51 protein-coding genes and 2 tRNA genes (1 of these 53 cut by a window edge) are annotated in these 56,482 nt (G+C 69.6%); 21 read left to right on the plus strand and 32 right to left on the minus strand.

Features of this window, described 5'->3' with window-relative positions; genetic code table 11:
* The first annotated feature begins 449 nt into the window (after positions 1-449).
* Positions 450-1,376, plus strand: a complete 927-nt coding sequence (locus FHW73_RS12680) for a hypothetical protein (protein WP_221187554.1) — start codon at positions 450-452, stop codon at positions 1,374-1,376.
* 81 nt (positions 1,377-1,457) lie between these two features.
* Here FHW73_RS12680 and FHW73_RS12685 read toward each other — a convergent pair whose 3' ends face one another.
* From FHW73_RS12685 to aceF, 7 genes are all read right to left on the minus strand, one after another.
* A complete protein-coding gene (locus tag FHW73_RS12685; protein WP_183427120.1) occupies positions 1,458-2,987 on the minus strand; it encodes a tryptophan halogenase family protein in 1,530 nt (509 codons plus the stop codon).
* Between the two features lie 20 nt (positions 2,988-3,007).
* On the minus strand, positions 3,008-4,021 hold the full coding sequence (locus FHW73_RS12690; RefSeq protein WP_183427121.1) for a cupin-like domain-containing protein: 1,014 nt from the start codon (positions 4,019-4,021) through the stop codon (positions 3,008-3,010).
* A gap of 4 nt (positions 4,022-4,025) precedes the next feature.
* Positions 4,026-4,781 carry a SapC family protein gene (locus FHW73_RS12695; protein ID WP_183427122.1) on the minus strand — a complete coding sequence of 252 codons (756 nt, stop codon included), beginning with the start codon at positions 4,779-4,781 and terminating at the stop codon, positions 4,026-4,028.
* Between the two features lie 49 nt (positions 4,782-4,830).
* Complete coding sequence (locus tag FHW73_RS12700; RefSeq protein ID WP_255492972.1) at positions 4,831-7,974, minus strand: TonB-dependent receptor; 3,144 nt, start codon at positions 7,972-7,974, stop codon at positions 4,831-4,833.
* A 741-nt stretch (positions 7,975-8,715) separates the two neighbouring features.
* Positions 8,716-10,548 (minus strand): dihydrolipoyl dehydrogenase, encoded by a 1,833-nt coding sequence (lpdA, locus tag FHW73_RS12705; RefSeq protein ID WP_183427123.1) that lies wholly within the window; start codon positions 10,546-10,548, stop codon positions 8,716-8,718.
* Entirely contained in the window at positions 10,548-12,164 is a 1,617-nt protein-coding gene (locus tag FHW73_RS12710; protein ID WP_183427124.1) for a bifunctional GNAT family N-acetyltransferase/carbon-nitrogen hydrolase family protein, read from the minus strand. The genes lpdA and FHW73_RS12710 overlap by 1 nt, the downstream gene beginning before the upstream one ends.
* A 16-nt stretch (positions 12,165-12,180) precedes the next feature.
* Positions 12,181-13,944 (minus strand): dihydrolipoyllysine-residue acetyltransferase, encoded by a 1,764-nt coding sequence (gene aceF / locus FHW73_RS12715; protein ID WP_183427125.1) that lies wholly within the window; start codon positions 13,942-13,944, stop codon positions 12,181-12,183.
* 390 nt (positions 13,945-14,334) lie between these two features.
* Between aceF and FHW73_RS12720 the strand changes: the two genes are divergently transcribed.
* On the plus strand, positions 14,335-14,979 hold the full coding sequence (locus FHW73_RS12720) for an OmpW family outer membrane protein (RefSeq protein ID WP_183427126.1): 645 nt from the start codon (positions 14,335-14,337) through the stop codon (positions 14,977-14,979).
* A 539-nt stretch (positions 14,980-15,518) separates the two neighbouring features.
* On the opposite strand, the gene FHW73_RS12725 is transcribed toward FHW73_RS12720, so the two are convergent.
* The 3 genes from FHW73_RS12725 to FHW73_RS12735 form a co-directional block, all read right to left on the minus strand.
* Positions 15,519-16,055 (minus strand): DUF1453 domain-containing protein, encoded by a 537-nt coding sequence (locus FHW73_RS12725; protein WP_183427127.1) that lies wholly within the window; start codon positions 16,053-16,055, stop codon positions 15,519-15,521.
* A 58-nt stretch (positions 16,056-16,113) separates the two neighbouring features.
* Positions 16,114-17,028, minus strand: a complete 915-nt coding sequence (locus tag FHW73_RS12730; RefSeq protein WP_183427128.1) for a DMT family transporter — start codon at positions 17,026-17,028, stop codon at positions 16,114-16,116.
* A 73-nt stretch (positions 17,029-17,101) separates the two neighbouring features.
* Complete coding sequence (locus FHW73_RS12735) at positions 17,102-18,151, minus strand: NAD(P)-dependent alcohol dehydrogenase (RefSeq protein WP_183427129.1); 1,050 nt, start codon at positions 18,149-18,151, stop codon at positions 17,102-17,104.
* 135 nt (positions 18,152-18,286) lie between these two features.
* Between FHW73_RS12735 and FHW73_RS12740 the strand changes: the two genes are divergently transcribed.
* Positions 18,287-18,769, plus strand: coding sequence for a YajQ family cyclic di-GMP-binding protein (locus tag FHW73_RS12740; protein ID WP_183427130.1), 483 nt, complete (start codon positions 18,287-18,289; stop codon positions 18,767-18,769).
* Positions 18,770-18,779: 10 nt separating this feature from the next.
* On the opposite strand, the gene FHW73_RS12745 is transcribed toward FHW73_RS12740, so the two are convergent.
* Complete coding sequence (locus tag FHW73_RS12745; protein ID WP_183427131.1) at positions 18,780-19,934, minus strand: heparan-alpha-glucosaminide N-acetyltransferase domain-containing protein; 1,155 nt, start codon at positions 19,932-19,934, stop codon at positions 18,780-18,782.
* Positions 19,935-20,031: 97 nt separating this feature from the next.
* On the opposite strand from FHW73_RS12745, the gene FHW73_RS12750 reads away from it, so the two are divergent.
* Positions 20,032-20,595 (plus strand): DUF1415 domain-containing protein, encoded by a 564-nt coding sequence (locus tag FHW73_RS12750; protein WP_183427132.1) that lies wholly within the window; start codon positions 20,032-20,034, stop codon positions 20,593-20,595.
* Between the two features lie 3 nt (positions 20,596-20,598).
* On the opposite strand, the gene FHW73_RS12755 is transcribed toward FHW73_RS12750, so the two are convergent.
* Positions 20,599-21,744: a prephenate dehydrogenase gene (locus FHW73_RS12755; RefSeq protein ID WP_183427133.1), complete on the minus strand. Its 1,146-nt coding sequence runs from the start codon at positions 21,742-21,744 to the stop codon at positions 20,599-20,601.
* Between the two features lie 100 nt (positions 21,745-21,844).
* Between FHW73_RS12755 and FHW73_RS12760 the strand changes: the two genes are divergently transcribed.
* Genes FHW73_RS12760 through FHW73_RS12770 form a run of 3 tightly spaced genes read left to right on the plus strand, consistent with a single transcriptional unit; the run spans position 21,845 to position 23,863 of the window.
* The gene (locus FHW73_RS12760) at positions 21,845-22,909 is read left to right on the plus strand and encodes a cation diffusion facilitator family transporter (protein ID WP_183427134.1); all 1,065 of its coding nucleotides are present in this window, start codon (positions 21,845-21,847) and stop codon (positions 22,907-22,909) included.
* Entirely contained in the window at positions 22,906-23,247 is a 342-nt protein-coding gene (locus tag FHW73_RS12765) for a metalloregulator ArsR/SmtB family transcription factor (RefSeq protein ID WP_183427135.1), read from the plus strand. Before FHW73_RS12760 ends, FHW73_RS12765 begins: the two co-directional genes overlap by 4 nt.
* A complete protein-coding gene (locus FHW73_RS12770) occupies positions 23,234-23,863 on the plus strand; it encodes a DJ-1/PfpI family protein (protein WP_183427136.1) in 630 nt (209 codons plus the stop codon). The genes FHW73_RS12765 and FHW73_RS12770 overlap by 14 nt, the downstream gene beginning before the upstream one ends.
* A gap of 31 nt (positions 23,864-23,894) precedes the next feature.
* Here the strand turns inward: FHW73_RS12770 and FHW73_RS12775 are convergent, their stop codons facing one another.
* On the minus strand, positions 23,895-24,590 hold the full coding sequence (locus tag FHW73_RS12775; RefSeq protein WP_183427343.1) for an HAD family phosphatase: 696 nt from the start codon (positions 24,588-24,590) through the stop codon (positions 23,895-23,897).
* 134 nt (positions 24,591-24,724) lie between these two features.
* Here FHW73_RS12775 and fabA point away from each other — a divergent pair, with 134 nt between their 5' ends.
* The gene (gene fabA, locus FHW73_RS12780) at positions 24,725-25,234 is read left to right on the plus strand and encodes a 3-hydroxyacyl-[acyl-carrier-protein] dehydratase FabA (RefSeq protein WP_183427137.1); all 510 of its coding nucleotides are present in this window, start codon (positions 24,725-24,727) and stop codon (positions 25,232-25,234) included.
* Positions 25,231-26,463, plus strand: coding sequence for a beta-ketoacyl-ACP synthase I (gene fabB, locus FHW73_RS12785; protein ID WP_183427138.1), 1,233 nt, complete (start codon positions 25,231-25,233; stop codon positions 26,461-26,463). Before fabA ends, fabB begins: the two co-directional genes overlap by 4 nt.
* 126 nt (positions 26,464-26,589) lie before the next feature.
* Here the strand turns inward: fabB and FHW73_RS12790 are convergent, their stop codons facing one another.
* Positions 26,590-27,288 (minus strand): pseudouridine synthase, encoded by a 699-nt coding sequence (locus FHW73_RS12790; protein WP_183427139.1) that lies wholly within the window; start codon positions 27,286-27,288, stop codon positions 26,590-26,592.
* Positions 27,285-28,331, minus strand: a complete 1,047-nt coding sequence (locus FHW73_RS12795) for a methyltransferase (protein WP_183427140.1) — start codon at positions 28,329-28,331, stop codon at positions 27,285-27,287. The genes FHW73_RS12790 and FHW73_RS12795 overlap by 4 nt, the downstream gene beginning before the upstream one ends.
* Positions 28,332-28,523: 192 nt before the next feature.
* Between FHW73_RS12795 and FHW73_RS12800 the strand changes: the two genes are divergently transcribed.
* Positions 28,524-28,781, plus strand: a complete 258-nt coding sequence (locus FHW73_RS12800) for a hypothetical protein (protein WP_183427344.1) — start codon at positions 28,524-28,526, stop codon at positions 28,779-28,781.
* A gap of 39 nt (positions 28,782-28,820) precedes the next feature.
* On the opposite strand, the gene FHW73_RS12805 is transcribed toward FHW73_RS12800, so the two are convergent.
* Both FHW73_RS12805 and FHW73_RS12810 read right to left on the minus strand, forming a co-directional pair.
* A complete protein-coding gene (locus FHW73_RS12805; RefSeq protein ID WP_183427141.1) occupies positions 28,821-31,349 on the minus strand; it encodes an FtsX-like permease family protein in 2,529 nt (842 codons plus the stop codon).
* Positions 31,346-32,074, minus strand: a complete 729-nt coding sequence (locus tag FHW73_RS12810; RefSeq protein ID WP_183427142.1) for an ABC transporter ATP-binding protein — start codon at positions 32,072-32,074, stop codon at positions 31,346-31,348. The genes FHW73_RS12805 and FHW73_RS12810 overlap by 4 nt, the downstream gene beginning before the upstream one ends.
* 76 nt (positions 32,075-32,150) lie before the next feature.
* Between FHW73_RS12810 and FHW73_RS12815 the strand changes: the two genes are divergently transcribed.
* Positions 32,151-32,837, plus strand: a complete 687-nt coding sequence (locus tag FHW73_RS12815; RefSeq protein ID WP_255492973.1) for an arylesterase — start codon at positions 32,151-32,153, stop codon at positions 32,835-32,837.
* On the opposite strand, the gene FHW73_RS12820 is transcribed toward FHW73_RS12815, so the two are convergent.
* The 3 genes from FHW73_RS12820 to FHW73_RS12830 form a co-directional block, all read right to left on the minus strand.
* Positions 32,838-33,539: a M23 family metallopeptidase gene (locus FHW73_RS12820; protein WP_183427143.1), complete on the minus strand. Its 702-nt coding sequence runs from the start codon at positions 33,537-33,539 to the stop codon at positions 32,838-32,840. It lies immediately after the preceding gene.
* Positions 33,540-33,542: 3 nt separating this feature from the next.
* Entirely contained in the window at positions 33,543-34,535 is a 993-nt protein-coding gene (locus tag FHW73_RS12825; RefSeq protein ID WP_255492974.1) for a L,D-transpeptidase, read from the minus strand.
* A gap of 77 nt (positions 34,536-34,612) precedes the next feature.
* Complete coding sequence (locus FHW73_RS12830; RefSeq protein WP_183427144.1) at positions 34,613-35,269, minus strand: murein L,D-transpeptidase catalytic domain family protein; 657 nt, start codon at positions 35,267-35,269, stop codon at positions 34,613-34,615.
* A 690-nt stretch (positions 35,270-35,959) separates the two neighbouring features.
* Here FHW73_RS12830 and FHW73_RS12835 point away from each other — a divergent pair.
* The 6 genes from FHW73_RS12835 to FHW73_RS12860 all read left to right on the plus strand — a co-directional run bounded on the left by FHW73_RS12835 (position 35,960) and on the right by FHW73_RS12860 (position 39,876).
* Positions 35,960-36,027: transfer RNA gene (locus tag FHW73_RS12835), tRNA-OTHER, on the plus strand.
* Between the two features lie 2 nt (positions 36,028-36,029).
* Positions 36,030-36,101, plus strand: a tRNA-Arg gene (locus tag FHW73_RS12840).
* Between the two features lie 401 nt (positions 36,102-36,502).
* Complete coding sequence (locus FHW73_RS12845) at positions 36,503-37,624, plus strand: slipin family protein (RefSeq protein ID WP_183427347.1); 1,122 nt, start codon at positions 36,503-36,505, stop codon at positions 37,622-37,624.
* A gap of 57 nt (positions 37,625-37,681) precedes the next feature.
* Positions 37,682-38,905, plus strand: a complete 1,224-nt coding sequence (locus FHW73_RS12850; protein ID WP_183427145.1) for an RtcB family protein — start codon at positions 37,682-37,684, stop codon at positions 38,903-38,905.
* Between the two features lie 173 nt (positions 38,906-39,078).
* Positions 39,079-39,216: a hypothetical protein gene (locus tag FHW73_RS12855; protein ID WP_183427146.1), complete on the plus strand. Its 138-nt coding sequence runs from the start codon at positions 39,079-39,081 to the stop codon at positions 39,214-39,216.
* A gap of 96 nt (positions 39,217-39,312) precedes the next feature.
* Complete coding sequence (locus tag FHW73_RS12860; RefSeq protein WP_183427147.1) at positions 39,313-39,876, plus strand: DUF3016 domain-containing protein; 564 nt, start codon at positions 39,313-39,315, stop codon at positions 39,874-39,876.
* 90 nt (positions 39,877-39,966) lie between these two features.
* On the opposite strand, the gene betT is transcribed toward FHW73_RS12860, so the two are convergent.
* Together betT and FHW73_RS12870 are read right to left on the minus strand one after the other, a co-directional pair.
* Entirely contained in the window at positions 39,967-41,976 is a 2,010-nt protein-coding gene (gene betT / locus FHW73_RS12865; RefSeq protein WP_183427148.1) for a choline BCCT transporter BetT, read from the minus strand.
* A gap of 121 nt (positions 41,977-42,097) precedes the next feature.
* Positions 42,098-43,165 (minus strand): hypothetical protein, encoded by a 1,068-nt coding sequence (locus FHW73_RS12870; RefSeq protein ID WP_255492975.1) that lies wholly within the window; start codon positions 43,163-43,165, stop codon positions 42,098-42,100.
* A 317-nt stretch (positions 43,166-43,482) separates the two neighbouring features.
* Here FHW73_RS12870 and FHW73_RS12875 point away from each other — a divergent pair, with 317 nt between their 5' ends.
* Both FHW73_RS12875 and FHW73_RS12880 read left to right on the plus strand, forming a co-directional pair.
* Entirely contained in the window at positions 43,483-43,767 is a 285-nt protein-coding gene (locus FHW73_RS12875) for a DUF4031 domain-containing protein (RefSeq protein ID WP_183427149.1), read from the plus strand.
* A 74-nt stretch (positions 43,768-43,841) separates the two neighbouring features.
* Positions 43,842-44,084, plus strand: a complete 243-nt coding sequence (locus FHW73_RS12880; RefSeq protein ID WP_183427150.1) for a DUF3297 family protein — start codon at positions 43,842-43,844, stop codon at positions 44,082-44,084.
* A gap of 25 nt (positions 44,085-44,109) precedes the next feature.
* Here FHW73_RS12880 and FHW73_RS12885 read toward each other — a convergent pair whose 3' ends face one another.
* The 9 genes from FHW73_RS12885 to FHW73_RS12925 all read right to left on the minus strand — a co-directional run bounded on the left by FHW73_RS12885 (position 44,110) and on the right by FHW73_RS12925 (position 54,216).
* The gene (locus FHW73_RS12885; protein ID WP_183427151.1) at positions 44,110-44,694 is read right to left on the minus strand and encodes a DUF4410 domain-containing protein; all 585 of its coding nucleotides are present in this window, start codon (positions 44,692-44,694) and stop codon (positions 44,110-44,112) included.
* Positions 44,695-44,807: 113 nt separating this feature from the next.
* Entirely contained in the window at positions 44,808-46,109 is a 1,302-nt protein-coding gene (locus FHW73_RS12890; protein ID WP_183427152.1) for a DUF58 domain-containing protein, read from the minus strand.
* A gap of 31 nt (positions 46,110-46,140) precedes the next feature.
* A complete protein-coding gene (locus tag FHW73_RS12895) occupies positions 46,141-47,133 on the minus strand; it encodes a MoxR family ATPase (protein WP_183427153.1) in 993 nt (330 codons plus the stop codon).
* Complete coding sequence (locus tag FHW73_RS12900; protein WP_345776184.1) at positions 47,130-48,239, minus strand: DUF4350 domain-containing protein; 1,110 nt, start codon at positions 48,237-48,239, stop codon at positions 47,130-47,132. Before FHW73_RS12900 ends, FHW73_RS12895 begins: the two co-directional genes overlap by 4 nt.
* A 29-nt stretch (positions 48,240-48,268) precedes the next feature.
* Positions 48,269-49,858 carry a DUF4129 domain-containing protein gene (locus tag FHW73_RS12905; protein WP_183427154.1) on the minus strand — a complete coding sequence of 530 codons (1,590 nt, stop codon included), beginning with the start codon at positions 49,856-49,858 and terminating at the stop codon, positions 48,269-48,271.
* Positions 49,848-50,849 (minus strand): stage II sporulation protein M, encoded by a 1,002-nt coding sequence (locus FHW73_RS12910; protein WP_183427155.1) that lies wholly within the window; start codon positions 50,847-50,849, stop codon positions 49,848-49,850. The genes FHW73_RS12905 and FHW73_RS12910 overlap by 11 nt, the downstream gene beginning before the upstream one ends.
* The gene (locus FHW73_RS12915) at positions 50,846-51,595 is read right to left on the minus strand and encodes an RDD family protein (RefSeq protein WP_183427156.1); all 750 of its coding nucleotides are present in this window, start codon (positions 51,593-51,595) and stop codon (positions 50,846-50,848) included. Before FHW73_RS12915 ends, FHW73_RS12910 begins: the two co-directional genes overlap by 4 nt.
* 19 nt (positions 51,596-51,614) lie before the next feature.
* Positions 51,615-52,157: a gamma carbonic anhydrase family protein gene (locus FHW73_RS12920; protein ID WP_183427157.1), complete on the minus strand. Its 543-nt coding sequence runs from the start codon at positions 52,155-52,157 to the stop codon at positions 51,615-51,617.
* Between the two features lie 100 nt (positions 52,158-52,257).
* Positions 52,258-54,216, minus strand: a complete 1,959-nt coding sequence (locus FHW73_RS12925) for an LTA synthase family protein (protein ID WP_183427158.1) — start codon at positions 54,214-54,216, stop codon at positions 52,258-52,260.
* Between the two features lie 158 nt (positions 54,217-54,374).
* Between FHW73_RS12925 and FHW73_RS12930 the strand changes: the two genes are divergently transcribed.
* The gene (locus FHW73_RS12930) at positions 54,375-55,067 is read left to right on the plus strand and encodes a response regulator transcription factor (RefSeq protein WP_183427159.1); all 693 of its coding nucleotides are present in this window, start codon (positions 54,375-54,377) and stop codon (positions 55,065-55,067) included.
* On the plus strand, positions 55,064-56,344 hold the full coding sequence (locus tag FHW73_RS12935; RefSeq protein WP_183427160.1) for a HAMP domain-containing sensor histidine kinase: 1,281 nt from the start codon (positions 55,064-55,066) through the stop codon (positions 56,342-56,344). Before FHW73_RS12930 ends, FHW73_RS12935 begins: the two co-directional genes overlap by 4 nt.
* Before the next feature lie 106 nt (positions 56,345-56,450).
* Here the strand turns inward: FHW73_RS12935 and FHW73_RS12940 are convergent, their stop codons facing one another.
* Positions 56,451-56,482 carry the end of a type II toxin-antitoxin system HipA family toxin gene (locus tag FHW73_RS12940; protein WP_183427161.1) on the minus strand. Its footprint extends 1,285 nt past the window's final position, so the window shows 32 of its 1,317 coding nt (coding positions 1,286-1,317); the start codon falls outside the window, past its right edge; it ends in the stop codon at positions 56,451-56,453.

Genomic DNA, 56,482 nt, shown 5'->3' on the forward strand with positions numbered 1-56,482 from the left:
CTTCCGGTCCAACATGCATCTGCCCTTGAGCCCTGAAATCAGGCTTCAAGGGTAGCGGCGGACAAGAATGGCTCCACGCTAATCCGCGAAGAACCCTTTTTTTGGCCTTCGCCTTTGCTTGGAAGGGGCCACGGCCTGCCGGCCGGCGGCCGCTCTCCCGCAACACGGCTGCTTTGGGTCCGGCCACGCGAAGCACGCGTGGCGTTCGCATGGATGGGCGGTAGTGCCGCGCACGCCATCGCTGCTCACCGGGCCCTGACCCGGACGCGCACTCGCTCCGATCGACGAATCGGCCCGGCCCGGCGCAGCGCGCCGGACGCCAATCCAAGGTCAGACTCCCGCCGTCGGGCTGGGACATCAATGAACGGACCATTCGTTATTCGCGTCATCACTTCACGCCGGCAAGACCTTCACTTACCGACCATCGCCTCCTCTTCCACGACCTTGGCATGCCGATGTCCCCCACGCCCTTCCGCACCCTCGCTCTGGCCGCCCTGCCTGCCGCCGTGGTTCTGGCCACGCTCGCGCTGCCCGCCCAGGCCCAGAGCCGCGATGATCGCTTTGTCCTGCGCGTGAGCGCCTTCAACCCCGAAGCCAAGCTGGGGTTCTCGGGCAACGGCACCGTCACCGACGGCACCGACGAGGCGACGTTCGGCTTCAACGAGACCTTCGGCACCGGCCGCGAATGGCGCCCGCGCGGCGCGTTCGGTTTCCGCATCAGCGACCGCCAGGCGCTGGTCGGCAACTATTACGACTATCGCCGCGACGAGACCTGGAATTACGGCGGCACCGTACTCGACACGGGCACGATCGGCGGCAGCGGCGAGTCGATCGACATCCCCGCCGCCCGCATCGACGGCCGCCTGTCCTTCAGCCTCGCCAGCCTCAATTACGAGTACAGCGTGGTCAAGAACGACAGCTTCCAGTGGGGCCTGGGCCTGGGCGTCACCTACGCCGAGCTCGAGGCCTTCGCCAACGGCGCGTCCGAAGGCACCGACCTTGTGGACCCGCAGTTCGAGACCGTCCGCTGGAAGCGCGACGGCTTCTCGCCGGGCCTGCACACCCGTCTGACCTGGATCCCGGCCGAGCGCTGGACCGTCGGCCTGGAAGCCCAGTACCTCGATACCCGCTGGGGTGATTTCCTGGATGAGCGCGGCCACTTCGAGCGCGGCGGCCTGATCGTCGAGTACATGGTCACCGAGCGCTTCGGCATCCATGCCGGTTACGACTGGTTCCGCCTGAAGCTTTCCGACGAGTACAAGGGGACGGCGCGCGCGCCCGACGGCGTCGCCGCCGGCCCCTACCCGTACGAAGGCAAGCTGACCGGCGATCTGAAGGTCCACGGCCCGATGGCGGGCGTGACCTTCCGCTTCTAAGCCGACCTCTCGGCAACGGATGGACGACGAAGCCGCGGCCCAGCCGCGGCTTTGTTCTTTCTGTTCTTTCCGCCGATCCGCTTACCGCACTGCGGATGGTGCGCCCCACACCGCGGCATCCGCCTTGCAGTAACGATCGATGAAGGCCTGCTGGGAGGGCATCTGCTCGACCGCACGTTCGACCGGCTCGCGGATCGCGCGCAGCAAGTGACGCAGGTCCTCGTCGCGCAGCGCGCGCGCCAGGGGATGATGCTGTCGGGGCACGATGCCCTGCCCCAGCAGCACATGCGTCCACGAATCGACACGGAACAGTTCATCGGCGCCCTGCCAGGCATGCGCACGCTCGCGCCAGGCCTGCAGCCGGACCTCCAGCGATGGCGGCAGCGCCATGTCCCGGCACGCCGCCCACATCGGCTCGTCGCGCTGGTTGGCGTGGTAATGCAGGATGATGAAATCCCGCACGTGCTCCATCTCCGCGCGACTGACCGCGTTGAACTGGTCCACCAGCGCTGGTGAGAGACCGTCGAACGGGAACAGCTGGATCAGCCGCACGACGGCACTGATGGTCAAGTGCAGGCTGGTCGATTCCAGAGGTTCGATGAAACCGCTGGCCAGCCCCAGCGAGACCACGTTGCCGTTCCAGGCCTGGCGCCGACGTCCGGTGCGGAACGGCACCACCCAGGGATCGCGCAGCGGCCGCGCGCAGACATCGCGCAGCAGTTTGGCCTGCGCCTGGTCGTCGGACATGTACCGGCTGGAAAACACCAGGCCGCAACCGACCCGATGCTGCAACGGGATATGCCACCGCCAGCCCGCCTCATGCGCGATCGCACGCGTGTACGGCACCGGTGGGCCCACCGATTCGGTCTGGACCGCCACCGCCCGGTCGCAGGGAAGCCACTGGTTCCAGTCCTCGTACCCGGTCTGCAAGGTCTGCTCGATCAACAGGCCGCGAAAGCCGGTGCAATCGATGAACAGGTCGCCGTCGATCCGCCGGTCTCCGTCCAGCACCAGGGCCGCGACATGACCACTGGTCGCATGACGCACCACCGCTTCGATCCGGCCCTCGACGCGCACCAGCCCATGGCGCTCGGCCTGCGCGCGCAGGAACTTCGCATAGAGGCCGGCGTCGAGATGGTAGGCGTAGTTGACCTGCGGATCGGTGTCGAGCGAGAACCGGTCGGCGCGCGAGGCGAGCGTCTCCAGGCAGAAGTCGCCCAGTTCCGACGGCATGCCGCGGCGACGGCTGTCGAGCCAGAAATGATGGAAGGCCGCGGCCCACGTCCCCTGTCCTGTCGCACCGAAGGGATGGATGTAGCGATCGCCGGGGCGCCGCCAATGCTCGAACGAAATCGAAAGCTTGAACGTGCCGGACACCGCACGCAGGAACGCCTGCTCATCGATCTGCACGAAGCGGTGGAAGGTGCGGATCGGCGGCACGGTGGACTCCCCCACACCCACGGTGCCGATCTGCTCGGATTCCACCAGTGTGATGTCCAGCCGGTCCCGGAACTGGTGGGCGAGCGCGCACGCGGCCAGCCAACCCGCCGTACCGCCGCCGGCGATCACCACCTTGCGTATCCGGCCAGGCGGTGCCTGGTGCTCGTCCATTGCCTCGCCTCCCTGTCCGCTCACCGGTTCAACTGGCCGAGCAACAAGGCGCGGATGCGTCGCGCCCGTGTCTCGTCAATCGGCCCCAGCACATCGCGCGCCGGTTCGGGGATGTGCGCGCCCGCGCGCGCGCTCGGCCCGAACACGTAGTAGTCGAATACCTGGCGCCAGGCCGCCTTGTCGCGCTCGGGCAGGTCGCGGATCGCCCACAGCGCGTGCTGCAGCGCCGACACCGGCGACGGCAGGAACGCCGGCACATTGCGCCACCAGTAATTGACCAGCACGTTGAACGGCGCGAGGCTGCGCACGTGGTGCCACCACATGCCCGGGATGAAGATCGCATCGCCCGGCACCAGCAGCGCGGTCTGCGCGTGCGCCAGCGCCTGGCCAAAGCGCGGATAGCGTGCGTGATCGGGCCGATCGAAGTCGACCAGGCTCACGACCTGCCCGCCGGGCGTGGGATCGAGCGGCCCCGGGTAGAGGTTGTCGATCTGCTCGGGCGGGAACACGGTGAACGCCCGCTGCCCCACCGCGCAGACGGCCAGGTTGTCCGGCACGTCGTAATGGCAGGAGGCCACGACCCGGTTGCCGATCCAGATGCCGGGCGCCGCGGGGATACCGCGGTCGGCCAGGTGCAGATCGTTCTCCTGACTGAAGCCCGGCAACGCGCCCGCCACCGACAACGAGGCGACGTAGTGGGTCGGCGGCTGCGGATCGTCGAGATGGGCCGCGATCGCATCCAGGACCTCGCCGAGTCCACCGCGACGGACCTCGACATTCAGAGCAGTGAAGTCCTCGGTATAGAACGGGCGCCCCTGGATCTCGGGAGCGCCGAACGAATAGGGGACCGGTCGGCCGGTGTCGAAGCCGCGCAGATACGCCATGGCCGAGGCGGTGGACGCCTCGCCCGCACGCACCAGTCCCCAGTCGCGCGCCACCCCTTTGAGCAGCACTGGCTGCCCCTCGGACACCAGCCTATCGAGCGGCAGCGCGGCCGCGTCGCGAACCTCGATTGCGCGCATGGCCGACGGCATGCGCTCAGGCGTCCGCGCGTGGCATCGCCGCGTCCTGCTCGCGCAGGCGACGCTGCTTTTCGGCCATCAGCCGGCGCACGTTGTGCAGCGAGGCCAGGACCAGATACGCCCCTTCCAGATAGCCCGCCTGGTTCAATCGCGCCAGCGCCGGTCCGTCCAGCGCGGCCAGGGCCTCGCGGTCGATGCTGTACAGACCCGCGACATCCACCCGATGGCGCTCGTCCAGGTCCACCGCCAGCGTCACCGGCTGGATCAGCCCCAGCGCATCGAAGGCCGCGAGCATGGCCGCGCCGAACGCGACCCCATCGCGGATGCCGCGCAGCACACCGGCGACATGCTCGAGGTACGGGCTGTGGCCGCCCTGCGGCAGGAACACTGCCTCGCCCTCGCCCATGCGGACCCGCGGATGATCCAGATCGACGTGGATCACCGGCTCGCGGCACAGCTCGCCGTCGATGCGCTGCTCCTGGAAGCCGATCAGGAACGGCCCCTTCGCCGCGGCGCCGGGCAGGTAGGCGGCGTTCCATCGGCCGTCGCGCAGGTACAGGTTCTCCCGCTGTTCGAATCCCAGCAACGCCACCGAGGCCCACTGCCCGTCCGCGTCCTTGCGGAAGAAGATCGGGTATTCGCGCTGCAGTTCGGCGTACTCGCTGGGGAATGCCGGCAGCATGCCCACGTCGTCGCCGAACTGCGCGCCGAAGCCGGTCGCCACGCGCAGATCCTTGTGCGCCACGTTGTTGAGCAATTCGTAACGCGCCATCACCTCTCCACCGTGCGGGATCGAACTCTGCAACGTCGCGCCGTGCCCCTCAGAACTTGTAGCGCACCCCCAGCATGTAGCGCGGACGCTGATCGGCCAGCTTCATGATCTGCTGATCGGTACGCGCGTGCCAACGCACCTCCTCGCTGGTCAGGTTGATCGCTTCCAGCCCGAACGACCAGTGCGCGTCGAGCGCGTAGTTCACGCTCAGATCCCACTGCTGGTAGGCCTCCACGTAGTAGGGGTTCCGGCTGGCGCCCTGGTTGGCGAGGATCAGATACTCGTCGCGCCAGTTCCAGGCCAGGCGGACCGACCAGCCGAACTTCTCGTACATGAACATGACGTTGGCGGTATCGCTCAGCCCGGTCAGCGAGAACTGGTCGATGCCCGGGTCGCCGCCATCGTCGTAGCCGACATCGCCCTGCACGATGGTGTAGTTGGCCAGGATCCCGAACCCGCTGTCGCCGAAGAAGTACTGGCCGCCAAGCTCCCAACCGTGCAGCTTGGACTGGTTCTGGTTGATCGGCCGGTTAACGTTGAACAGGTACAGCGGATCGTCCGGCGTGCCGTACAGATCGTAGGCGGCCTCGGTCGCCAGCGCCTGGGCGCCGGTGCCGTTGAACGCCCCCAGCCCCGCCGGATCGTTGCGCAGCAGCGCCAGCGCGGTGAACAGCGAGGTGTCGTTGCCCGAGCACGCGGCCGCGTTGGCCGGCCCCACCTGCTCGCGGCATTGCGCACTCTGCAGGAACGCGAGCGCGGCCTGGGCGTCGGGGCCCGAGGTCGGGTCGGTCAGGCCGTAGAGCGATTCCTGGCTCACCGTGTTGCCGACGAAATTGCTGACCGACTTGTGCCAGTAGGTCAGCGAGACGTAGCTCGATTCGGCGAAGTACCACTCCAGCGCGAAGTCGAGATTGTCCGACTCCAGCGGCTTGAGCGACGGGTTCTGCGCGTTGCCGCTCGCCCGGCTGGACGGGTCCAGCAGGACCGAACCGAAGGGCTGCTGCGCGCCGGGGCCTGCGTAGAGATTGCCGTAGGGTGCGCGCGCAATGCTCTTTCCGAACGAGGCCCGGCCCTTGAGCTGGTCGGTGAAGTCGATACTGAAATCCAGGTTCGGCAGGATGTAGCTGTAACTGCTCGACTCGCTGAAGGGTTCGAGCTCGTCGGACAGCACGATGCGGAAATCGTTGTTGGATTGCCACTCGATCGCCTCGGGGGTGGCGATGACCGAGGTGGAGACGACATCGGTGGTCTCGTAGCGCACACCGATGCGGGTATTGGTCGTGAAGCCGCCCAGTTCGCCATCCAGCGAGACCTGCATGTAGGCCGAGCGGGTCTTCTCCTCCACCCGGTTGTCCGCCGCGTTCTGCGGGCTCACGCCCAGGCCGACGCCGTACTGCCCCCGCGCCCATTGCGCGAGCGCGCCGGCATCGCCCCGCCAGGCCGGCCAGCTGCTGATGCTGCGCCCGTGGAACAGGCCCACCAAGTCGAGTGGCTGGAGCAGATCCATCAGGCCGCCCGCCACATCCGCATCGACATTGGCCACGCCCCAGTCGCCCAGTGTCGAGTACGCCTCGGCGGCCTGCAGACGGTGGGTCTTCGCGGTGCTGGAATCCACGCCGAACTGGAAGCGGCCCTGATCGAACATCCATTCGCCGTCGAGTCGGGCCTGCTCGATCTCGCTGACCTGGGTCTGCGCATTGACCCGCAGCACCTGGGAGCCGATCTCGCCGGCGACGAAGCCGGGATTGACCACCCCGTTGGTGCCGGCGATCGCGTCGGCGGTCGTCGGATACCAGGTCTGGGTGCCGACCGGCAGACCGTTGTTGAAGACCAGTTCCTGCACCCAGGAGCCGCCGCAATGCGGCCCGGTGGTGCAGTTGTTGGTGCCCGCCACACTCATGAAGATCGAGCCGCCACCGGTCAGCGGATCGTTGGGCAGACTCTCGGTCTTGGAGTTGTGCGCATCGAAACTCAGCCGGAAATCGCTGTTGACGTCCCAGACCGCGTTGAAGCCCAGCGAGCCCAGCCGATACTTCTGCATGCTGCGCTGCTGCTCGAGGCCGAAGTCCTTGGTGCCGGCGATTTCACGCAGGTAGATCGGCGTGGCCACCGCGCCGGAGGTATCGAACTCGACGTGGGTGTAGTCGCTGTTCTGCAACCACATGCCCTGCTCGCCGCGATTTTCGGTGATCTCGTTGGTGGAGTAGGTGTAGTCCAGCGTCAGGGTCAGACTGTCGGTGGGCGCGAACTGCAGCACCGCCTGGCCGTTGATGCGCTCGCGATCGAACTCGGAGAACGCGTAGCGCAGGTCGTTGGGGCGTGCGTAGAGGTCGCCCACGCCCGGCGCATTGGTCACCTGCGGATTGCCCGGCATCGTGCCCGTCCACGGCTGGACGTTCCAGTAGTTCTCGGTGGCCTGCACCGAGCCACCCTTGCGCTTCTGGTAGCTGCCGCTCAAGCCCACACCGAAGGTCCGGTCGGCGTTGGTGTAACTGAAGATGCCCGACAGTTCGGGCGTCAGATCGTCGTCGAACAGCTGGCTGCGATCGGACACCGCCTTGGCGCCGGCACTGGCGACGATGCCGGTGTGGTTGAAGGGCCTGTCGGTGAGGATATTGATGGTTGCGCCCATGCCGCCGCTCGGCACGTGCGCCTGACTGGTCTTGTACACCTCGATGCCGCTGATCGATTCGGCCGCCAACTGCGCGAAGTTGAACGCGCGCGTCCCGCCATCGACGCCGCCGATGGCGACCTGGCCGGCCGCGCCAAAGGCGTCGGCGCCCGGCACCTGGCGACCATTGAGGGTGACCATGTTGAACTGTGGCCCGAAACCGCGGGCCGTGACCTGCGCGCCTTCGCCATCGCGGCGTTCGATCGAGATGCCGGTGATGCGCTGCAGCGACTCGGCGAGATTGGTGTCGGGAAATTTGCCGATGTCCTCGGCGCTGATCGCATCGACCACGCCCGCCGCCTCGCGCTTGGTGTCCATCGCCTGGCTGAGGCTGTTGCGGATGCCGCTGACCACGACCGCATCGAGCGTCGTGGCGTCCTGCGGCGCGGACGCGGCCCGCGTGTCCGCACTCGAACTGGGCGGCGTTGACGGTTGCTGTGCGAACGCGGGATTGATGATCAGCACACCTCCCACGAAGGTGAACATTGCCGTCGACTTCAAACGCCTGAACTTCATGCTCATTGACGGGTCCTCAGCATCGGAATGGGAACAACCGCGAGCTGGCCGCTCCCGGCGTACGTCACGATCCGTCTCCGCAGGTGGCGGATGCGGCACTACCGACTTCTGCAGCTTGCATGCGCGCTCGAACTCGACGAAGCGCCCGCCTCCCAGCCAAACGGGCGCCCACAAACGGCAGCGTCCGTTTGCCCTGTTCTTGCAAACGATCCTGGTGAAACGGTCTTCGTCACCCCGCACCGCGCCCGGCCCCCTGCCTGGCGCATTGCCTCCAGCTCACCCGCATGTCGCGAAAGGCAGCCGACTGATAGCGCTACCATTTCGGCGCCAGGTGTATAGCGACCGGTGGGCTTTGTCACCATGCACTGCAACAAAGCGGTTCTGCGTGTCGCCCCGCGCTGGGCACGTCGGAACGCGATCGGCATAGGCGCCCGTTGCGCGCTCCGCGTTCCAGGCGGGCGGGCTTGCCGACGTGGATCAAAGGTCTGCTCAGGCGGCCTGGACGATGCTGACGGCCTGCAGCAGCCTGTGGGCGCCGCGCCCCCTGCAGCCTGTCGGGTGCTCGCCACGCAAGTCGGGGTTGCGCGCGGCTGTTTGCGCGCGCATCGAGTGACGGCCGGCACGGACCGCGCGCAGACCGCGCAGGACACTGCACGCTGGCGATGCATGCCACCGTCTTTCGACGGCAGCGGCGGCGTGCCGGCCCACGCAATGGACCGGCATGCGCGGCATGGCCGCGGTGGGCGACTACTTGCGCTTGGGCAGGTAGAGGTCGGTGATCGTGCCGTCGTAGACCTCGGCGGCCATCGCCACCGATTCGCTGAGCGTGGGATGGGGATGGATCGTGTGGCCGATGTCGGCGACCTCGGCCCCCATCTCGATCGCCAGCGCAGCTTCGGCGATCAGATCGCCGGCATGCACGCCGACGATGCCGGCACCGACGATCCGGTGGGTGGCCTCGTCGAACACCAGCTTGGTGAAGCCCTCGGTCCGGCCCAGGCCGATCGCGCGGCCGCTGGCCGCCCACGGGAACTTGCCCACGCCCACCTTCAGGCCCTTGGCCTTGGCTTCGGTCTCGGTGATGCCGACCCAGGCGATCTCCGGATCGGTGTAGGCCACCGACGGGATCACCCGCGCGACCCATTCCTTCTTCTCGCCCGCCGCGACCTCGGCCGCGAGCTTGCCTTCGTGCGTGGCCTTGTGGGCCAGCATCGGCTGGCCGACCAGATCGCCGATCGCGAAGATATGCGGCACGTTGGTGCGCATCTGCGCATCGACCTGGATGAAACCGCGCTCACCCACGCGCACGCCGGCCTTGTCGGCACCGATCTTGGCGCCGTTGGGCGAACGGCCGACGGCGACCAGCACGCGGTCGTACAGCGTCGTGTCGGGAATGCTCTCGCCGTCGAACGCAACGACGATGCCGGCTTTCTCCGGCTTGGCCTCGACGACCTTGGTCTTCAGGTGCACCGACACGCCCTGCTTCTTGAGCCGGTCAGCCAACGGCTTGACCAGATCCTTGTCGGCACCGGGCATCAACTGGTCGGCGAGCTCGACCACGGTGACCTGCGCGCCCAGCGCGCGATACACCGTGGCCATCTCCAGGCCGATGATGCCGCCGCCCACGACGAGCAACTGCTTGGGCACCTCGGCCAGTTCCAGCGCGTCGGTCGAATCCATCACGCGCGGGTCGTCCCACGGGAAGCCCGGGAGCTTGAGCGCCTGCGAGCCGGCGGCGATGATGCACTGCTCGAAGCGCACCAGCGTGGTCTTGCCGTCCTGGGCGACCACTTCGATCTCGTTCGGCGACACGAAGGTGCCGGTACCGGCCACCACGCGTACCTTGCGCTGCTTGGCCATCCCGGCCAGGCCCTTGGTCAGCTGGCCGACCACCTTCTCCTTGTAGCCGCGCAGCTTGTCGAGCGAGATCGTCGGCGCACCGAACTCCACGCCGTAATCGCTGGCGTGCTGCGCCTGGTCGATGACGTCGGCCGCGTGCAGCAGGGCCTTCGACGGGATGCAGCCGACGTTGAGGCAGACGCCGCCGAGCGTGTCGTAGCGCTCGATCAACACGGTGTCGAGCTCGAGATCGGCGGCGCGGAACGCGGCGGTGTAGCCGCCGGGGCCGGAGCCGAGCACGACGATGCGACATTCCACGTCGGCTTTGCGGCCCGACGACGGCGCCGCCTTCACCGCTTCGGGCTCGGCCGGCGCGCGATGCGAGCGCGCAACCGGCGGTTGGCTGGCCGGCGCCTCGCGCTTGCTCCCTCCCGCATTCGCCGGGGCGGGCGCCTTGTCGGCAGATCCCGCGGCCGGCTTGGCATCGCCTTCGGCCTCGCCCTCGGCTTCGATCACCGCGACCACGCTGCCTTCCGACAGGGTGTCGCCGACCTTGACCTTCAGCGCCTTGATCACGCCCGCGTGCGAGGACGGCACTTCCATCGTCGCCTTGTCCGACTCCAGCGTGACCAGGCCCTGGTCCTTGGCGACCGTATCGCCGACGGCGACCAGCACCTCGATCACCGGCACGTCGTCGTAGCCGCCGATGTCGGGGACTGTCACTTCCAGGGTCTTGGCCATCACGCGTTCTCCGGGGGTTGCGTCTGTTCTGGTACCGCCACGCGCGATGCCGGGCGCCGGGCCCAGCTCAGCGTATACAGGTCATGGCGGCGGTCGTTGAGGTTCTGCACGGTGCCGTCGTTGCGCGCGACCGTCAGATCGTTGAGGCGCAGGTCGGCGAAGGCCACCTGCTCGACATTGGGCGTGGTGTCGGCGGCGACGCCATCGCGCGCGAACGGGAAATCGCAGGGCGTGAGGATGCAGCTCTGCGCATATTGGATGTCGAAGTTGTTCACGCCCGGCAGATTGCCGACGTTGCCCGACAGCACCACGTAGCACTGGTTCTCCACCGCGCGCGCCTGCGAGCAGTAACGCACCCGCAGGTAACCCTCGCGGGTGTCGGTGCAGAACGGCACGAACAGGATCATCGCGCCCTGGTCGACCAGGTGCCGGCCGAGTTCGGGGAACTCGCTGTCATAGCAGATCATCACCCCGATCGGCCCGCAGTCGGTCATGATCGCCTGGGCGCTGTCGCCGCCGCCGATGCCCCACCATGTGCGCTCGTTGGGCGTGGGATGCAGCTTGTCGCGGGTATGCAGCGAGCCGTCGCGCAGCGCGACGTAGCAGATGTTGCGCACCTTGCCATCGTCGTCGTCGCTGGTCCGGGTCGGATGCGAGCCGCCGATGATGTTGATGTTGTGACGCACCGCCAGTTCACACAGCAACTGCGCGAAACGCTCGGTGTAGCCGGTGAGCGCCAGCAGCGAGTCGACCGGCGACAGCGGCTTGTTCTCCACTGACAGCAGTTGCAGCGTGAAAAGCTCGGGGAAGACCACGAAGTCGGCGCGGTAATCAGCGGCGATGTCGACGAAGTACTCGACCTGGGTGGCGAACTCTTCGAACGAGGCCACGCGGCGTTGCTGATATTGCACCGTCGCCACGCGGACCGAATCGGGCAGCGGGCGCGCGGTGCCGCGCGGGTCGGCATCCGGGTCGATCTTGGGGTTGCGCCAGACCAGGTGCGCGGCGTAGCCGGCCGACTCGGTGTCCTGCGGCAGATAGCCGGGCAGCACGCCGATCAGCTCGAAGCCGTTACGCAGCTGGAAACTCAGCGCCCGGTCGCGGATGCGCCCGGCGCACACGTCGGCCACATACGCGCGCACGTCGCCGCGATAGGCGCGGGCGCGGCGCGAGAAGCCCGGCAGGCGCCCGCCGAACACGATGCCCTTGAGCCGCAGCTCCTGGCACAACCGCTTGCGCAGCTCATAGAGCCGGCGGCCGATGCGCAGCCCGCGGTGGTCGGGATCGACGCAGACCTCCATGCCGTAGAGCCAGTCGCCGGTCGACAGGTGCCGCGAGGCGTAGCCGCCGCCGGAGATCTCCAGCCAGCGGTGTGGGGCCATCGCGGTGCGCTCGTCGATGCGGAACGTGCCGCAGTAGCCGACCGCGACCCCGTCGTAGAACGCCACGAACACGCCTTGCGGAAACTGCGCGATCTGACCGTTGAGCATCTCGGCCGTGTAGCCGTTGTCGCGTCCGTAGACGCGCTCGCTCAGCGCAACGATCGCCGGGATATCGGCGATGCCGGCATGGCGCAACGTCAACCGCGCCCGCTCGCGCGTGGACGGATCGCTCATGCCGGCAACCAGGCGGTTACAGCAGCACCCGGCGCATATCGCCGAGCAACTGCGCCAGCGTCGCCGTGAAGCGCGCGGCCGCAGCGCCGTCGATGACCCGGTGGTCGTAGGACAGCGACAGCGGCAGGATCAGGCGCGGCTGGAACTGCTTGCCGTCCCAGACCGGCTTGATCGCCGACTTCGACACGCCCAGGATCGCCACTTCCGGCGCATTGACGATCGGCGTGAAGCTGGTGCCGCCGATCCCGCCCAGCGAACTGATCGAGAAGCACCCGCCCTGCATGTCCGCCGGGCCGAGCTTGCCGTCGCGTGCCTTCTTGGCCAGCGCGGACATCTCCTGGGAGATCTCCAGCACGCCCTTCTTGTCGGCGTCACGGATCACCGGCACGACCAGGCCGTTGGGCGTGTCGGCGGCGAAGCCGATGTGGAAGTACTTCTTGAGCGTCAGCGTCTCACCAGCCGCATCGAGCGAACTGTTGAAGCGCGGATACTGCTTGAGCACCGCGACCGAGGCCTTGATCAGGAACGCGAGCATGGTCAGCTTGATGCCGGCCTTCTCGTTCTCCTTGTTGAGCTGCACGCGCAGCGCCTCGAGATCGGTGATGTCGGCATCGTCGTGCTGCGTGACGTGCGGGATCATCGCCCAGTTGCGCGCGAGATTGGCAGCCGAGATCTTCTGGATGCGGCCCAGTTCCTGGACCTCGATCTCGCCGAACTTGGCGAAGTCGACCTTCGGCCACGGCAGCAGGTTCAGGCCGCCGCCGGCCGCGGCCGGTGCACCGGCCTTCGAGGCGCCACCGCCCGCCAGCACACCCTTGACGAACTGCTGCACGTCCTCGCGCGTGATGCGCCCGGCGCGCGCGGTTCCGCGCACCTGGGCCAGATCGACGCCGAGCTCGCGTGCGAACAGGCGCACCGCGGGGCTGGCATAGGGCACATTGCCCGGCAGGATCGCTTCGGCATCGAAGCGGACCGGCGGGTTGCCGCTGCCGGCCGGCCGATGGTCCATCGAGGCCTGCGCGATCGGATCGGCCTTGGCCTGCGGCGCGACCGGCTCGACGGCGCTGTCGTCCTTGGACTTGGCGGGCGCGGCTCCCCCACCCGACGCGCTGCGCGCGTCGACCTCCCCCGCCTGCGGGGGAGGTGCATCGGCCGCGGCGTCTGTGGCCTCGATGACCGCGACCACGCTGCCTTCCGACAGGGTGTCGCCGACCTTGACCTTCAGTTCTTTGATCACGCCGGCCACGGCCGCCGGCACTTCCATCGTCGCCTTGTCCGATTCCAGCGTGACCAGGCCCTGGTCCTTGGCCACCGTATCGCCGACCGCCACCAGCACCTCGATCACCGGCACGTCGTCGTAGCCGCCGATGTCGGGCACTTTCGATTCCTGCGTGCCACCACCGCCGGCCTGCGCCTTCGGCGCCTCGGTCTTTGCAGCAGCGGGCGCGGCCTTCTCGGCCACCGGCGCCTCGCCCCCACCCGACGCGCTGCGCGCGTCGACCTTCCCCGCTTGCGCGGGAGGGGCATCGGCCGCGGCATCCTGGGCCTCGATGAGCGCGACCACGCTGCCTTCCGACAGGCTGTCGCCGACCTTGACCTTCAGTTCCCGGACCACACCGGCCACGGTCGAGGGCACTTCCATCGTGGCCTTGTCCGATTCCAGCGTGACCAGGCCCTGGTCGACCGACACCGTATCGCCGACGGCGACCAGCACCTCGATCACCGGGACATCGTCATACCCGCCAATGTCGGGAACGCGCGCTTCTTTCAGGTCGGCCATGCGGCCCTCCGGGCATCTCGTGACCCACTATTGTGGCGCCCCGCAGGTCCGGCGCCAACTGCTGTGATGTCGCATCGCATGCCGGCATCGGTCGCGGAACGTTGCGTCGCATTCGCGGCGTTCGTCTGCGGTACAGCCGCAATCTTGCCCGGTACTGCCATACCAACCCGCATGGCAACGCGCCTTGCGATGAACGCACCGCGCAGGTTTCCGAAGCTGCTGTGAAGCGTCAGGAATGCTTCAGACAGCGCAAATCGCCGATTCAGGTTGCCCGCGCCAGCATGGCCGCGCCTTCCCGAAGAGGAGGGTCGCGACGGGACTTTCGGTCCCGACCGCGAGAATCCCGCCGGCGCGTCTGCGCTGCCGGCACCCAAGTACAGGAGAACCCCCATGAAGCCGAACGCGTCCATCCTCAACAAGCGCAGCCTGATCCTCGCCACCCTGGCCTCGCTCGCGGTCTCGTCCGCGGCCTTCGCCCAGGACGCCGATACCGCGGCCGGCAAGCGCTTCTCGGTCGTCGGCGGCGTGACGCTGCTGCAACCGACCAACGACAGCGCGCGGAACAACGGGCTGAAGGTCGACGGCGGCCCGGCGCCGACCGCTTCGGTGTCGTACAACTTCACCGACAACATCAGCGCCGAGCTGTGGGGCGCGCTCGATTCGTTCGATCACCGCGTCAAGCAGGACGGCGTCAAGATCGGCAATGTCGATCAGCAGCCCATCGCGCTGAGCGGCCAGTACCACTTCGGTGATGTCGACAACACCTTCCGCCCGTTCGTCGGTCTGGGCTATCACCAGTCCAACATCAGCAACGAGGACCTGGGCGGCGGCGGCGACCACGTCAGCCTGACCACGCCCAAGGGCGCGATCGGCACGGTCGGCGTCGACATGAACATCAACTCCACCTGGTTCGCCCGTGCCGATGCGCGCTACCTGCGCAGCCGTGCGGACGTCAAGCAGGCCGGTCAGACGGTGCAGCGCGATCTCAAGCTCGACCCGTGGACCGTGGGTGTCGGTATCGGCGCACGCTTCTGATCCTCTCTCTCCCAGAGACGTGCCCAGCGGCCCTGCCTTGTGCGGGGCCGTTTTTTTTTGATCCCCTCGCAGAAACGGAAGCAGGAACTCCACTTCGAATGGGCAGCAGCCTGCCGGCCGGAAGCCGCTCTCCCTCGGTCAGCACATCCTGTCCTGACTCGGGCGCGCGCCATCCATGGCGCGCTGAACGCGGCCACCGACCGTCAGTCCGCTGCTGCGGACGTAGCCAACCCGGCTTCGGATCGCCGCAAATACGCTGGAAGAAGTCGCGCGCCCTCTACCTCGTGGTCTAACCCGCTTTTGGGTCCGCTGTCGCATCCGTGTCCAGCGCCTGCCGGGTGCCGTGACCACCAAGCGGATATCGGGCCGCGACTGGGCACGGTACCCGGGAGGCGCCCACGCTGACCGTCAGGCGAAGTCGCTCCCCACGGCACTGGCCGGCGCGACGTGGCCTCCGACGCCGTACACCGCGATGAGACGCGCGGGCGGTGCGCGCAGCACCGCGCCGGCTTGCGCTAGACGGTCGAACGCCGCAAGCCTCAGAGCCAACGCCCCAGACGCCACTGCAGCAACACCGCGTAGGCGGCGTGGTAGCCGAGCACCAGCCCGGCGACGGCGAACAGCCCGGCCGGCTCGCCGAGCGGCCCCCACGCCGCCAGGAGCTCGACGTTGCCTTGCCAGCGTTCCCAGGCCTGCCAGATGCCCGCGATCACCCGCGCGACCACGACCAGCGTCAATGCCAGCACCAGCCAGCGGTTGGGCGTGTACCAGACCGCCCCGGGCCGGTGCTCGACCCGCGTCAGCGCCCAACCCAAGCCGCCGGTCGCCAGCCCGGCGAGGACGCCGAGCGCCGCATAGACGAACGCATGCGCGACGAACAATTGGGTCACCCCCATTGCGCCGAGAAACAGCAACGCCGAAGCCGGCAACAGCCAGGCATTGAGCCGGGTCAACCAGCGCGGCGGGCGCCGACGCGAGGTGCCGACGCGATAGCGGTTCCACAGCGCCAGCGGCCACAGCAGCAGCATCGCCGCGCACAGCGCCAGGACGAACACGATCAACAGGACGATGGGCATGGCGGCAGTGTGCGGCACGCCGCGTGGCTGCGGCGTCGGCGGCTCCGGCCCGCCGCCCTCAGGGTGGCGGCGTCGCGTCCGGGTGGCGCACCGGCGGGTCGGCGACCACCCGCTCGCGGCGGAACATGTACAAGCCGCTGGCGACGATGATCGCCGCGCCCAGCCAGGTCGGCGCGTCCGGCAGCACGCCCCAGAGCGTGAGATCGAGCACGATCACCCACAGCAGCGCGGTGTACTCCAGCGGCGCGACCTGACTGGCCTCACCCAGGCGGAAGGCATGGGTCATCGCGACCTGGCCCAGCGCGCCCGCGCTGCCGATCAACGCCAGCACGCCCAGGTGCTCGGTCTGCAGCGGCCGCCAGTCGCGCCAGGCCAGCAGGCCGGCGAAGACCGCCATCAGCACCAGGAACCAGAACACCAGCGACTCGGGGCTGTCGCGCTGGGCCAGGATGCGCACGGTGATCGAGGCGACCGAGTAGCACAGCGCACCGAGCACCACCGCCAGACCGGCCAGCGTGGCGACGCCCTCGCCAGTCGGACGCAGCACCACCAGCACGCCAACGATGCCCACCGCGATCGCCGTCCAGCGGCGCGGGCCCACCCGCTCGCCAAGCAGCGGCACCGCCAGCGCGGTGACCAGCAGCGGCGAAACGAACACGATCGCGTACGCCGTCGACAGCGGCATGCGCGCCAGTCCGTACACGAAGCCGGCGATCATGCCCACGCCGAGCACGCCGCGCAGCAGGTGCAGCGGCCAATGGATCCGCCACAACGTGCCGCCGCGGCCGCGCAGCACGATCCACGCCGCGATCAGCGGCAGCGTGGTCAGGCTGCGGAACGTGGCGACCTGGAACGCCGAATAGTCCTCGGCGATCCACTTCATGCCCGCGTCCATGCCCGCGAACGCGAGCACCGCCAGCAGCATCCACCACACGGCTGCGCGGGCATCGGTCGGCGGAGCGGCACGGGACATGGTCGCGAAGGATGAACAGGGGCGTCCATCCTCGCACGGAAGCACGCGCCGGGCATCCGGCGCGCACGGGTCTTCAGCGCCGCAACGTCTCGATATCGATGACGAAGCGGTAGCGCACATCGCCCTTGCGCATGCGCGCGTAGGCGGTCTCGATGTCGGCGATGCCGATGCGCTCGATGTCCGACACGATGCCGTGCTCGGCGCAGAACTCGAGCATCTCCTGAGTCTCGCGGATACCGCCGATCAGCGAACCGACCAGGCGCCGGCGCTGCATGATCAACGCGCCGGCCGCGACCGGCGCCGGCACCTCGGGAATGCCGAGCAGGATCATTGTGCCGTCGACGCGCAGCAGCGACAGGTACGCGTTGTAGTCGTGCTCGGCCGACACGCTGTCGACGATGAAGTCGAACGACTTGGCCAGCGTCTTGAACGTGCCCTTGTCGCGCGTGGCGGCGAACGCGTGCGCACCGAGCGCCAGCGCGTCGGCGCGCTTGGATTCCGAACTGCTCAGCACCGTCACCCGCGCGCCCATCGCGACCGCGAACTTGACTGCCATGTGACCCAGACCGCCCAGACCGACGACCGCGACCTCGTCGCCGGGCGCGACGCCGAAGTGCCGCAGCGGCGAATAAGTGGTGATGCCCGCGCACAGCAGCGGCGCGGCGGCATCGAGCGGCAGCGCGTCGGGAATGCGCAGCACATAGGCCGCATCGACCGTGATCCGGGTCGAGTAGCCACCGTAGGTCGGCCCGCTGCCATCACGCGCCATCGCGTTGTAGGTGGCGGTCATGCCCTCATCGCAGAACTGCTCCTCGCCTGCGCGACACTGCGGGCAGGTTCGGCACGAGTCGACGAAGCAACCGACGCCCACCGCGTCGCCGACCGAGAACGCGGTCACCGCGCTGCCGACCTGGGCGATGCGGCCGACGATCTCGTGGCCGGGCACCATCGGGAACATCGCCCCGCCCCACTCGTCACGCACCTGGTGCAGGTCGGAGTGGCAGACGCCGCAGTAGAGGATGTCGATCAGCACCTCGGACGGGCCGGGCGGGCGGCGCTGGATCGTGGTGGGCGCGAGCGGCGCGGTGGCGTCTGCGGCGGCGTAGGCAGGGGTCTCGAACATGACGGTGGTCTGCAACAGCGGGGGAGGCCGCCATTGTCGCGCGCGCGCGGCGAGCAGGACGCGGCGAGCGCGCGATGCAACGTTCCACGCCGGCTGCGTTACCCTGCGGGCCGTTTCCCTACAGCCAGGTGCCCCATGCCGTCTTTCGACGTCGTCTCCGAAGTCGACACCCATGAACTGACCAACGCGGTCGACCAGGCCAACCGCGAACTGACGACGCGTTTCGACTTCAAGGGCGTGGAGGCCTCGTTCGAGCGCGAGGACGCGGTGATCACCCAGTCGGCCCCGAGCGAATTCCAGCTCCAGCAGATGACCGAGATCCTGCGTCAGCGCCTGGCCGCGCGGAAGATCGATGTGCGCTGCCTGGAGTTCGGCGACATCGACACCAACCTCGCCGGCGCCCGGCAGAAGGTCACGGTCAAGCAGGGCATCGAACGCGACCTGGCCAAGAAGATCCAGACCACGCTCAAGACCGCCAAGCTCAAGGTCGACAGCCAGATCAACGGCGACAAGCTGCGCGTGACCGGCAAGAAGCGCGACGACCTGCAGGCGGCGATTGCATTGCTGCGCAGTACCGAGTTCGAACTGCCGCTGCAGTTCGACAACTTCCGCGACTGAGCGCCGCGTTCTAGAAGTAGCGCAGCCACGCCCAGTCCCGGCGCCGCGCCTTGAGCGCGGCGAACCCGCGCACGGCCGGATACAGCGCCAGCGCCAGCGCCGCTGCGACCGGCAGCAACCACGCCGGCGCACCGAAGCCGAAGACCGCGCCCTGGTTGTGACCCCACACGGCGACCGCCGCCAGGTACAGCAGCTTCAGCACGTACAGGTGCAGCAGGTAGAAGAACATCGGCGCCGCGCCGTAGGTCGCCACCGGCGCCAGCCGCCGGGCCAGCGTCGGCCGCTCGAACAGCCGCAGCAGCAACAGGCCCACACCCAGGGTCAGGCACAGGAACAGCAGCGACGGCGGGTACTTGGTGACATTGACCAGGCTCATCGCCGTGCGCAGCCCGTCCTCGCCGAGGCGCCAGGGCGCATCGCCATAGCCGTTGACCAGCCGCAGCACGGCGAACGCCGCCAGCGCCCCCACACCCCAGGCCAGCAGCCGCCGCTGGCGGCGCACGGCATCGAAGCCGGCCGCGAACCAGGGGCCAGCGGCATAGCCGAGTGCGATCACCCCGATCCACGGCAGCACCGGGTACGAGGTGCGCACCCGCAGGCCCTCGATCGGCTCGAGCCAGGCGCGCTGGTGCAGCACCGCCCATACCCCGGACCAGGCGCCGTCCACGCGCACGCCGTCGAGCAGGTTGTGCCCGGCCACCAGGGCCAGGCCGAGTGCGGCCAGCACCGGACGCGGCAGCCACAGCAACGCCGAGAGCGCGAGCATCGACAGGCCGATCGCCCAGATCACCTGCAGATACAGCGTCTGCGGCGGGAACTCGAACGTCCAGGCGAAGTTGACCAGCGTCACTTCCAGCAGCACCAGGAACAGGCCACGTTTGAACAGAAACGCCGCGGTCGCCGCACGTGGGTTCCCCTGGCGCTGGCCATAGAGCCAGGCCGACAGCCCGGTCAGGAACACGAACACCGGCGCGCACAGATGCGCGAGCAGGCGGAAGCCGAACAGCAACGGCGGCACCTGATCGATGTCCACCGGATCGGCCATCTGCACGTGCAGGAAGAATGTTTCGCGAACGTGGTCGAGCAACATCAACAGCATGACCAGGCCGCGCAGCAGATCGATCTGGACCAGGCGCGGACGAGGCGGTGAGACGGAAACGGGCATGGCAAATCGCAACGGCTGAACAGGTTATTTTATAACATACCAATTGCAGCATGCCTGCTGGTCTAGACTGCGCGCCCGTCCGTGCCGCCGATTGTCCGTGACCGCCCAGTTCCCCGACGCGCCCACCGCCGACGACCCGCTGACCGCCACCCGCCGCTGGGTCGAGCGCGCGGTGATCGGGCTGAACCTGTGCCCGTTCGCCAAGGCCGTGTACGTCAAGGATCAGGTGCGGCTGGTGCTGTGCGAGGCGACCACGCCCGAGGCCCTGCTCGAACGCCTGGCCGAGGAACTGCTCCACCTGCGTGACACGCCGGCGCAGACCACCGACACCACGCTGCTGGTCCATCCGCACGTGTTGCAGGACTTCCTCGATTACAACGACTTCCTGGACGCGGCCGATGCCCTGGTCGAATCGCTCGACCTCGACGGCGTGCTGCAGGTCGCCAGCTTCCACCCCGACTACCGCTTCGCCGACGCACCCGACGACGACATCGGCCACTGCACCAACCGTTCGCCCTACCCCACGTTGCATCTGCTGCGCGAGGACAGCGTCGAGCGCGCGGTGGCGATCTATCCCGACCCCGACGCGATCGTCGAACGCAACATCGCCACGCTCGAACGGCTCGGACCGGACGGCTGGGACGCCTTGCGCCGCCCCTGAGCATCAGCCGCGCTCGATCACCCGGCCGATGCCGCTGGCGTCGATCTCCCGGGCTGCGGCCGCGAGCGCGTCGCCATCGCAACCGGCCAGCAGCCCGATGCGGAAATGCAGGTCGCCGCCCGGCGTGCGCGAGGAATGGATCGACCCCAGGTTCACGCCGTGCCGCTCGAACACGTGCAACAGCGCGCGCAACGAGCCCGGCCGGTCCAGCGGCAGGTGCACGCTGACGAACCGGTCGCCGGCAAGATCGGCCAGCAGATAACCGACACGCTCGAAGGCGTAGTTCCCCTGTTCGAGCGCCGCAGCGCCCAGCGCCTGGCGCTGCGTCTCGAGCAACGCGCGGAACTGCGCGCGTGCGGCATCATCACCGCGCGCCACCAGGGCATGCAGTTGCGCCGTGCGTGCGGCCAGGTCGGCCAGCACGCCGACCACGTGCGGATTGTCGAACTGGATATCTTCGTAGATCGCCGGGTTCATCGACAGGATCCGCGCGATCATCGCCGCATCGAGCTCGAACGAGGCCGACCGGAACGGCAGCAGGTCCGCCAATCCGCCGCCGTCTGGCGCCTGGTCGAGCAGCACGCCGGCCTGGGCCAGATGCCCGGCGTGCACCAGCGCCTGCACCAAGGCCATGATCCGGTCGTGGCGCTCGGCCTCGGCATGCACCACCTGGCCCTCGAGCGCCGTGAGCAGGCGCGCGACCCAGGGCCGCCAGCGCGCCAGACGCGCCTCGCAGACCACGAGTACGCGGCCGCGCAGCGTCGGCGACTTGGGCGGCGCGGTCATCGGGTGCAGGCCAACGACCTCGGCCTGGGCGCGCAGCATCGCCGCGACCGGCGCCTGCTTGAGCGAGGTCACGTCGAGCCACAGCCGCCCACGCTCGCGCCCGGCCGAACGCGCGGTCCAATCGGCGACGACGGTCGCGGTCGTGCGGATCGGCGCGGCGAACACCAGCACGTCCGCCGCCGCGAGCAGCGCCTCGGGCGCATCGCTGGCCGGGTCCGCGGGGTCGTGGCCGAGCACCTGCAGTCCCATGCGCGCGGCGAAGAACCCGCGCAGCCAGCGGCCGTAGGCGCCGGCGCTGCCGACGATGCCCACGACCGGCGACTCGGGCAACGGCGCGTCAGGAGAAGGAGAGTCAACGGTCATGTCGCCATTCTCGCCGCTCGACGGCAGGCGTGCGCCGGCACTTCCTCAAAACATAAATACATGCTTATATGTAGACACTTTCACACCCCCCATTCTCCCGATGTCGCACGCCCACGACCACACCGCGCACAAGGCGCATGCCCATGCGCACGACCATGATCACGCGCATGCCCCGTCGGTCTCGGCCGCGAACGAACGCGCCGTCCTGACCGGCTTCGCGTTGACCGCCAGTTTCATGGTGGTCGAGATGGTCGGCGGGGTCCTGTCGGGCTCGCTGGCGCTGATCGCCGACGCCGGGCACATGCTCACCGACGCCGCGGCGCTGCTGCTCGCCTGGCTGGGCTTCCGCATCGGCCGCCGGGCCTCGGATGCCCGGCGCACCTTCGGCTACATGCGCATCGAGGTGCTGGCCGGGCTGATCAATGCGATCACGCTGTTCGCGCTGGTGGTGTGGATCGCCTGGGAGGCGGTGCAGCGCCTGCGGCATCCGGGCGAGGTGCTCGCCGGGCCGATGCTGGCGGTCGCGGTCGTCGGCCTGCTGGTCAACTGCCTGGTGTTCTGGATCCTGCATCGCGGCGACCAGTCGCACGTCAACATCAAGGGCGCGACGCTGCACGTGCTCGGCGACCTGCTCGGCTCGGTGGCCGCGATCGTGGCTGCGCTGGTGATCCACTTCACCGGCTGGATGCCGATCGACCCGATCCTCTCGGTGCTGGTCTGCCTGCTGATCCTGCGCAGTGCCTGGGCGCTGCTGCGCGGTGCCTTCGACATCCTGATGGAGGCGACCCCGCCGGACATCGACATCGAGGCGCTGCGCGCCCACCTGCGCGAGCAGGTGCCCGGCGTCGCCGGTGTCGACCACGTGCATGTGTGGTCGATCACCTCGGGCCGGGTGCTGGCGACCCTCGAGCTCGCCCTCGACGAGGACGCAGCGGCGTCCCGTGTGGTGCCGGCGGTCAAGCGCGCGCTGGCCGACCGGTTCTCGATCGGCCACACGACGGTCGAGGTCGTGCACGCACCGCACGATGCCTGCGCGCTGGAGTCCGGCCATCGGGCATCGCATGGCCACGCGCACACGCACGACCACGACCACGACCACGACCACGACGATGCTGATGCCACCGATCGCATCCCGGACGCAGCGAAGCCGGGAGGCCCGCATTGAGCACATCTGCGCCTGAAGTCGAGACCGCCCCCGATTCAGAGCATGTCGAGATCCTTGCCGGCACCTTCCGCCTGCTCGGCGATCCGACCCGGCTGCGCGTGTTGCTGACCTGTCTCGATGGCCCGGTGCCGGTCGGTGAGATCGCCCGTCGCACCGGTGCCTCGCAGCCGCTGGTCAGCCATCACTTGCGCCTGCTGCGCGGCGCGCGACTGGTGCGCGGCGAACGGCGCCAACGCCAGGTGTTCTACGCGACCGCCGATGCGCATATCCGCGACATGCTGGTGGACATGCTCGCGCACGCCGACGAGCCGCAGGACGATGACGATGTCCATCGCTGACCGCCCGTCGCAGACGCAGGCGGTTGCGATCCACCTCTATCCCGAGGTCGAGGTGCTCGACTTCGCCGGGCCGTTCGAGGTCTTCGCGACCGCGAGCCGGGTCGCCTCGCGCCTGCGCCCAACAGCCCCGCCGCCGTTCGCGGTGTTCACCGTCGCACGCGAGGCCGCACCGGTCCGCGCACGCGCAGGGCTGCGGGTGCTGCCCGATCACGGCTTCGCCGACTGCCCGCGGGTCGACGTGCTGCTGGTGCCCGGCGGCGTGGTCGATGCCGAACTCGCTGACGCGCGCACGATCGACTGGATCCGCGCGCGCGCCGACGAGGCCGGGATCGTCGCCTCGGTGTGCACCGGCGCGTTCCTGCTGGCCGAGGCCGGCCTGCTCTCGGGCCGCGCGGCGACGACGCATTGGGAAGACCTCGACGCCCTGCGCGCGCGCCACCGGGACATCGACGTGCGCGCGGACGTGCGCTGGATCGACGAGGGCGCTGTCGTCACGTCGGCCGGCATCGCCGCCGGTATCGACATGAGCCTGCACCTGGTCGCGCGGCTCGCCGGTCGCGACCTGGCAGTGCGCACGGCGCGGCAGATGGATGTGGTCTGGCACGAGAGACCGTGATGCCGCCACGTGCGCCCGCAGGCCGCGGCGGTTAGTCCGCGGCCTCGATCAGCGCGCGGACCTGGTCGAGCGAATCGACGATGTGATGACCGAGTGCCCGCACCGTGTCGTCGGGCAGCAGCAGGTCGGGCACCTGGATCGTGGTCATGCCGGCCGCGAGCGCGGCGCGCACGCCGGTCGGCGAATCCTCCAACGCCAGGCACCGCGCCGGCGACACGCCCAGCCGCTCGGCCGCGAGCAGGTAGACATCCGGCGCCGGCTTGGGATGGGCGACATCGCTGCTGGTGCACACCGCATCGAAGTACCGCAGCAGATCGGCGGCGGCGAGCTTGCGCTGCGCCAACGGCGCCCGCGTGGAGGTTGCGACCGCGCGCGGGATGCCGCGCTCGGCCAGCAGATCCAGCAACGCGACGATGCCCGGACGATGCGCGATCCCGGCTTCGGCCCGCGCCAGATACAAGGCCTGACTGCGACCAAACAGCGCAGCCGCAGCCGGTTCGCCGATGCGTTCGACCAGACGTGCGCGGCAGATGCTGTCGCTGTGGCCGATCATCGCGCGCCAGTAATCGGGCTCGATGTCCTGCGCCTGCTCGGCGGCCGCCAGACGCATGCAATCGAGGATTTCGCGCTCGCTTTCGAGCATCAGGCCGTCCATGTCGAACACCACCCCGGCAGGCGGCGACGGCAGGGCGAACCCCTGCGGAGATGGCAACACGGTGGCGGACATCGAGGGCGTGGACACGCGTTCGATTCTACCCCGCATCGACGCGAAGGCCCATTCAGCGTACCCGTGCGTACGGGCAATGCCGCACGCATTCCGCAATAATCGCCGTCCGCCTCACTTCCCCGGTCCACGCGTCGATGAAGGATTCTTTCAGCTACGAACAACTGATCGCCTCTGGCGAGGGCCGGCTGTTCGCGCCGGGCAGCGGCCGCCTGCCGCTGCCGCCGATGCTGATGTTCGACCGCATCACCCACATCGACGACGATGGCGGTGCACACGGGCTGGGCCAGATCCACGCCGAGCTCGACGTGCGCCCGGACCTGTGGTTCTTCCAGTGCCACTTCCAGGGCGATCCGGTGATGCCCGGCTGCCTGGGCCTGGATGCGATGTGGCAATTGGTCGGCTTCTACCTGACGTGGCAGCAACTGCCCGGCCGCGGCCGGGCGCTGGGTGTGGGCGAGGTCAAGTTCACCGGCGAAGTCGGCCCCGACGCCAAGCTGGTGCGCTACGAGATCGACATCAAGCGCGTGATCAAGCGGCGCTTGATCCTGGGCATCGGCGATGCGCGCATGCTCGTCGACGGACGCGAGATCTACACCGCCAGCGACCTGCGCGTGGGGCTGTTCATGCGCGACGAGGCCGCATGAGCCTGAATCCGACCGCACGCCGCGTCGTGATCACCGGCGCGGGCATCGTCTCGTGCATCGGCAACGATCTCGACACCGTCGCCGCCTCGCTGCGCGAGGGCCGCTCGGGCATCGCCTTCGACGCCGGCCATGCCGAACAAGGCCTGCGCAGCCAGGTCTCTGGCATGCCCGATGTCGACCTCGACGCGCTGATCGACCGCAAGCTGCGCCGCTTCATGGGCGATGCCGCCGGCTTCGCCTATCTGGCGCTGCGTGACGCGATCGCGCAATCGGGTCTGGCCGACGACGCGATCTCCGGCCCGCGCACCGGCCTGATCATGGGCTCGGGCGGCGGTTCGCCGGAAAACCTGATTGGTTCGGCCGACGTGCTGCGCGACAAGGGCGTGCGCCGGATTGGCCCGTATCAGGTCACACGCACGATGAACTCCACGGTCTCGGCGTGCCTGGCCACTGCATTCGGCATCAAGGGCCTCAACTACTCGATCTCCTCGGCCTGCGCGACCTCGGCGCACTGCATCGGCGTGGCCGCGCAGCAGATCCAGGCCGGCCTGCAGGACGTGGTCTTCGCCGGCGGCGGCGAGGAGGCGCACTGGGGCATGGCGATGCTGTTCGACGGCATGGGCGCGCTGTCGAGCCGCTACAACGACACGCCGACCCGCGCCTCGCGGCCGTACGACGCCGATCGCGACGGGTTCGTGATCGCCGGCGGCGGTGGCGCGCTGGTGCTCGAGAGCCTGGAGCACGCGCAGGCGCGCGGCGCGACGATCCTCGGCGAACTGGTCGGCTTCGGCGCCAGCTCCGACGGCGTCGACATGGTCGCGCCTTCCGGCGACGGCGCGATCGCCTGCATGCGCATGGCGATCGATAGCCTCGACGGCAGCATCGACTACATCAACACACACGGCACCTCGACGCCGGTCGGCGATGTCAGCGAACTGCGTGCGATGCGTACGGTGTTCGGCGAGGCGATGCCGCCGTTCTCGTCGACCAAGTCGCTGACCGGCCACTCGCTCGGCGCGACCAGCGTGCATGAAGCGATCTTCTGCCTGCTGATGCTCGAACGCGGCTTCATCGCCGGCTCGATCAATGTCGACACCCTCGACCCCGAAGCCGAAGGCCTGCCGCTGGTCCGCGAAAGCCGCCCCGCCCAGCTGCGCACCGTACTGTCGAACAGCTTCGGCTTCGGCGGTACCAACGCCAGCCTCGCCCTGCGCCGCTGGGACGCCTGACAGAAGCTGGGTCCAAAACCGGGGTCAGAGTCGAATTTCCCCGAAGCCACCAGGCGTGGGACATCACTGTTGGAAATTCGACGCTGACCCGGGTTCTGAGAAAATCGACTCTGACCCCGGTTGTGGTCAGCCGAAGAGAGTGGTCAGGTCGGCGGCGTCGAGGGGGCGCCACTGTCCTTCGGGCAGGTCGCCCAGCGACAGGCCGCCGATGCGGCTGCGGTGGAGCGCGACGACGTGATTGCCGACGGCCGCGAACATGCGTCGGACCTGGTGGTAGCGGCCTTCGACGATGGTCAGCCGTGCATGCGTGGGGGCGACGACCTCAAGCGTGGCGGGCAGCAGTGGCGTGGTCTCCGACTCGAGCATGAGCGTGCCGCTGGCGAACAGCGCGGTCTCGTCGCCGCGCAGCGGCTGCGCCAGCGTCGCTTCGTAGACCTTGGGCAGTGCGGCCTTCGGCGAGATGATCCGGTGCAGCAGCTGGCCATCGTCGGTGAACAGCAGCAGGCCACTGGTGTCGCGGTCCAGGCGCCCGACCGTCGACAGCGCCGGCGCGCGCAGCCGAAAGCGCGGCGGCAGCAGGTCGTAGACCAGCCGGCCGGTGTCCTTGGTCGAGCAGGTGTAGCCGGTCGGCTTGTGCAGCAGCAGCGTCAGGCCCTGCGGCGGGTCGAGCGGTTCGCCGTCGACGCGAATGTCCGCATGCGCCACGCGGTCGTCGGCATAGAGCACCTCGCCGCCGGCATCGGTGATGCGGCCTTCCCGGAACATCCACGCCACCTGCTTGCGGCTGCCGTAGCCGAGGTTGGCGAGCAGTTTGACCAGCTTCATCGCGCCTGCTCCGCGTGCACGATCTTGAAGCCGCCTTGCGCGGCGACCTCGCGCACCTGGCCGAAGCGTGCGGCGAGCACGTCCTCATAGGGCAGGTGCCGGTTGGCGACCAGCCACAGGCTGCCGCCCGGCGCCAGCGCGTCGGCGGCCGCGGCAATGAACGCCCGTCCCAACTCGGGCCGCTCCTCGCGCCCGTGGGCATGGAACGGCGGGTTGCTGACGATGAAGTCGTAGCGCCGCGGCAAGCCCGCGGTGACATCGCGCCATTGGAAGTCCAGCGCCACATCGTCGCGCAGCCCGGTCAGATTGCGTCGGGCCAGCGCCAGCGCGCGGCCCTCGGCCTCGATCACGTCGAGCGCGCGCACGCCCCGGCAGCGCTGCAGCACCTCGGCCGCCAGAAAACCGTAGCCTGCGCCGAGATCGGCACCGTGCCCGGCCAGCGTCGTGGGCAGGTGCGCGGTCAGCAGCGCCGATGCAGGATCGATCCGGTCCCAGGCGAACACGCCGGGCCGGCTGACGAACCGGCCGCCGAGGATCGGGCGCGGTGCGTCCAGCGCCGCCCAGCGCGCGCGCAATGCCTCGTCGCCGCGCGCATCGCGCTGCGCCCAGAACACCCGGCACTTGTGCTTGGACAGCGCGCCGATGTTGCCGGCGAGCGCGGCCAGGTCGGCCTGCGCGGACTTCGCCCCTTCGTCATTGGCGACGCTGGCCACGACCCAGCCGCCGGGTGCGACCGCCGCCAGCGCGCGTGCCAGCAACGCCCGCGCCTCGTCGCGCTGGCGCGGTGGCAGCGCCAGCACCAGCGGCCGCTCCGGCAGCGCCGGGCCCTCGCCATCATCGGTCTGCGGCAGCGTCTCCAGGCCCGCGCGCTGCAGCGCCGTGTGCAAGGGCGCCAGGCTCTGCTCGCACAGCAGGCCGGGCCACCGGCCACCGGTCGTCGCCACGCCCGGCCGCGCCCGCAGGAACAGTGCACCGGCCTGCGGCCACGGCAGCAGCCGCTGCTCGAACGGGAGGAACAGCGCATCGAGCGCAGGGTCGGCCATCGCGAAGGGTCCAGGGAAACAGCCGGCGATTCTACCGGGACCGCTCCACCGGGACCGCCGCCCGAGGCCTGCCGGGTGTCTGCAAGCCCGATGCGCAGCCCATCGCGATTCCAACGCGATGTTGATGCATCGCGAACATCCACGCCGGCACGATGACCGGGCCTTCCCCACCCAAAGGAGACCGTGATGCCCATCCGTGCACTGTTCGTCGGCGGCGTCATCGACAACAACGAGCTCGACCTCGACGGCACGGAACCGCCGAAGCACTACCCGCCGGAGACCGGCAGCGGTCAGTCGCGCTACCGCCTGCATCTGGTCGGCCGCAGGGCGGACGGGGTCGCCTACGCCGTCTACGGCGCGCCCGAGCTGCCCGGCGAGGAGGTGCTGCGGGTCAGCACGGAACGCGAATACGCCCGCCGCTTCGACGCGGCCGAGGATGTGATCGAATGACCCTCGGGCCGGGCAGCGCGCACGCGTTGCCCGGCCGTCTCAGTCCTGCAGTTCGCGCAGCGTCACCGAAGGCGGCGCGTCGAGCACGCGGCGGGTCGCCCACAGGCCGGCGATCAGCGTCATGCCGACGCCGATGCCGCCGCCGGCCGCGGCCAGCGCCCAGTTCGGCCGCCACGGCAGGTCGAACACCTGCACCGCGACCACGCCGGCAAGCACCGACGCGGCCAGGGCGGCGACCACGCCCGACAGCAGGCCGATCGCCGCGAACTCCGAGGCCTGTGCCAGGCGCAACTGCGCGCGCCGACCGCCGAGCACGCGCATCACCCCGCCTTCGAGCAGGCGTTCGTCCTGACTGGCACTCACAGCCGCCAGCAGCACCAGCACGCCGGCGGCGAGCGAGAACCAGAACACCACCTGCACCACGGTCGAGACCTGATCGGCGGTGCTGCGCACCTGGGTCAGCACTGCGTCGATGTCGACGACCGACAGGTTCGGGAAGCGCTGCACCAGATCGGCGGTGAAGCGCGGCCGCTCCGGCGGCACGCGTACCGCGGTGATATGGCTGGCCGGGTAGCCGTCGAGCGCGCCGGGCGAGGCGACGACGAAGAAGTTCGGCCGGAAACTCTCCCACTCGATGCTGCGCAGACTGGTGATCGGCGCCTCGAAGCGCTGGCCGGCGATATCGAACGCGATGCGGTCGCCGATCTGCCAGCCCAAGTCCTTGGCGAAGCCCTCCTCGACCGACAGTTCCGGCGTCGCCGGCACCGTGTCGCCCCAGTACGTACCCGCGGTGATCTGGTTGTCATCACGCAGCGCACCCTGCATCGACAGGTTGAACTCGCGCTCGGCCCGGCGCTGGGCCTGGCGGTCCTGCGCCTCGTCACCGCTGCGCCCCAGGTAATCGTCGCCGCGCACCGGCTCGCCATTGCGCGCCAGCAGGCGCGCACGCACCATCGGGAACAGCACCGGCGGCTCGACCGCCTGCTCGGCAATGAAACCGCGCACGGCGTCGAGCTGGTCGGGCTGCACATTGATGATGAAGCGGTTCGGCGCATCCTGGCCGATCGACAGTTGCCAGCGATCGAGCAGGTCGGTGCGCACGAAGGTCAGCAGCAACAGCGCCATCAGGCCCAGGCCGAGTGCGCTGATCTGCGCGACGCTGGTGCCCGCGCGCCTGCTCACATTGGCCAGGCCATAGCGCAGGCTGCCGCGCAGCCTTGAACGCAGCGCGCGCACCAGCGCGATCAGCCCCCAGGCGAGCAGCGCCAGCACGGCGAACGTGGCCGCGATGCCGGCCAGCATCGCGCCACCGAGCGCCGCCGAACCAGCCTTCCACCACAGCAGCGCTGCCAGACCGGCAAAGCCGGCCAGCCCGACCAGCCAGGCGCTGGGCTCGAAGCCGCCGAGGTCGCGGCGCAGCACACGCAGCGCCGGCACCCGACGCAGCGCCAGCACCGGCGGCGCGCCGAAGGCCAGCAGCACGACCAGACCGACGCCGTAGCCCTGCAGCGCGGGCAGCACGCCGGCGGCCGGGATCGACAGCCCGAGCAGCGATTCGAGCCAGCGGCCGACGCCCCATTGCAGACCGAACGCAATCGCAACGCCCAAGGTGCAGGCGACCAGCCCGAGCAGCAGCAACTCGCCGACGTGGATGCCGACCAGCGTGCGCTGCTGCGCGCCCATGCAGCGCATCACCGCCACCGCCGACAGATGCCGGGCCGAATGCTGGCGCGCGGCCATTGCCACCGCGACCGCCGCCAGGATCACCGAGACCAGCGCCGCCAGCCCGAGGAAGCGGCCGGCGCGATCGAGCGAAGAGCGCACTTCGGGACGCGCGTCGCCGATCGTCTCCACACGCTGGCCGCGGCCCAGTTGCGCACGCGCCAGGCGAGTGAAGCCGTCGACGGCGTTGGCGTCGCCGGCGACGACCAGCCGATACCCGATGCGACTGCCCGGCTGGATCAGCCCGGTCCCCGCGAGGTCGGACAGGTGCAGGAACACCTTCGGCGCGACATTGAAATAGTCGATCGACGCATCGGGCTCCTGCAGCACCAGCGCGGCGAGACGGAAGCTGCGCTCGCCCAGGTGCACGGTGTCGCCGACCGCCGCACCGAGCGTGTCCGCGCCGGCCCGGCTCATCCACACGGTCCCCGGCGCGGGCACCGTCTGCGCGTCGCGCTCGACGCCATCGCCGCGGTCGATCCGGAAGCTGCCGCGCAGCGGGAAGCCGTCGCCGAGCGCGCGGACATCGCCCAGGCGCAGATTGGCCGCATCGCCCTCGCCGACCCGAATCATGCTGTCGAGCTCGACGGTCTCGACCGCGCGCAGGCCCGGCGCATCGGCGGCTGCGCGGAGCGCGCCGTCGATCGGCGCATCGCCGCGCACCACTGCGTCGCCGCCGAGCAAGCGGTTGGCCTCGATCGCGAGTGCACGCTCGGCGCGGTCGGTGACGAAGCCCACCGCGGTCACCGCGACCACCGCAAGCACCAGGGCGGCGAACAGAATGCGGATGTCGCCGGCCTTGAAGTCGCGGCGCAACTGCCGCCAGGCGAGGCCTGCGATCCTCATGCGGCCAGCGCCTCGTCGCCGACGAGCCGGCCGCTGTCGATGCGCAGGCGCCGCGCGCAGCGCGCGGCCAGACGGTCGTCATGGGTGACCAGCACCAGCGTGGTGCCGGCATCGGCATTGAGCGCGAACAGCAGGTCGACGATCGCCTGGCCGGTCGCGGTGTCCAGGTTGCCGGTCGGCTCGTCGGCGAACAGCAGCGATGGCCGGGTCACGAACGCGCGCGCCAGCGCCACGCGCTGCTGCTCGCCGCCCGAGAGCTGGCGCGGATAGTGGCCCAGGCGCTCGCCAAGACCGACACGTTGCAGCACCTCGCGCGCCGGCGCCTCGACATCGCGGTCGCCGCGCAGTTCCAACGGCAGCATCACGTTCTCCAGCGCGGTCAGCGACGGCAGCAACTGGAAGCTCTGGAACACGAAGCCGACCTTCTCGCCGCGCACCCGCGCCCGGCCGTCCTCGTCGAGGGTGGAGATCGGCGCGCCATCAAGCAGCACGCGGCCCGCGCTCGGTGTGTCGAGCCCGGCCAGCAGCGACAGCAGCGTGCTCTTGCCCGAGCCCGAAGCGCCGACGATCGCCACCGTGTCGCCATGCCCGATGCGGAAGCCGACGTCCTGCAGGATCGTCAGGTCCCCGGACGGCAGCGCCACACGCTTGCCCAGCCCATCGACGTCGAGCGCACAATGCGCCGCACGCGCGGCTTCATCTTGCAGGGGGGAACCGTCGTGCATAGATATCCTTCACTGTTCACGCCAGCCGGGCGCGCCATCGCGATGCGGCACCGCCGACCAACCGGAGACATGGGAGATGACACTGGGAACTGCGGCCACGCGCCGCCCGATGCAAGCGCGCGTGGCGCGCTGGATGCTGGCGTGTCTGCTGGCCCTGCCCGTTCTAGCACAGGCCCAGGCCGGTACGGCGCGCCCTGCCACCGATCCACAGGCCAAGACGCTGCTGGTCATGGGTGATTCACTGTCGGCGGGCTACGGCATGTCCGCCGCGCAAGGCTGGGTCGGCCTGCTCGCACAACGGCTGCAGCACGAGGCGCCGGACTGGCGGGTGGTCAATGCGAGCATCTCCGGCGAGACCACCGCCGGCGGCGCGTCCCGGATCGTGCAGGCGGTCGTGCGCGAGCGCCCGCAGGTGGTGGTCATCGCGCTGGGCGCCAATGACGGCCTGCGCGGGCTTCCGCTGGCCGAGGCCCGGCGCAATCTGGCCCGGATGATCGGCGCCTCGCAGCACGTCGGCGCGCGCGTGCTGCTGGTGGGCATGCGCATGCCGCCCAATCTCGGCCCGGACTACACGCGCGGCTTCGAGGCCAACTACCGGCTGCTGGCCAACACGTTCGATGTCGCATTGCTGCCGTTCCTGCTCGAACCGGTCGCCAACGACCGCGCCAACTTCCAGGACGACAACCTGCATCCCACCGCCGAGGCGCAGGCGAAGATTCTCGATCACGTCTGGCCGGCGCTGCGACCGCTACTCGCGCCCTAGTCAGGGCCGTTCGAGCGACGGATACGGATTGACCGGCGTGCCGGTCCACCACTGGCGTTCGGGCGTCAACCGGAACACCGCAAAATGCAGATGCGGGGCGGCGGGATCGGCGTTGCCGGTACTGCCGACGCTGCCGATGACATCGCCGCGCCGTACCTGCACGCCCTCGGCGATGCCGGGCGCATAGGCCTGCAGATGCGCGTAGTAGTACGACCAGGTGCTGGTGGGCTCGAACTGGTAGATCGTCAGGCCGCCGCGGTCGCTGGTGAACAGCTTCTCGATGGTGCCGTCGGCCGCCGCCAGCACCGGCGTGCCGGCGGGCGCCATGATGTCGAGCGCCTCATGCCGGCGCTCACTGCCGCGCGCATCGTCGAACGTGTCGCGAACATCGGCAAACGCGATGCCCTGCACTGGTAGCAATAGCTGAGGGGGCGTGTCCGCGTCCCCGCCCGCGGCGGGCGCAGGCGTCGCTTCGGGCGCCGCCACGGGCGCGACGTTCGGCACGGGCGCAGCAGGCGCCGATGCAGCGCTCGCTGCGAAGGTGTCGGCCGGCCTCGGATCTGACGCCGGCGGCGACGGCGCGGCCTCGACGGCCACGGGCGACGCGGCATCGCGCGCGGCGCCGCCGCGCCACAGGAATACCGCCGCGTTCGCCAGCGCAAGCACCGCCGCGAGCGCGATCCACAGGCCGGCTCGGGTCATGGCCTATTCCTCCAGCAACACGACGGCGCCGGGCCCGACGACACCGGCGACCTGACGCGCGCTCCAGTTGGTCATCCGGATGCAGCCGTGCGACTGGGTCTTGCCGATGTTCGCCGGCTCCGGCGTGCCGTGAATGCCGTAATGCGGCTTGGACAGATCGATCCAGACCGTGCCGACCGGGTTGTTGGGGCCCGGCGCCAACGTGGCCTTGGCGTGGCCCGGGTCGGCATCCCAGAACAGGTCCGGGTTGTAGTGGAACGTGGGGTCCTCGGCCACGCCCTCGACCTTCCACTCGCCGATCGGCAGCGGATCGTGCTCGCTGCCTGTGGACGCCGGGAACTGCGCGTAGACCTTGCCCGCGCCATCGACCAGCCGCACCACCGAATCGGACTTGCTGACCACCACCCGCTCGGGCTTCGCCAATGCCGGGGCATCGGCCGTGTTCGGAACCACGATCCGTGCACCAGCTTCGAAGCGGGCCCCGGGGTTGAGCCGGCGCAGCAGCGCCGGCGCGGCATGGAAACGCTCGCCCAGCGCTTCGGCCAGGCTCTCGAAGCCCAGCGCCTGGCGCTTGGCCTTCTCCATCATGTCCTCGGGCAGTGCCACGAAAGGACCGGCGACCTCGGCGGCGGTCAGCGTGTGCGTCGTCAATGCCGGCACGGCATCGGCGGTGAGCGCCTGCCAGGTGCGCGCATCCAGCGTGCCGCTCGCCTCCAGGCCGTGGAAGCGCTGGAAGGCGGCGATCGCGCGCGTGGTGTTGGTGCCGCCTTCCGCATCGATCTCACCCGGCGAAAAATGCGCGCGGTCGAGCAGCACCTGCGCGCGCAGCATCGCCGCATCGCCGCCGTCGACCGTCGCCGCATTGACCGACTCGGGCGTCAGCGCAGTCCCGGCATCCGCCTGCGCTCGGTCCTGGGCGATCGCCGGCGCGCAACTCAGCAGCAGCCCCAGGCAGGCGGTCATCCAGCGGACGGGACGGGATCGGGATGGCGTCATCGGGGCGCTCCTGCAACGGGGATGCCGGCATGGTTCCGCGTCCGCTGCGCCGGCCATGTGAAGCCTCCGCCGCGCGTTCAGCGGGCCGGACAGTGCAGCAAGGCCGAGCCCTGTCGCCAGCCGGGATCGTCGGCATAGGCGAACAGCAGTTGGCCGTCCTTGAGGGCATCGATCACCGCGCGCGCCACCGCGGTGCGCACCGCCGGACACCCCCAACTGCGCCCCAGCCGTCCCTGCCGCCGAGCCTGGTCGGGATCGACGTAGTCGGCCCCGTGCATGACGATCAGCCGCTCGCGGGCGCGGCCATTGATGCCCGGCTCCAATCCATCCAGGCGCAGCGAGTAACCGTTCTGGCCGGTGTAGGTCTCGGCGGTCGCGAACAGCCCCAGGCTGGACTGGTAGCTGCCCTCGACATCGGAGAAGACCGTCGGCAGGTTGCCGCCGCTGCCGCGTCCGTGGGCGACATGCTCGGCATGCAGCAGCCGCGCCTGCGCCAGATCGAGCACCCAAAGACGGACCTCGGTCGAAGGCCGCGAGTAGTCGATCACCGCCAGCCGGTGGCCGACATCGCGCGTCCGCGCGGCGCAATCCCGTGCCTGCAGTGCGAGCGTGAGCACCTCGCGATCCAGCCCTGGCGCCACCGACGCCAGCCTGTCGACGCGATCCTCGCTATGGACGAGGTCGGCAGTCAGCAGTCCGATCGTGCAGCATAGCCATGGGAGCCATTTGCGCATGCGCCGATCGTATGCGTTCCAGGTGCCGCATGGCGTGATCGTGGCATGCACCTCTGCCGCGGGGATAATCAACCGTTCTTCAGCCCGAAATGAATTCGGCCGATTCACTTGAACGGATGATTAAGTCCGTGTAATGTGCGCGCCCATCCGGTCACCTTACGTTTCCACAACAAGCGCGACGCCATGAACACCACCTTCTTTCCCGCCGACATGCCCTGCCTGCCGCGCGCTCAGCGCGAAGCGGCGCCATGCGCGCAGCGGGCGGCGCACCGCGCGCGCGGCCACATTCTCGACTGACCTCCTCGGATTCCAAGGAGGTCGGCACCCCGATCTCCGAGGCACGCGAACGCCCTCGGATGCCACATCCGGGGGCGTTTTGTTTGTGCGTTCGAATACGCGTGTGCAACAGATCAGCAGGTTCCGCATTCGACCCCCGAGGCATCCGGGAAAACCGGTCCCGATTAACGGGGGATTATGTCGTGAGGCGTTCGCCATTTGATGGCAGGAACGCTGTGCCCTGATGCCGGGCACGGACGACGGGCGGTTGCGGCCTGCAGAACGGATCGGCGCCGGAAGGTGCCGATCGGACCATCGACGGACACAAGCTTGCGGTACGGGTTGCGATCCCGTCCGGTGCGCGCGGCACTGCCGTGGCGCATGCCGGCGCGTGCGAGACGATGGTGCGACGAGCGGGCGATAGCTCAGGGGCAGAGCAGCGGAACCACCGTTGGTCACCGGTTCGAATCCGGTTCGTCCACCTTTGGATAGCTCAGTTGGGTAGAGCATCGGACTTCTCATCCGAGTGTCGCGGGTTCGACTCCCGCTCCAAGCATGACCTGTCACGTCATGACCCGGAACGCGAGTTCCATACCAGGACACGGCCCGCGCGGCGTGTCGCGCGCAGCAGGCTCCGGCCTGTCGATGCCGCGAACCGTCGCAGCGGATCCGTCACCGGGCCAGCGTCCACGAGGCGCGCGGACCGCCTGCGCACCGCCGCGCCCCGTCGCGACGTTCATGCCTGGGCGCTGTCTCCGCGCCGCGAGCACGCCGCGCTCCGCGACGGCGATGCCAGGGCCGCGTCCATCTTCCTCGCGGGTCCGCCCGCAACGCATCGCACGCACCGCGATGCGACGTACTGCCGCCGCGGAAACCGATCCATCGCGGCGACATCGACATCCGGATCGGACCACCAGTGCCAACAACCAAGGAGAGAGTGCCGTGCATGTCCACAGCATGTTCTGGACCAGGCGGGTCGTGATCGGTGACGGCGAGCGCGGCCTGGTGTATCGCAACCGTCAGTTCGAGCGCGTCCTCGCGCCCGGCGTACATCGCATGTTCGACCCGTTGCACCGGGTCGAGGTGCGCACGTACGACATTTCCGCACCAGTCTATGGTGGCCACGACGCCGACGCGCTGATCGCGCGCCTGGGCGGACAGCTGGACGAGGTGTTCGTGTATGCCGACATCGGAGCCGACGAAGTCGGCCTCGTGTTCCGGCACGGCAAGCTCGAGGACGTGCTGACGCCCGGCGCACGCCGGCTGTACTGGCGCGGACTGGTCGATGTCGCCGTCGAGCGCGTATCGCTCGCCGACGGCCTCGCCGTGCGCCCGGACGTACTGCGTCGCTTGCGTCAGCTCGGCCTGCTGTCGAAGGTCGCCGTGGTCGTCGACGTGCCGGCGGAGGCGGCCGGCCTGGTCTTCATCGATGGCTCGCTGCTGGAAACACTCGGCCCCGGCGCCTACGCGTTCTGGAACTTCCAGAAGAACGTGGTCGCCGACGTGGTCGACCTGCGCGTGCAGTCGGTCGAGGTGTCGGGCCAGGAGTTGCTGACCCGCGACCGCGTGTCGCTGCGCGTGAACCTCGCGGCCAGCGTACGTGTGACCGACCCGGTCGCCGCGCGGACCAAGGTCGCGAAGTCCAGCGATCACCTGTACCGCGAGCTGCAGTACGGCCTGCGCAAGGTGGTCGCCACGCGCACCCTCGACGAACTGCTGGGCGACAAGGCCTCGCTGGACGCGGACATCTTCGCGTACGTGCGCGGCCAGGTGGCCGGCCTGGGCGTCGAAGTGCTTGGCGTCGGCGTCAAGGACGTGATCCTGCCCGGCGAGATGAAGACGATCCTCAACGAGGTGGTGCAGGCGGAGAAGGCGGCCCAGGCCAACGTGATCCGTCGGCGCGAGGAAGCGAACGCCACACGTTCGCTGCTCAACACCGCGAAGCTGATCGAGGACTCGCCGGTGCTCATGCGTCTCAAGGAACTGGAGGCGCTGGAAAAGGTGACCGAGAAGATCGACACGCTCACCGTGTTCGGCGGCCTGGACGGCGTGCTGAAGCAGTTGGTGACGTTGAAATAGCCATTCCCCGCGCGGTGCAAGGATGCAGCGTGCGGGACCATCCAAGGAAAGCAAGACATGAGTCCCCCATCGCAATTTCAATTCCTACATGCCGAAGGCAGCGCCACGCCGATCAAAGGCTGGGTGCGTGGTGTGCCGCTGGATGACCAGGCCCACGCGCAGTTGCGCAACATCGCCGCGATCCCCTTCGTCGGGCCGTGGGTGGCGGTGATGCCGGACGTGCATCTGGGCAAGGGCGCGACCGTTGGTTCGGTCATCCCGACGCGCGGCGCGATCATTCCGGCCGCGGTCGGCGTGGATATCGGCTGCGGCATGGCCGCGGTGCGCACCACGTTGCGCGCGAAGGACCTGCCCGACAGCCTGGCCCAGATCCGCTCGAGCATCGAGCGCGCGGTGCCGGTCGGCAACGGCCGCGGCGGCGAACACCGGACGCTGCCCGACAGCATCGGCACGCGCATCGCGCAGTCCGGGCTGGTCGAGCGCCTGGACGCAATCAAGCAGAAGCACCGCCGGATCCGCACCGACAAGCTGGACTGCCAGATCGGCACGCTCGGCGGTGGCAATCACTTCATCGAGCTGTGTCTCGACGAATCCGATGCCGTGTGGGTGATGCTGCATTCGGGCTCGCGCGGGACCGGCAACCTGATCGGCACCTACTTCATCGAGCAGGCACGCAAGCAGCTCGAACACCGTGTGCTGGGCTTCCACCTGCCCGACCGGGACCTGGCGTTCTTCATGGAGGGCGAGCCGCTGTTCGAGGACTACGTCGAGGCGGTGTCGTGGGCGCAGGACTACGCCCGCGAGAACCGCGAGGCGATGATGGCGCGGGTACTGGCCGAGCTGCGCCATCGGCTGCCGAAGTTCCAGCTCGAGAAACTGGCGGTGAACTGCCACCACAACTACGTGCAGAAGGAATCGCACGCAGGGCAGGCGTTGTACGTGACCCGCAAGGGCGCGGTGAGTGCGCGGGCCGGCGAGCTCGGGATCATCCCGGGCAGCATGGGCGCCAAGAGCTTCATCGTGCGTGGACTGGGCAACGGCGACAGCTTCCACAGCTGCAGCCACGGCGCCGGCCGCGTGATGAGCCGCACCGCCGCCCGGCAGCAGATCACGCTGGCGCAGCACCGCGAGGCGACCGCGCACGTCGAATGCCGCAAGGACACGGCGGTCATCGACGAAAGCCCGGCCGCCTACAAGGACATCGAGGCGGTCATGGCGGCGCAGTCGGACCTGGTGGAGATCGTGCACACCCTGCGACAGGTGGTGTGCGTGAAGGGCTGAGCGGCCACGGCCGCGACCTTAGGCAAGGCCGCCCCGCAAGGGGCGGCCTTTTTCCTTTGTGCCGGCTGTGTCGCGAGCGCCACGCCCGAGAATGCGCCGATGCCACGCGCCCTTGGACGCGGCTGCTTGGCCGGCTTAAGACCCCACTCAGGGCGGAGCACCCGCAGGTGCTGATGAACGGCTTGCCGGTGCCGCCCCACGCCGTCGCCTGGGGCGGCACGCTCTCTGGTCTGACGCTCGCCTGCCTGGCCGCCACGCGCCGGGCGCTGCCGTGCGCGCAGGCGCGGTTGCATGCCTTCCTGCTCGACTGAACCGGCCTCCTTGATTGCGGGTTAAGCCCACCCGGCGCATGCTCCAATTCCTGTCCGATGCGCCGTGCGGGCCCCGCACGCGAGGGAGTCACCGCCATGAACCGCCGTTCCCTGCCCCTGCTGCTTGCCGCCGCCTTGACCGCGATCGCCGCGCCGGTGCTGGCACGCAGCGACGTGACCGACCCCGAGATCCCGAGGGTGCTGCCCGGAGACAGTCCGGTGTCGGTGCAATGGGGCGACCCGGACGCGTTTTCCGACATCCGCCAGAGCGGCAATCGCTGGGAGGCGCGCCGCGGCAATTGGGTCGTGCAGATCGCCGAGCACATCCGCCGGCGCGCCGAGCGCGAGTTGCCGCCCGGCAGCACGCTCGAGGTCACGATCAACGACATCCGCCGCGCCGGCATGTACGAACCCTGGCGTGGTCCGCAACTCGACCATGTCCGCATCGTCAAGGACCACTACCCGCCGCGGATCGATCTGGACTTCGTACTGCGCGACGCGTCCGGCACGATCGTCGCCGAAGGGCCGCGCGAACTGCGCGACATGGGCTTTCTGCAGCGCGCCGGCAGCACCATGAGCAGCGACGCCTTGCGTTACGAGAAGCAACTCATCGACGACTGGCTGCGGCGCGAACTGCGCCCCGCGCTCGCCCAGCGCTGAACGCCCGCGCCCGACACATCATCGGGCCAACGACCCACAACAAAAGGCCGCGCATCTGCGCGGCCTTTTGCGTTGCGGTCCTGCGGGGCGCTAGCGCACCACGTTGAGGAAGTGGATATGACGCTGGTACTGGTCGAGCACGTCGTGGATCAGCTCGTCACGACGCCAGCCCATCACATCGTAGTCCTGTCCGCCCTCGCGCAGATGCACCTCGGCGCGATAGTAGCGATCGGAATCCTTCCTGCGCCGGCGCGGGTCGTCGAGCATGAAGCTCGGCGGCTCATAGGGAATCGGTCGCACCGAATAGTAGAAGTCCATCTCCTCGCCATGGCCGACCTGCAGCCAGACCCGACCGTCCTCGCCGCTGTCGACCTGCACCTCGAGGTGCTGCTTGCGCAGTTCGGTGGCGACATCTTCGAACGCGGGCCGGACCTGCGACTGCAAGTAGGCCAGCACTTCCTTCTGCAGCGGGTGATGGGCGAGCGCGCGCAGGCGCACTTTCCAGTCGCCGCCGCCCCCCAAGCCGGTCGGCGCCAACCGCGCCTCGCGGGTGCTCACCTGCTTGACCACCTCCAACCGCATTGCGCGCACCATGCCCCAACACATCAGGATCATGACCACGGTGAACGGTAGTGCGGATGCGATCGTTGCGGCCTGCAGCGCGGCCAGACCACCGGCGAGCAGCAGCGCGATCGCGACCGCGCCCTCGGCCAGCGCCCAGAAGATGCGTTGCCACACCGGCGACTCCTCCTCACCCTTGGTGGTGAGCATGTCGATGACCAGCGAGCCGGAGTCCGATGAGGTCACAAAGAAGATCACCACCAGCGCGGTCGCCAGGCCGGACGTGATCGTCGAGAACGGCAGGTTTTCCAGGAACTGGAAGATCGCCACCGAGCTGTCGGCGGCCACCGCATCCACCAGTTGGGTCACGCCGTCGACCATGACCATGTGCAAGGCCGTGTTGCCGTAGATGGTCATCCACAGGAACGTGAAGCCCAGCGGCACCAACAACACGCCGACGACGAACTCGCGGATCGTGCGGCCGCGCGAGATGCGCGCGATGAACATGCCCACGAACGGCGACCAGGCAATCCACCAGCCCCAGTAGAACAACGTCCAGCCGCCCAGCCAGCTGGTCGGCTCGTAGGCGTAGAGATTGAAGGTCATCGAGAACAGGTTCGACACGTACATGCCGGTGTTCTGCACGAAGGTCTGCATCAGGTAGACCGTCGGCCCGGCGATCAGCACGAACGCCAGCAACGCGACCGCCATGATCATGTTGAGCTCCGAGAGCCGGCGCACGCCACGATCCAGGCCGCTGACCACCGACCCGGTCGCGATCAGCGTGATCACCGTGATCAGCACGATCTGGGTCGTCGTCCCCACCGCGATGTCGAACAGGTAGTTCAGACCGGCGTTGATCTGGATCACGCCCAGGCCCAGCGAGGTCGCCAGGCCGAAGATCGTGCCCAGCACCGCGAAGGTATCGACCGCGTGCCCGATCGGGCCGTGGATGCGCTCGCCGATGATCGGGTACAGCGACGAGCGGATCCGCAGCGGCAGCCCATGGCGGTAGGCGAAGTAGGCCAGCGACAGCGCCACCACCGCATAGATCGCCCAGGCATGGATGCCCCAGTGGAAGAAGGTGATGCGCATGGCCTGCCGTGCGGCGGCGATCGTCTGCGGATCACCGATCGGCGGCTCGGCGTAATGCATGATCGGCTCGGCCACGCCGAAGAACATCAGACCGATGCCCATACCCGCCGCGAACAGCATCGCAAACCAGGTGACATAGCTGTAGTCGGGCCGGCTGTGGTCAGGGCCGAGCTTGATTCGCCCGAAACCGCTGACCGCGATACCGATGATGAACACCAGAAAGCCTGCCACCGCGAGCACGGTGAACCAGCCCGCGTCATTGGCGACCCAGGTCTTGGCATGGCCGAACGCGGTTTCGGTCGCCTCGGGCACGACGAACGAGAGCACCACCAGCGCCAGCACGATCAGCGCCGACGGGTAGAACACCGGGCCGAGGATGCGCGAGTGCCAGCGTTCCGGCGGTGCGGCCGGCTCGGGGGCCGGGTGCGCGGGAGAGTCGTTCATGGAAAGTCCTCATGCGGGGCACGGCGTCGGGCTGCAGCCTGTGCCAGGCGCCGCCGTGTCCAGGTGAAAGCGGCGGCAAGGCCGCCACCGGAGCGTGGGCCGGGCAGCGCCCGGCCTGCGATCAGAAGTAGAAGCCGATGTTGACGTTGAGCCGGGAGTGCCAGCCGTCATTGGCCGGATCGCGCACGCCGATGCCCGGGCCGCCGGCGAACCACATGTTCTTGCCGGCAATCCAGTCGACGTAGGTCAGCATCACGCCCTTGCCGAAGCTGCAGCCGGTGACGTTCTGGATCGAATCACGCAGGCCTGGATCATGACCGACAGGCAGCGTCGCGCTGGCGTTGTTGTAGCAGGTGATGCTGTCGAACCAGCCTGTGCGCTGCATGTCCCAGGCGACATTGAACGTCGGCACGTCGGCCTGCGCAGCGATCTCGAACGGGAACATGAAGGCCGACATCGCGATCCGCGACTCGGGATTGTCGTAGCGATAGCGCGCCCACTGCGCCTGCAGCGTCAACGGACCGCGGGTCCACTGCCCGTGCAGCGCCGCGCCGGTGTGATCGTGCTTGCGACCGTCGATGCGATTCTCGATGCGGCCGGTGAATGCCGACGCGCCGTAGGCCGTGTCCCAACCGCCGCGCGTGCCACTGCGCTCGTAGCGCACGATCGCGCGCTCGCGCTCGCGATACGGCAGGTCCTCGGTCGTCGCGACGTCGAAGGAGTAGCGGTCGAAGTTGGCGCCGGTGCCGTACTCGTCGCCCGAGAACACGCCCGCATGCCACTGGTGCGCGCCGTGCTGGCGCTGCCACACCACGCCCAGGTCATAGTCGTCCTCGATGCCCAGGTAGTAGCCGGAGCCGAACCAGAAACTGTGCGAGGCCGTCGGCAACAGGCCGAACGGCACCTGCTGGACACCGGCGCGGATGTCGGACACCGGGCCGCCATCGCGGCCGTCCTCCAGGCGCCAACCCGCGTAGGCGTGATGGACGGCGTCGAAGCCGTCGTACCAGCGGTACTGCAGGGAGAAGAAGGCAGGGCCTGCATGGCCTTTGGCGTCGACCCGGACCAGTTCGGTCTGCAGGCCGCTGGTCGGCCCATAGTCGAGCCATCCGTAGTTGAAGCGGACCGCGCCGCCAAGCTCGAGACTGCGTCCGGCGTCGGCACCGTCATCGGCCGACACGACAGGCATTGCGCCTGCCAGGACACCACATACCACCCATTTGAAACCACGCATCCTCACAACAGGTCTGCCCTCCTCGAAACACTCGATGAATCGACACGAATCGGCCATTTTAACGATTCGCAGCGCCAAGCCCAAATCCGGCGGAATGCGGATACGCAAAAAACGCAGGGAAAACCCGGGGTTTTCAGCCACGACGCGATATGCGACACGCGCGCGCGTCGCAGGCCATTCGATGCCGGGAAACACACGACCGCCGCAGGCGCGCGGCCGCATCCGGGCGCTATCATGGACAACCGGCAATGACGCCGATGTGCAGACCCGGCATGACCGTCTACGTCGATGATGCGGTGCACCTGTGGCGCGGCGAACGCTGGGCGCACCTGTTGGCGGACACGCTCGACGAGCTGCATGCCTTCGCCGCGCAGCTCGGCATCCCGCGTCGCGCATTCCAGAACCGCACCAGCGGCGCCCACTACGATGTCACCGCCGCATTGCGCGAACGCGCGATCGCGCTGGGCGCGATGCCGATCTCGCGCCACCACGACCGCGCATTGGTGCGCGCGGTGATCGACAACGCGCGGCGTCAGGGACGCGGCCTGGCGCCCTGAGCGCAGCGCCGCAGATGAAGCCGGCCGTCGGCGGCGGTATCCTTTCGCCCTTTCCGATCGCGATGCCGACCGCCATGACCGACACACCGCCCGACCGCCTGTCCAACGACCCGCGCAGCCCGCACTACGATGCGGACGCGATGAACCGCGGCATCGGCATCCGGTTCAACGGCAACGAGCGCCGCGACGTCGAGGAATACTGCGTCAGCGAAGGCTGGATCCGGGTCGCGGCCGGCCGTGCGCTCGACCGCCGCGGCCAGCCGCTGACGGTCAAGCTCAAGGGCACGGTCGAGCCCTACTTCCACCTCGGCAGCTGATTCGACCGGGCACCGCGTCGGCCGATCAACTGCCGGCGCGGACCTCGGCCACGATGCGGTCTGCGATCGCCTGCACCTGCTTGGTGGTCATCGGCGCGAAGACGCCCTGCCAGGCGCTCGATGTCGTGTCGTAGCTGCGCGTGGCGACGACCTGGCCCCCGGGTTGCTTGACGAACTGCGCGCTGGCCTTGATGTGCGCATTGCCGGTCATCACGCCCAGGCCGATGCGGGCGCCGGTCGACACATAGCGGTAGCTGTCCACGCGCAGCATCACCACGACGCCCGGCGGATCGAGCGTGGCCGGCCGGCTGTCGCGCACGCTGCCCTGCATCCCGGCGGCCGATGTCGCATTGCGGATCGCCTCGTCCCACAGCGCACGGAACTGCGACCAGTCGTCGGACGCGCGTGCGGTATCGCTGCCCTCGACCACCAGCACGACCTGGCGCACGTCGCCCCCGAACACGACCGGTTCCTCCGGCACGCCGGCCGGTCGCTGTACCGTGGCCGCGCAGGCCGACAGCAGGGCGAGCAGCGCAGTGGCCGCGACAAGACGCAGCGCGCGCGAGCGGCGAGTGGCCGCGGATGGGATTTGGCAGCAAACGGTAAGCATGGCGATTCCTCCGATGGCGGGCATCGCGGCCGGACCCTCCCCCTGCGCGGCGTCCTGGCGCGCGTGGGCAGCCTAGCGCGGTCGCATGCGCATCGCGTGAACTGGCGCCCGCCTCACAGCATGCCGTCGCGCTTGATCGCCAGATAGCGCTCGACGAGTGCGGACGGCAATTGCTCGCCAGTGACGTCGAGCACGGTCACGCGGTGGTTGCGCAGCGCATCGTGCGCCGCCTGGCGCTGGGCCAGGTACCGCGCAGTGGCGCCGGCGCGCACGGCGTCGTCGTGATCGCGTACTTCGGCGTCGAGCACCTCGTCGAGCGCGCGCTCGCGCAGCGAGGCGACGACGACCAGGTGGCGCTTCTGCAGCATGCGCACCGCGGCCAGCACATCCTCGATGTCCTCGTCGCGCAGGTTGGTCACCAGCATCAGCAGGCCGCGCCGACGCTGGCGCAGCGACAGCTCGGTCGCCGCGGCCAGGTAGTCGGTCGCCACCGCCTGCGGTTGCAGGTCGTAGCTCACGCGCAGCAGCGTGTCGACTGCGCCCATGCCGCGCTGCGGCGCCATCCAGCGCGCGTCGCCGCCGGTTGCCAGCAGGCCGACCGCATCGCCCTGGCGCAATGCGAGATAGGACACGACGAGCGCAGCATCGAGTGCGTGGTCGAAGTGCGACAGCGCACCGTCCTGGGCGAGCATCCGCCGCCCGGTGTCGAGCACGACGATCAATTGCTGGTTCTTCTCGTCCTGATACTCGCGCGAGATCAGCTTGCGCGCGCGCGAACTGGCCTTCCAGTCGATCTGGCGCAGGCTGTCGCCGACGCGGTACTCGCGCATCTGGTGGAAATCTGTGCCCTCGCCGCGTCGCCGCTTGATGTGCGCACCGACCAGCCGCGAGGCCTGGTCGGCGCTGAGCAGCGCGAGCCGGGTCAACGGCGCGAAGTTCGGGAACACGCGCACGCGCTGCCGCGTGCCGGCATCGCGCCGCTGTCGCCACAGGGCCAGCGGTGAGCGCAAGCGCAGTTGCACGCCATCAAAGGCGGCCTCGCCGCGCCGGATCGGGCGCAGCCGGTACTCGACCCGGACGACCGTGCCGGGTTCGAGTCGCAGCCGCCGCGGCAGGCCTGTCACTTCCCAGTCCGGCGGATGCAGGTCGTGCACATCCAGGTGCTGCACGCGTGCACCGCCTTCGATCTGCAGCACCGCCGGGCGAGTCACGCCGATCGGCCAGGCCTCGGGGACTGTGCGCACGACATCCGGCGTGGGTCGGCGCGCCAGCACTGCCAGGTCGCCGATCGACAGCGCCAGCAAGAGCGCACCGATCGCCTGCCACGGCAGCACCGCGGACGGCCACAGCGAGGCCGCCACCCCGGCCAGGCCCCAGACCACGAGCAGCCCGATCAGGACCGGCGCCGGCCTCATGTCTGCATACCGCGTTGGCGAACGCCCGAGGTCATCGGCGCGGCGCGTCGACCTTGGCCAGCACCGCCTGCAGCACTTGGTCGGCATCCTGACCTTCGATCTGCAGTTCCGGCGCGAGCGCGATGCGATGGCGCAGCGCGGGCGTGGCGATCTCGCGGATGTCGTCGGGCGTCACGAAATCGCGCCCGGCCAGCACCGCCTGTGCGCGCCCGGCGCGGATCAGCGCCAGGCTGCCGCGGGGACCGGCGCCCAGCGCGATGCCCGGCCATCGCCGCGTCGCACCGGCGATGCGCACCGCGTAGTCGACGACCGCGGCATCGACGACGGTCGCCGCCGTGCCCTGCTGCAACGCGACGATCTCGCCCGGCGCCAGCACCGTCGTCAGTTGCGAAAGGTCGAAATCGGCGGCGACCTTGCCGCCGCTGATCGCGGTCACCATCGCGACCTCGTCTTCGTGCTCGGGGTAATCGATCAGCACCTTGAGCAGGAAGCGATCGAGCTGCGCCTCGGGCAACGGATACGTGCCCTCCTGCTCCACCGGGTTCTGCGTGGCCAGGGTCATGAACGGCGGTGGCAGCTCGAAGCTGTGGCCCTCGATCGTGACCTGCTGTTCCTGCATCGCCTCCAGCAGCGCGGACTGGGTCTTGGCCGGTGCACGGTTGATCTCGTCGGCCAGCAGCAGGTTGGTGAAGATCGGCCCGCGGCGCACGACGAAAGTCTCGCTCTTGGTATCCCACACGGCATGGCCGCTGACATCGCTGGGCATCAGGTCGGGCGTGAACTGCACGCGCGCGAAGTTGCAGCCCAGCGCGGTCGCCAGCGCACGCACCAGCAGCGTCTTGCCCAGGCCCGGCACGCCTTCGAGCAGCACGTGGCCGCCGGCGAGCAGGGCGACCAGGATCTGGTCGAGCACCTCGGGCTGGCCGATGAAGGCCTTGGCGACCTCGTCGCGGACAGCGGCGACGCGTTCGGCGAGGGCATCGCCGGTGATCGGCGCGGGCGGGGACACAGGCAGTTCGCTCATGGTCGGGGTCTCGTGAGGTTCGATCGCATCTGGATCAGGCGGGCGATGCGCTGGCGCAACGCCTTCGCATCGTCGGGACGGGGCGCAAGCAGGGCCTGGCGGACCTCGCGCGGGGACAGGCCGGTGCGCGCGGCAATGGCCTGGTCGCGGGCCTCGCCCTCGAGCGAGGCGGCGAGCGGGTCGCGCCGGCGCAGGCGCGCCAGGAATGCCTCGCGGACCGCCTCGTAAAGCAACGGCGCACGGCCGTAGCGCACCAGGTGCTCGCCGCTGGCGCGCACGTGTTCGAGCAGCGCGCGCCGCGCGGCCGGCGGCGACGGCCGCAACGGGCCCAACCGCTGCGTGCGCATCCACAACCAGGCGGCCAGCGCCAGCAGCAGCGGCCCCCAGGCCATCCAGCCGCGCGTCAGCAGCAGGTACCACAGCGGCGGCACGCTGGCCGCGTAGACCAGGTGCACAGCGCCCTCGCCCCAGTTCGGCGCCAGCACCTGGCGCGCGAGCATCCAGTGCGGGCCCTCGCGCAACGCGTCGTTGGCGAGGAAGTCCATGTCGGCCAGCACATCGACCCAGCCCTCGCCGTAGGCGAAGCGGGCATAGGCGAGATGGCCGTCCGGGTCGCCCCAGGCCAGCCACGGCTCGACTGCGTCGAGCTGGAAGCGGCTGCCGCTGCAGAATTCGGTATGCGGCGGCTGGCCCTCGATCCGCAGGTGCTCGCAGCCCCCCGGGCCGTCGACCAGTTGCACGCCCAGTTCGCCGAGCAAGGTCCGCGGCCGCGTCGCCCCGTCGCGCAGCCGCGGCGGCGGCGTGCGCACCACCAGATGACCGCCGCCGTCGACCCAGTCGACCACGGTCGTGATCTCGGCCGGCGTCATCGCCCCCGGATCGCCGTAGACCAGCAGCGTGTCGCGCGGCCCCAGCGCGATCGTGTCCAGGCGCAGGCGCTGGCGCGATTGTGCCGGCACCCCGGCCTCACGCAGCGCCTGGCGCAAGGCGTACAGCGGGTTGTAGGCCGCCTCGCCGCGCGGCGGCAGCGTGCGCTCCTCGTCCACGCGCTCGTGGGTGTGCAGGAACCACGCCACGCTCAGCGCGAGCACGAGGGCCGCCAGCACTCCCAGTCCGATGCGCGCCCGCCAGCCCATCAGGACGCCCACCCGAAACGCGGCGCCAACTGGGCGACCAGCGCCTCGAAGCCCTCGTCATCGGGCAACCGCCCGCCGTACGCGGCGCGCTGCCAGACCCGCACCATGCCCGCGAACGCGTCACGGTCGCCGGCCTCGGGCAGACGCCGCGATGCGCGCAGGCACTGCGCCTCGGTCGCGCCCGGGACCAGGGTCACCCCGGCCCGTTCGGCCATCGCCTCGACGCTGCCGCGGTAGAGCAGCGCCAGCGCACGCCGCCGCTGGCCCGCGCGCCACAGCGCCCGCGCGCTCGTCACCAGATCGTCTGGCAAGGCCTCGGGCAGCGGCGGCGCCGCATCGACGACGATCTCGCTGGGCGCGTCCGGTGCGGCGAGCCCGTCGCGCATCCACGGCCACCAGCGGCGTGCGGTCAACGCCAGGGCCAGCACGATCAGGCCGAACACGATCCACAGCCCGTACTCGGCGATCAGTGCGAGCACCTGTGCAATCGCCGCGAACACCCCCGGATCGAGCGTGCTGCTGCGATCGCGCGCCTTGTCCTCGCGCGTCTTGGGCTGCCAGCGCCGCTCGATCCGCCGGTTGTCGAGCAGGGGATCGGCATAGGCGCGCTCGACGGACTGGCCGAAGTCCGCCTCCTGCGCGAACTGGTCGTCGAACACGTCCTGCAGCGAAACCGCCGAGGCGTCCGGCTCGCGCTGCCGGTCCCGGTCCTCGGGCGTCCAGGTCTTGGTCGGCGCCAGCGGGTCGTCGGCCGGGGCCTGTTGCGCCTGCGAGGGCCCGGCGGCCAGCAGCAGGCCCGCCAACAGCGCGACCGCGACGGTCGAGGCTGCCGGTGCGATCCGCGCACGCACCCGCCGGAACGCGATCTCCAGGTCCCAGGCCTCCAACTGCGTGCGCCGGTTGAGGTACAGCCCGAACCCGGCGCCGACCTGGAACGGCGCGACCAGACCGATCGCCAGCCACAGCGCCAGATTGCCCAGCACCTGCGCCCAGCGCGGGGGCTGCTGGGTGATCAGCGCCCACATCGCGCGCGCCGACTCCGACAGCAGCTCGGCCGGCACGAACAGCAGCACCAGCGAGACCAGCGACAGCACCAGCACGCCGACGAACAGCTGACCGATGATGGCCAGCAACAGCGCATGCCCGCCGACGCCGTCGACCAGCAGGCGCCGGCGCTGCGCCAGCGCCGGTCCGGTCAGACCTTCGAGCAATGCGACCGGCAGCGCCACCGTCCGCCACGGACTGAACCGCCGCCAGGTCAGGTACCCGAGCAGCGGCCGCCAGCCCCAGCGCAGTTGCGCGGCGAGCGTCTGCCGCAGTCGCGGCGCGGCGCCGAACACGGCGCGCGAGAGCACGAACAACGGAATCCGGTCGAGCAGCGGCGTCAGCCACCACAGCGCCAGCGTCGCCAGCCAGAGACGGTCGATCGCCCAGGCCGCGGCGTTGACCGCGACAAACAGCGGCAGCGCGCACGCCAGCCACGGCCCCCAGATCGCAGCCGCATGCCGGCGCACCAGCGCGTTGCCCAGTTCCATCGCTTCCCAGCCGGTCCGCGGGCGCAGCTCGACCTGGACCGACTCAACGCGCATCCACGCCTCCACGCCCACCACGCCACAGCCACAGCAGGACCAGCAACCACAGCCCGCCGCCGACCCCGAAGCGCACCGGATCGGGAATCGACCCGGTCGATGACCAGAACGCCTCCACGAACGCCGCGAACACCAGCAGCACCAGGATGCCGATGCACAGCCGGCCGCCATCGCGTCCGGCCTGCACCAGCGCATCGACCCGCCGCAACGGGCCCGGTGCGACCAGTGCCAGGCCCAGCCGCAGGCCGCCGGCCCCGGCGATCACGATCGCGGTGAGCTCGGGCGCCGAATGGCCGACCACGAAGCGCCAGAACGGGCCGCCATGGCCGATCGCCTGCAGGTGGCCGGCGACGACGCCGAAGAACACGCCGTTGAACAGCAGCACGAAGATCGTGCCCACGCCCGCCAGCAGCCCGCTGGCAAAGGTGCGGAACCCGATACTGACGTTGTTCCAGATGTAGTAGCCGAACATCTGCACATCGGTCTGGCCCGAACGCTGGAAGGCCATGTCCGCTCCCGCCGGGTCGTACATCGATTCCATCTGCGCCAGTTGCGACGGCGAGAGCACCGTATAGGCCAGCTCCGGCCACCGCAGCACCAGCGCGAACAACAGCGCCATCGGCAATGCGAACAAGGCCAGCGATGCCCACAGGCAACCGCGCTGGGCGCGCACCAGGCGCGGGAACTCGGCCAGCAGGAACAGCAGCGCGCGCCGCCAGGGCGGCGGCGGCGGGCGATACATCACCGCGTGGCCGCGCTGCATCAGCGCCTGCAGCCGGGCGGTGAGCTGCGGGCTGTAGCCGCGCCGGCGCGCGAGCGCCTGTTGCTGGCACAGCCGGCGGTAGCGCGAGGGGATCTCCTCGTCGCTCAGGCCGTCCCAGCCGCTGCGGTGGCGGCGTGCGCGCCAAGGGCTGGCCGCGCGTGCATCGAGCCAGCGCTCGAACGCATCCCATTCGGCCGCGTGCCGGGCGACGAAGCGGTCCTGCCTCATGCGCGGCGCCCCAGCAGCCAGTTCGCGATGCCCAGCAGGCGCAGCACGCCCACCTCGCCGCGCGCACCGGTCACCGGTGCGACCACGTCGGCCAGTTCCTGCTGCCGCCCGGGCGTGAGCGTGCCCGCGCGCTCGGCGAACGCGATCACCGCGATCTGCTCATGCGCCTGCAGCGGCACGGCCGGGGCCTGCGGCTGCAGCTCCAGCGCGGTCGGCAAGGTCCGGTCGCGGGGGGCATGGATCACCAGTGTGCCGGCGACCATGTCGCCCAGCCGCCGGCTCCAGGGATCGGCCAGGCAGGCCACCAGACCCGCGCCGTAGCCCATCGGCAGCATGTCGACGGTCCGCATCAGGTTGCGCACGAAGCTGGCCATCCAGCCGATCGGCGCGCCATCGGCCGAGACCACGCGCAATGACAGCGCGCGCTTGCCGGGGGTGCGGCCGCCGGCCAGGGCCTCGAACAGCACCGGGTAGCCCCAGAAGATCACGAACAGCGTGACCATGTAGACGCCCGAGCCGACCCGGCCCAGCAGACCGAGCACGATCGCCGCGGCCAGCAGCAGCGCGCCGCGGATGCCCAGGTCGATCAGCCAGGCGACCGCACGCGGCACCGGGCCGGCCGCCGGCAGTTGCAAGGCCACACCCTCGGGCGTGTGCACCTCGCGCACGGTGTCGAGCAGGGCCATGGGCGCCTGCGTGCGCGCAGCTGTCGCGGCCTCCCTGCGCCCCTGCTCCGTATCGCTCATGCGTCGTACGTCGTCCCGCTCAGGCCGCCATCGCGGCCAGATACTCGTCCTTGAGCCGGACGTAGTGCGCCGCGCTGTAGCGTAGCCCCTCGATCTGCGCCTCGGTGAGCCGGCGCACGCAGCGCGCCGGATTGCCGACCCACAGCTCGCCCTCGCCGATCTCCCGGCCCGGCGGCACCACCGCGCCGGCGCCGATCATCGCGTGGCGGCCGATCACGACGCCGTCGAGCACGATCGCGCCCATGCCCACCAGCACCGCGTCGCCGATCGTGCAGGCATGAAGGATCGCCTTGTGGCCGACGGTGACGTCGTTGCCGACGATGGTCGCAAAGCCGCCGAGCTTGGCATGCGGGCCGGCGTGACTGACGTGGATCACGGTGCCGTCCTGCACGCTGGTACGCGCGCCGATGCGCACGTGGTTGACGTCGCCGCGGATCACCGTGCCGGGCCAGACCGAGACGTCGTCGCCCAGATGCACGTCGCCGATCACGGTCGCGGCCGGATCGACATAGACGCGGGCGCCGAGCTGCGGCGCGATGTTGCGATAGGGGCGCAAGTTCATCGCGCGAGTATGCCTGCCCGGGCACGGCTTTGCCCCCTCGCACAGAGGCCGCGGCGCTGCGATCCGCGCCTGCGCCCGGGACCGGCGCCTGCGCGAGGGCTCAGCGCGCGGACGGCAGCCGGTACCAGCCGCGGTCGTAGGCGAGCGAGCCCCACAGCGCCTGGGCATGCGCCTGCCGGGCCAGCGCCGGCGACAGCGCGGTCGGACGCAGCACCCCGGTCCCGGGCGTGTAGCGGTACTGGCTCGGCGGCTTGTCCGGCTGGAACACCACCACGTCCTCGCCCTGCAGCCAGGCGAAGTTGCGGTCGTACTGCATCAGCGCCCGCCCCGGCAGGCTGATGTGCGGATCGGAGAGGTCGCGGCCGGTCATCGGCGTGGCATCGCCGATGCCGATCAGCGACAGCAGCGTCGGCCCCAGGTCGATCTGGCTGGCGATGCGATCGTCGCGGCGCGGCGCGATGCCTCCGCCGAGGATCAGCCCGGGGATGTGGAAATTGTCGATCGGCACCAGGTCGCGGCCGAACACCCGCGAGTCGTGGTCGGCCACGACCAGAAAGACGGTGTCGCGCCAGTAATCGCTGGCCATCGCGCGCGCGAAGAACCCGCCCAGCGCGTGGTCGGCGTACTTGGCGGCGTTGTCGCGCGTGTGCAACGGCTGCTCGTAGGGTGCGATGCGCCCTTCGGGGAACTCGAAGGGGTCGTGATTGCTCGAGGTGAACACGAAGCCGAAGAATGGCCGGCCCTCGGCATGCAGGCGCGCGAACTCGCTGTCGGCGCGCGCGAGCAGATCCTCGTCCGACACGCCCCAGGCACCGACGAAGGTCGGGTTGCGGTAGTCGCGCTGCTCGATCACCCGACCGAAGCCATTGCCCAGGAAGAACCCGCGCATGTTGTCGAAGTGACTCTCGCCGCCGTAGTAGAACGTGGTGTCGTAACCGCGCCGGCGCAGCACCTCGGCCAGGGTGAAGAAGCCATGCTGGCTGCGTTGCCGCTTGACCACCGCCTGCGCCGGCGTTGGCGCGAACCCGGCGACGACCGCCTCGATACCCCGCACCGAACGCGTGCCGGTCGCATAGAGGTGGGTGAACGCCCAGCCCTGACGCGAGAGCGTGTCGTAGTGCGGCGACAGCGGGCGCCCGCCCAGACTGCCGATGAACTGTGCGCCGAGGCTCTCCTCGAGCACGATGACGAGGTTCTTCGGCCGTCCCTGCCAGGTGGGCGTGCGCGCAGCGAGCGTGGGGATCGCCGGATCGGCGAACGCGGCCGCCGGCAGGCCGGTGTCGCGGCGCACCGTCGCGAGCACCTCCGCATCGGGCAATTCGCCATACAACGCCTGCGCGCTGTCCTCGTGGCGCAGCCAGCCGCGCACCGCGTCGCCCAGCGAATAGAACGAGTTCAAGGGCAACGTGTTGACCGTGGGATCGCTGCTGAAGGCCAGCATCGCGGGGTTCATCGGCCGATGCCCCAGGGTCGAGCGCACCCCCAGCGCTGCGAGCGCGAGCACCAGCAGCGCCAGCACCGCGCGCACCGGCAGTCCGGGCAGCGGCACGTCATCCGGCGGCCAGCAACGGCGCACCAGGCGGGCGCTGCCCCAGGCCGCGAGACCGGTCAGCACCAGCACCGCGATGCATTCCAGCGGGCGGCCGCCGACCAGCATCGACAGCACTTCGCGCGGATACACCAGGTATTCGATGAACAACCGATTAGGACGCAGCCCGTACTCCTGCATGAAGCCCGGGGTCGCCAACTCCAGGTTGGCCAGCAGTGTGAAGCCCGCGACCAGCCACACGACGGCCACGCCGCGCACCGCGCGCCAGGCGAACATGCCCGCGGGCAGCAGCATCAGCAGTGCGGCGAGCGGGCCGAACAGCAGGCAGACGCTGGCGATGTCCACGCGCAGGCCCTGCAACAGCACCGGCGCCCAGCCGTCGACCGCAGTGACTCGGGCATGGTGCCAGCCCGCCAGGCCCAGCCGCGACAGGCTCAGCAGCAGCAGGGCAAGCGCGCAGATCCCCAGAACGGGGCGGAGCCGGGCAAGCGCCCCGAGCAGCCTGGTCATCGCCGATTCCATCCACCCAGGAGAGGGGCGGTGGCGACAGGATCACCAGCGGCCTGTCGGAAGCGTATGGGAAAGATGTCGGAAATCTGTCGTAACGCCGCGGCCGCCGGCCGTATCATCGGACGCGAATGCCGGACTCGACGCCGTGGGAAGGACCGATGCGACTGCTCGTGGTCGAGGACAACCGCAACCTCGTCGGCAACCTGTTCGAATACTTCGAACCGCGTGGTCATGAGATGGACGCCGCACCGGACGGCATCGTCGGCCTGCACCTGGCGGTGACCCAACGCTACGACGCGATCATCCTGGACTGGATGCTGCCGCGGCTGGACGGCTGCACGCTGCTGCAGCGGCTGCGCGAACATGCGATCGACACACCGGTGATCATGCTCACCGCGCGCGACGACCTGCACGACAAGCTCGTCGGCTTCCGCGCCGGCGCCGACGACTACCTGACCAAGCCCTTCGCCCTGCCCGAACTCGAGGTCCGGCTCGATGCCGTGCTCGCGCGTGCACGCGGCCGGCGCAGCCTACGCGCGCTGCAGATCCACGACCTGCGCCTGGACCTGGACACGCTGGAGGCCACACGCGCCGGCCAGGTCCTGCACCTGTACCCGGCCGGGCGCAAACTGCTCGAGACGCTGATGCAGGCCAGCCCGGCAGCGGTCGAACGCCGGTTGCTCGAACATGCGCTGTGGGGTGACGCACCGCCCGATGGCGACATGCTGCGCTCGCATGTCTACGACCTGCGCCGCAGCGTCGACGGCCCATTCGCGGTCAAGCTGATCCGCACTCTCCCGCGCTACGGCTACCGGCTCGTCGCACCGACCGATGCGTGCCTGCCCGGATGAGCCGGACCCGCAGCCTGCGCACCCGCATCCTCTACTGGCTGGCGGCCTACGCGCTGCTGCTGGCAGCGGCCGTGTCGCTGCACGGCTTCCTGGTCAACGAGTACGCCGAACGCCTGCTATGGGATTCGATGCTGCGCACCGAGTTCGCCCGCCACCTCGAGCGGCGCGCCAGCGACCCGCATTACCGCTGGAGCGATTCGGACAGCCTGCGCCTGTACGTGGGCGACGCCAGCGCGCCGCCCGAGACGCACGGGCTGCCCGACGGCATCCACGACGAGGTCGAACTCGCCGACGGCACGGAGATCTTGGTGTTGGTCGACCATGTCGACGGCCTGCGCCACGTGCTCACGCTGGACATCACCGAGATGGAGCGCGAGGAGGACCGGCTGACGCTGTTCATCCTCGGCTCGTCGGTGCTGCTCGTGCTGCTGATGGGTGCGGTGATGGCGGTGGGCCTGGGACGCGCCCTGCGCCCGTTGACGACGCTGGCGCGCGATATCGCCGCGCTCTCGCCCGACCGGACAGGACAACGCGTCGTGCCCGGGCCGCAGGCCAGCTCGGAACTGGAGGTCATCGCCGCCGCGCTCAACGATTACCTGCAGCGCAACGAGCACTTCGTCGAACGCGAGCGCGCGTTCATCCGCACTGCCAGCCATGAACTGCGCACACCGGTGGCGGTGATGTCGGGCGCGGCAGAACTCGCGCTCGCCGTCCCCGACATCCCCGCGGCAACCGCCCACCAGCTTCGACGCATCCGCCATACCGCCGACGACATGGACCGCCTGATCGCGCTGCTGCTGGCACTGGCGAAGGATCCGGCCCGCCTGCTGCAGGCCGGCCACCCGATCGAACTGTCGGCGTTGCTGCCGGCGATCATCGACGACCACCGCCACCTCACCCGCGACAAGGCCCTGGAGATCGTCCTGCACGCGCCGCAGCCATGCACGATCCTCGCGCCACCGGGTGTGGTCAGCGCGACGGTGGGCAACCTGCTGCGCAATGCAATCGAACACAGCGACGACGGCCGGATCGAGATCGCCCTGTCTGCCGATGCGACCGTCGTCATCCGCGACCCCGGCCACGGCATGTCGCCCGAGCAGATCAGCACGATCTACTCGCGCATGGCGCGCAGCGCGGCCCCCGTGGGCGACGGCATCGGCCTGGAACTGATCGCACGAGTCTGCGAACACCTGGGCTGGGCGCTGGAGATCGACTCGGCGCCGGGCGGCGGCACCACCGCCACGCTGCGCATGCACGCATTGGGCAGCGCGCGTTGAGCGGCCGGCGCGTCATTCGCTGAACCGCAGGGCGCGAACCGGCTGTCGGCGATGCAGGGCGCCACGGCACGGCCGGGTGCAGCAGTGCCACGCCGCTGCATGCGGCCTAGCTCTTCAGACCCGCCAGCAGTCCGCGCA

Source organism: Luteimonas sp. RC10, assembly GCF_014192745.1.
Taxonomy (GTDB): Bacteria; Pseudomonadota; Gammaproteobacteria; order Xanthomonadales; family Xanthomonadaceae; genus Luteimonas.

Excerpts from the sequence above, each read along its gene's own strand:
- FHW73_RS12680 (WP_221187554.1), top strand. The coding sequence starts at position 450 with ATGCCGATGTCCCCCACGCCCTTCCGCACCCTCGCTCTGGCCGCCCTG.
- FHW73_RS12685 (WP_183427120.1), bottom strand. The coding sequence starts at position 2,987 with ATGGACGAGCACCAGGCACCGCCTGGCCGGATACGCAAGGTGGTGATC.
- FHW73_RS12690 (WP_183427121.1), bottom strand. The coding sequence starts at position 4,021 with ATGCCGTCGGCCATGCGCGCAATCGAGGTTCGCGACGCGGCCGCGCTG.
- FHW73_RS12695 (WP_183427122.1), bottom strand. The coding sequence starts at position 4,781 with ATGGCGCGTTACGAATTGCTCAACAACGTGGCGCACAAGGATCTGCGC.
- FHW73_RS12700 (WP_255492972.1), bottom strand. The coding sequence starts at position 7,974 with ATGAGCATGAAGTTCAGGCGTTTGAAGTCGACGGCAATGTTCACCTTC.
- lpdA (WP_183427123.1), bottom strand. The coding sequence starts at position 10,548 with ATGGCCAAGACCCTGGAAGTGACAGTCCCCGACATCGGCGGCTACGAC.
- FHW73_RS12710 (WP_183427124.1), bottom strand. The coding sequence starts at position 12,164 with ATGAGCGATCCGTCCACGCGCGAGCGGGCGCGGTTGACGTTGCGCCAT.
- aceF (WP_183427125.1), bottom strand. The coding sequence starts at position 13,944 with ATGGCCGACCTGAAAGAAGCGCGCGTTCCCGACATTGGCGGGTATGAC.
- FHW73_RS12720 (WP_183427126.1), top strand. The coding sequence starts at position 14,335 with ATGAAGCCGAACGCGTCCATCCTCAACAAGCGCAGCCTGATCCTCGCC.
- FHW73_RS12725 (WP_183427127.1), bottom strand. The coding sequence starts at position 16,055 with ATGCCCATCGTCCTGTTGATCGTGTTCGTCCTGGCGCTGTGCGCGGCG.
- FHW73_RS12730 (WP_183427128.1), bottom strand. The coding sequence starts at position 17,028 with ATGTCCCGTGCCGCTCCGCCGACCGATGCCCGCGCAGCCGTGTGGTGG.
- FHW73_RS12735 (WP_183427129.1), bottom strand. The coding sequence starts at position 18,151 with ATGTTCGAGACCCCTGCCTACGCCGCCGCAGACGCCACCGCGCCGCTC.
- FHW73_RS12740 (WP_183427130.1), top strand. The coding sequence starts at position 18,287 with ATGCCGTCTTTCGACGTCGTCTCCGAAGTCGACACCCATGAACTGACC.
- FHW73_RS12745 (WP_183427131.1), bottom strand. The coding sequence starts at position 19,934 with ATGCCCGTTTCCGTCTCACCGCCTCGTCCGCGCCTGGTCCAGATCGAT.
- FHW73_RS12755 (WP_183427133.1), bottom strand. The coding sequence starts at position 21,744 with ATGACCGTTGACTCTCCTTCTCCTGACGCGCCGTTGCCCGAGTCGCCG.
- FHW73_RS12760 (WP_183427134.1), top strand. The coding sequence starts at position 21,845 with ATGTCGCACGCCCACGACCACACCGCGCACAAGGCGCATGCCCATGCG.
- FHW73_RS12770 (WP_183427136.1), top strand. The coding sequence starts at position 23,234 with ATGTCCATCGCTGACCGCCCGTCGCAGACGCAGGCGGTTGCGATCCAC.
- FHW73_RS12775 (WP_183427343.1), bottom strand. The coding sequence starts at position 24,590 with ATGTCCGCCACCGTGTTGCCATCTCCGCAGGGGTTCGCCCTGCCGTCG.
- fabA (WP_183427137.1), top strand. The coding sequence starts at position 24,725 with ATGAAGGATTCTTTCAGCTACGAACAACTGATCGCCTCTGGCGAGGGC.
- fabB (WP_183427138.1), top strand. The coding sequence starts at position 25,231 with ATGAGCCTGAATCCGACCGCACGCCGCGTCGTGATCACCGGCGCGGGC.
- FHW73_RS12790 (WP_183427139.1), bottom strand. The coding sequence starts at position 27,288 with ATGAAGCTGGTCAAACTGCTCGCCAACCTCGGCTACGGCAGCCGCAAG.
- FHW73_RS12795 (WP_183427140.1), bottom strand. The coding sequence starts at position 28,331 with ATGGCCGACCCTGCGCTCGATGCGCTGTTCCTCCCGTTCGAGCAGCGG.
- FHW73_RS12805 (WP_183427141.1), bottom strand. The coding sequence starts at position 31,349 with ATGAGGATCGCAGGCCTCGCCTGGCGGCAGTTGCGCCGCGACTTCAAG.
- FHW73_RS12810 (WP_183427142.1), bottom strand. The coding sequence starts at position 32,074 with ATGCACGACGGTTCCCCCCTGCAAGATGAAGCCGCGCGTGCGGCGCAT.
- FHW73_RS12815 (WP_255492973.1), top strand. The coding sequence starts at position 32,151 with ATGACACTGGGAACTGCGGCCACGCGCCGCCCGATGCAAGCGCGCGTG.
- FHW73_RS12820 (WP_183427143.1), bottom strand. The coding sequence starts at position 33,539 with ATGACCCGAGCCGGCCTGTGGATCGCGCTCGCGGCGGTGCTTGCGCTG.
- FHW73_RS12825 (WP_255492974.1), bottom strand. The coding sequence starts at position 34,535 with ATGACGCCATCCCGATCCCGTCCCGTCCGCTGGATGACCGCCTGCCTG.
- FHW73_RS12830 (WP_183427144.1), bottom strand. The coding sequence starts at position 35,269 with ATGCGCAAATGGCTCCCATGGCTATGCTGCACGATCGGACTGCTGACT.
- FHW73_RS12845 (WP_183427347.1), top strand. The coding sequence starts at position 36,503 with ATGTTCTGGACCAGGCGGGTCGTGATCGGTGACGGCGAGCGCGGCCTG.
- FHW73_RS12850 (WP_183427145.1), top strand. The coding sequence starts at position 37,682 with ATGAGTCCCCCATCGCAATTTCAATTCCTACATGCCGAAGGCAGCGCC.
- FHW73_RS12855 (WP_183427146.1), top strand. The coding sequence starts at position 39,079 with ATGAACGGCTTGCCGGTGCCGCCCCACGCCGTCGCCTGGGGCGGCACG.
- FHW73_RS12860 (WP_183427147.1), top strand. The coding sequence starts at position 39,313 with ATGAACCGCCGTTCCCTGCCCCTGCTGCTTGCCGCCGCCTTGACCGCG.
- betT (WP_183427148.1), bottom strand. The coding sequence starts at position 41,976 with ATGAACGACTCTCCCGCGCACCCGGCCCCCGAGCCGGCCGCACCGCCG.
- FHW73_RS12870 (WP_255492975.1), bottom strand. The coding sequence starts at position 43,165 with ATGCCTGTCGTGTCGGCCGATGACGGTGCCGACGCCGGACGCAGTCTC.
- FHW73_RS12875 (WP_183427149.1), top strand. The coding sequence starts at position 43,483 with ATGACCGTCTACGTCGATGATGCGGTGCACCTGTGGCGCGGCGAACGC.
- FHW73_RS12880 (WP_183427150.1), top strand. The coding sequence starts at position 43,842 with ATGACCGACACACCGCCCGACCGCCTGTCCAACGACCCGCGCAGCCCG.
- FHW73_RS12885 (WP_183427151.1), bottom strand. The coding sequence starts at position 44,694 with ATGCTTACCGTTTGCTGCCAAATCCCATCCGCGGCCACTCGCCGCTCG.
- FHW73_RS12890 (WP_183427152.1), bottom strand. The coding sequence starts at position 46,109 with ATGAGGCCGGCGCCGGTCCTGATCGGGCTGCTCGTGGTCTGGGGCCTG.
- FHW73_RS12895 (WP_183427153.1), bottom strand. The coding sequence starts at position 47,133 with ATGAGCGAACTGCCTGTGTCCCCGCCCGCGCCGATCACCGGCGATGCC.
- FHW73_RS12905 (WP_183427154.1), bottom strand. The coding sequence starts at position 49,858 with ATGCGCGTTGAGTCGGTCCAGGTCGAGCTGCGCCCGCGGACCGGCTGG.
- FHW73_RS12910 (WP_183427155.1), bottom strand. The coding sequence starts at position 50,849 with ATGAGGCAGGACCGCTTCGTCGCCCGGCACGCGGCCGAATGGGATGCG.
- FHW73_RS12915 (WP_183427156.1), bottom strand. The coding sequence starts at position 51,595 with ATGAGCGATACGGAGCAGGGGCGCAGGGAGGCCGCGACAGCTGCGCGC.
- FHW73_RS12920 (WP_183427157.1), bottom strand. The coding sequence starts at position 52,157 with ATGAACTTGCGCCCCTATCGCAACATCGCGCCGCAGCTCGGCGCCCGC.
- FHW73_RS12925 (WP_183427158.1), bottom strand. The coding sequence starts at position 54,216 with ATGACCAGGCTGCTCGGGGCGCTTGCCCGGCTCCGCCCCGTTCTGGGG.
- FHW73_RS12930 (WP_183427159.1), top strand. The coding sequence starts at position 54,375 with ATGCGACTGCTCGTGGTCGAGGACAACCGCAACCTCGTCGGCAACCTG.
- FHW73_RS12935 (WP_183427160.1), top strand. The coding sequence starts at position 55,064 with ATGAGCCGGACCCGCAGCCTGCGCACCCGCATCCTCTACTGGCTGGCG.